We start from the raw sequence: 57,671 nt of genomic DNA on the forward strand, positions 1-57,671 counted from the left end.
CGGCAAGCGTGCTGACAAGCCCGATGTCGGTGTTGCTAAGCGGCCAAGTGACAGGCGCTGTCAATCACAGGATAATGCGCGCACTTCATATGGAGGTTCGCCGTTGGCGAACCGGCATTGGTCCTGGCTGTCACAGGCCAATGTTTGGCAGTCTGCCCCTGACAACCCAGGAGTGTCTGGTTTGATCGTCTTTCGCTATCTTTCCCGCGAGGTCCTGGTGACCTTGAGCGCCGTCAGTGCCGTGCTGCTGGTGATCATCATGAGCGGGCGTTTCATCAAGTACCTGGCCCAGGCCGCCCAGGGCGTGCTCGACCCCGGCGTGCTGTTCATGATCATGGGCTTTCGCTTGCCAGGCTTCCTGCAGCTGATCCTGCCGCTGGGCTTGTTCCTCGGCATCCTGCTGGCCTACGGCCGGCTGTACCTGGAAAGCGAAATGACCGTGCTCTCGGCCACCGGCATGAGCCAACAGCGCTTGCTCGGCCTGACCCTGGCGCCGGCGGCGCTGGTCGCCGTGCTGGTCGCCTGGCTGAGCCTGAGCCTGGCGCCCTTGGGCGTGGCCCAGGTGCAGCAGATCATCGCCCAGCAAGATACCTTGACCGAATTCGACACCTTGGTGCCGGGGCGCTTCCAGACCCTGCGCGACGGCTCGCGGGTCACCTACACCGAGCAGCTGTCGGACGACCGGGTAAAGCTTGACGGCGTGTTCATCTCCGAGAAGCGCTTCAACCAGGACAAGACCAAGGACCGCGCGCCTTCGGTATTGGTCGCCGAAAAGGGGCATCAGGAAATCCAGGCTGACGGCAACCGCTACCTGGTGCTGGAGAATGGCTACCGCTATGACGGCAACCCAGGCCAGGCCGATTACCGCGCCATCAAGTACGACACCTACGGGGTGTTGCTGCCCAAGCCGGAAGTCGCCCAGGAAGTGACCGATCGCGAAGCGATCCCGACCCTCGACCTGTTCGGCAAGACCGACCTGCGCGAGCGCGCCGAACTGCAGTGGCGCCTGTCGCTGCCGATCCTGGTCTTCATCGTGACCCTGATGGCCGTGCCGCTGTCCAGGGTCAATCCGCGCCAGGGCCGCTTCCTCAAACTGCTGCCGGCGATTCTTCTGTACATGGCTTACCTGACGATGCTGATTTCCGTACGCGGCGCCCTGGAGAAGGGCAAGTTGCCGATTGGCCTGGGCATCTGGTGGGTGCATGGCCTGTTCCTGTTGATCGGTGTCGCCCTGATGTACTGGGAGCCGCTGCGCCTGAAACTGGCTGCCCGTCGTGCGGAGGTGGCCCATGGCTAAGCTCGACCGTTATATCGGCATGAGTGTGCTGCTGGCCATTCTGGCCGTGCTGGGGATCATCCTGGGGCTGGCTTCGCTGTTCGCCTTCATCGACGAAATGAGCGATCTGAGCGATACCTACACGGTGATGGACGCGGGCAACTTCGTGCTCCTGACGGCGCCGCGGCGCCTGTACGAGATGCTCCCGATGGCTGCGCTGATCGGCTGCCTGATCGGCCTTGGCAGCCTTGCCAGCAGCAGTGAACTGACCATCATGCGCGCTGCCGGGGTGTCCATCGGCCGGATCGTCTGGGCGGTGATGAAGCCGATGCTGGTGCTGATGCTGGTCGGGCTGCTGATCGGTGAATATGTCGCCCCGGTGACCGAGAACAAGGCCCAGGCCGACCGTTCCCTGGCCCAGGGTGGCGGCGAGGCGCAGAGTTCCAAGCGCGGCATGTGGCACCGCCAGGGCGAGGAGTTCGTGCACATCAACGCCGTACAGCCCAGCGGCCTGCTGCTGGGGGTGACACGCTACCGCTTCGATGAAGCGCGCAAGATCCAGACCTCGAGCTTCGCGCGTCGCGCGCAGTTCGTCGATGGCCAGTGGATGCTCAGCGATGTCAGCACCACGTTCTTCCGTGGCGATCACACCGAAGTGGTCAAGGCACCGAGCGAACGCTGGGATGTGTCGCTCACCCCACAATTGCTCAACACGGTGATCATGGCGCCCGAGTCGCTGTCGATCACCGGCCTGTGGGACTATATCCACTACCTGTCCGATCAGGGCCTGAATAACGCCCGCTATTGGTTGGCCTTCTGGACCAAAGTCCTGCAGCCGATGGTCACCGCGGCACTGGTGCTGATGGCGATTTCCTTCATCTTCGGCCCACTGCGTTCGGTCACCCTTGGCCAACGGGTGTTCACTGGGGTGCTGGTGGGCTTCGTCTTCCGTATCGGCCAGGACCTGCTCGGTCCTTCCAGCCAGGTATTCGGCTTCCCGCCGCTGCTGGCGGTGGTGATTCCAGCGGCTATCTGTGCGGTGGCCGGTCTGTGGTTGCTGCGCCGGGCGGGCTGACGGCCTGACGCTCGAACCAAGCCGACCCAGGGGTCGGCTTTGTTTTGCTCATTTTTTCTGTTTTGGCACCCGCACCAGGCACGTCTCCGAGTAGATGTCATGCCAGGCGCGGTTGCGCTTGTCGAACAACGCCCAGATGAACCCCAGGCCCAGACACAGCCACGACGCGATTGCCACGACGAAGCGCAGCAGGGCCTGCCACAGGCTGATGGCGCTGCCATCCAGGTTTTGCACGCGGATCCCCCATACCTGCATACCCAACGTTTGACCGCCATGGGTCCAGAACTTGGCGAAGAAGCCGAACAGGGCGAACAACAGGCACGTCGACAGCAGTGGATCGCCGTCGAGCGCCCCGGCCTCGGTCAGCTCACGCATGCGCGTCTCACCAATGATCGCCATCTGAATCATCTTGTACAGACCGGCGGTCACGATCAGCAGGGCGGTGCACAGCAGAAAATCATAGAACATCGCGGCCAGGCGTCGGCCGAAGCCAACGGGTGGGAAATCACCCTGAGGGGTGAGCAAAGGCTTTGACATCACGTAACCGCTCCATATGACGAAGCGGTCATTCTACGGACAAAAAAAAACCCCTGCACGGAACAGGGGCTTTTTGGAAGTCGTGAGGCTTACTCGGCGACTTGTACCTTGTCAGCCTGCATGCCTTTCTGGCCTTGCACGGCTTCGAAAGTGACCTTCTGGCCTTCTTTCAGGCTTTTGAAGCCGTTGCCTTCGATGGCACGGAAATGTACGAACAGGTCCGCACCGCTTTCTGGAGTGATGAAGCCGTAACCTTTCTCGTCATTGAACCACTTGACGGTACCGTTCTGACGGTTAGCCATTGTCTTATTTCCTATGAAACTAAATTGTGGTGACAGTGACTTTCACGTTATTAGTGCGTGAAAGTTTACTGGGCTGGGTTGCAGGAAAGTAAGAGACGTCGAACGGGTTGTAGCGAATCTCGGCTACTGGCCCAGGTCACGAACTGTTGCGACCCATGCAAACACAGTGCAGTGACTCTACGCCAACTCTCGAGCGAAAAACAAGCCCTTGCTCGACGAGAAAATCAGCCCTTTTGCAGGCACTCGCCAAAACCCTCGGAAACGGCATGTTCCCTGGCCTGGGGCCGTGTTGGAAAGTTATTGAACAGGTTCGAAAACGAATATGCCGAACCTGTCCCGGCAGCTCACAGTTTACTTTTAGCCACGGTAGTAACGTTGCGCAACGAAAGGCATTTTACTGACCTTCAAAGCGACCTTCTTGGCCCGCACCACGGCGAACAGTGGTGTCTCCAGCGTGGCGTATTGGCTGTCGACGTAACCCATTGCCACCGGTGCGCCAAACGTGGGTGCAAAACCGCCGCTGCTGACCGTTCCTACTTGCTTATCGTCAGCATCGACGATGGGCGCGCCTTCGCGCACGGGCGTGCGTTCTTGAGGCAACAATCCGACGCGTTTACGCTGCGCACCGTGCTGCTGTTGGGCGAAGACCACATCTGCCCCTGGGAACCCGCCAGCACGTGCCCCGTCGCTGCGGCGCACCTTGGACACCGCCCAGAGCAAATTGGCCTCGACCGGCGTGGTGGCATCGTCCATATCGTGACCATAGAGGCACAGGCCGGCCTCCAGGCGCAGAGAATCACGCGCCCCCAGGCCGATGGGCTGCACCTCTGGCTCGGCCAGCAGGCGGCGCGCCAGGGCTTCGGCAGCGTCTACCGGCACCGAGATCTCGTAACCGTCCTCGCCGGTATAGCCTGAACGGCTGACCAGGCAATCTGCCCCCAACAGATTCACCGGACGCACCTGCATGAAGGTCATGCCCGCCACTTCTGGCGCCAGGCGCTCGAGCACGCTGACCGCCGCCGGGCCTTGCAAGGCCAGCAGGGCGCGCTCCTCGAACAAAGGCTGCACGCGGCAACGCTCGCCGATGTGCTGGCGCAAGTGGGCGAGGTCCTGCTCTTTGCACGCGGCGTTGACCACCAGGAACAGGGTGTCATCACCCAGATTGGCGACCATCAGGTCGTCGAGGATCCCGCCGTTTTCGTTGGTGAACAGGGCGTAGCGCTGCATGCCTGATGGCAGGTCGATGATGTCCACCGGCACCAGCGATTCCAGCGCAGCCGCAGCGTCCGCACCCTGCAGCATGATTTGCCCCATGTGCGAGACATCGAACAGGCCGGCCTGCTCACGGGTGTGCAAATGTTCCTTGAGCACGCCCAGTGGGTACTGCACCGGCATCTCGAAGCCGGCGAACGGTACCATGCGCGCACACAGCTCCAGGTGCAGCGCGTGCAGTGGGGTCTTCTGCAATGTTTCGGACATCGATGACTCCTTGGTTGTGTGCAGGGTCAACATTCGATGATGTTGACGGCCAGACCGCCGCGGGCGGTCTCCTTGTATTTGCTTTTCATGTCGGCGCCAGTCTGGCGCATGGTACGAATGACCTTGTCGAGCGAAACGAAATGGTGGCCGTCGCCGCGCAGGGCCATGCGCGCGGCGTTGATGGCCTTGACCGAACCCATGGCGTTACGCTCGATGCACGGCACCTGCACCAACCCGCCAATCGGGTCGCAGGTCAGGCCCAGGTTGTGTTCCATGCCGATCTCGGCGGCGTTTTCCACCTGCAGTGGCGTGCCGCCCAGCACCTCGCACAGCGCTGCGGCCGCCATCGAGCAGGCCACGCCGACCTCGCCCTGGCAGCCTACCTCGGCGCCCGAGATCGAGGCGTTTTCCTTGTACAGAATGCCGATGGCAGCGGCCGTGAGCAGAAAGCGCATCACGCCGTCTTCATTGGCGCCCGGAACGAAGCGCGTGTAGTAGTGCAGCACGGCGGGAATTATCCCCGCCGCGCCATTGGTCGGTGCCGTCACCACCCGCCCGCCGGCAGCGTTTTCTTCGTTGACCGCCAAGGCATAGAGGTTGACCCAGTCGAGTACCGACAGCGCATCGCGCAGGTTCGCTTCCGGGTGCTGGCTAAGCTGGCGAAACAGCGCTGGCGCACGGCGCTTGACCTTGAGCCCGCCCGGCAGAATGCCTTCGTGGCGATAGCCGGCCTCGACGCAGTCCTGCATCACTTGCCAGATACGCAGCAAGGCAGCGCGGGTGTGTGCTGGCGGTCGCCACGCCGCTTCGTTGTCGAGCATCACCTGGCTGATCGGGATACGCCGGGCGAAGCACTGCCCCAGCAGCTGCTTGGCGGTCTTGAAAGGCATGGCCAGTACCGTGCTGTCCTCGACGATACGGTCCTGGCCGGCAGCGTCTTCATCGACCACGAAACCGCCGCCCACCGAGTAGTACTCGCGGCTGCGGATCTGCAGACCGGCTGCATCGAAGGCACGGAAGATCATGCCATTGGGGTGGTAGGCCAATGGCTTGCGAATCATCGCCAGATGCTGCTTCTCGACGAAGCCGATGGCGTGCTCACCGAGCAAGTGAAGCTGCCCGCTGTCGCGAATCGCCTGCAGCCTCGCGGCAACGCTTTCGGTGTCGACGGTGTCAGGTTGCTCGCCTTCCAGGCCAAGCAACACCGCCTTGTCGCTGCCGTGGCCCTTGCCGGTCGCACCGAGCGAGCCATACAACTCGGCCCTGACGCTGGTGGTGCCGGCCAGCAAACCGTCGCGCCGCAGACCTTCAGCGAAGCGCGCCGCGGCGCGCATGGGGCCGACCGTATGGGAACTGGACGGGCCAATGCCAATCTTGAACAGGTCTAGGACGCTCAGGGACATGATGGTCTCTCTGGCCGGATAAGGGGCCGGATAGGGGCCGCCAAGCAGCCCCGCTCGCTACGGGCTGTCTCAGGCGTCCTGGTAGCTCTCGATCGACGGGCAGGCGCAGACCAGATTACGGTCCCCGAACACGTTGTCGACCCGCCCGACTGGCGGCCAGTATTTGCTCTGCACCAGTTCAGGCAGTGGGTAGACCGCCTGCTCGCGGCTATAGCCATGGTGCCACTCGCCGACCAGTTCCGCAGCCGTGTGCGGCGCGTTCTTGAGCGGATTGTCGTCCTTGTCGAGGCTGCCGTTCTCCACCGCGCGGATTTCTTCGCGAATCTGGATCATCGCGTCGCAGAACCGGTCGAGCTCTTGCCTGGACTCGCTCTCGGTCGGTTCGATCATCAGCGTGCCGGCCACCGGGAACGACATGGTCGGGGCATGGAAGCCGAAGTCGATCAGGCGCTTGGCGACGTCGTCGACGCTGATGCCGCTGCTGTCCTTGAGCGGGCGCAGGTCGAGGATGCACTCGTGGGCGACCAGGCCGTTGCTGCCGGTGTACAGCACCGGGTAATGCTCTTCCAGACGGCGGGCGATGTAGTTGGCGTTGAGGATCGCCATCTGCGATGCCCGCTTGAGACCGGCACCACCCATCATGCGAATGTACATCCAGGTGATCGGCAGGATGCTCGCGCTGCCGAACGGCGCTGCGCAGACCGCGCCCTGGGTGTTGGCCAGGTTGGCATGACCTGGCAGGAAGGGTGCCAGGTGCGCTTTCACACCGATCGGGCCGACGCCTGGGCCGCCGCCGCCATGGGGAATGCAGAAGGTCTTGTGCAGGTTCAGGTGCGACACGTCGCCGCCGAACTTGCCGGGGGCGCACAAACCGACCATGGCGTTCATGTTGGCGCCGTCGATGTACACCTGCCCGCCGTTGTCATGGATGATCGCGCAGATCTCGCCGATGGCTTCTTCAAACACACCGTGGGTCGAAGGATAGGTAATCATGATCGCCGCCAGGCGCTCACGGTGTTCGACAGCCTTGGCGCGCAGGTCATCGACATCGACGTTGCCCCGCGCATCGCAGGCGGTCACTACCACGCGCATGCCGGCCATGTGTGCAGTGGCTGGATTGGTGCCGTGGGCCGAAGACGGGATCAGGCAGATGTCACGGTGCTCATCGCCGCGACTGCGGTGGTAGGCACGGATGGCCAGCAAGCCGGCGTACTCGCCTTGGGAGCCGGCGTTGGGTTGCAACGACACGGCGTCATAGCCGGTGGCGGCGCAGAGCATGACTTCCAGCTCGGTGGTCATCTGCAGATAGCCCTGGCTCTGTTCGGCCGGCGCGAATGGGTGCAGATTACCGAACTCGGCCCACGTCACCGGGATCATTTCGCTGGCAGCGTTGAGCTTCATGGTGCACGAGCCCAGTGGAATCATGCTGCGGTCCAGCGCCAGGTCCTTGTCGGCCAGGCGGCGCAGGTAGCGCATCAGTTCGGTTTCGCTGTGGTAGCGGTTGAACACCGGGTGTTCGAGGATCGCCGACTGACGGCGCAGGGCGCTCGGCAGGCGCGCCGGGGTGTTGCTGGCCAGGGCGGCGAAGTCAGGCTGTGGCAGGTCTGCGCCGAACAATTGCCAGAGGGCTTCGACATCGGCCTGGCTGCTGGTTTCATCCAACGACAGGCCCAGGTGGCCGGCATCGATCTGGCGCAGGTTGATGCGCTGAGCACGCGCCTTGTCGTGCAGGCTGGCGGTGGCGTCGCCGGTAGCGAGGGTCAGGGTGTCGAAGGCGCTCTCGCCCAGCACCTGCACGCCAAGCTGCGCCAGGCCTGCGGCCAGGATGGCGGTCAGTGCGTGGGTACGTTCGGCGATGCGCTTGAGCCCTTCCGGGCCGTGGTACACGGCGAACATACTGGCGATGTTGGCCAGCAGGACCTGGGCGGTGCAGATGTTGCTGGTGGCCTTTTCGCGGCGGATATGTTGCTCGCGGGTCTGCATGGCCAGGCGCAGTGCGGTTTTGCCAAAGCGGTCGATGGATACCCCGACCAGGCGCCCCGGCATGTCGCGCTTGAAGGCATCGCGGGTCGAGAAGTAGGCCGCGTGTGGACCACCGAAGCCCAGGGGCACGCCGAAACGCTGGGCGCTGCCGATGGCGACGTCAGCACCGAATTCGCCAGGTGGCGTCAGCAAAGTCAGCGCCAGCAGGTCGGCGGCCACCGCCACCAGTGCATTGGCGGCGTGGAAGCGTTCGACTACGTCTCGGTAGTCGAACACTTCACCGTTGCTGGCCGGGTACTGCAGCAGGGCACCGAAGAAAGCGCTGACATCAGCCAGATGCCGCTCGTCGCCGACCACCACCTCGATGCCCAGGGGCTCGGCCCGGGTGCGCAGCACATCGAGGGTCTGCGGGTGGCAGTGCACGGAGGCGAAAAAGGCCTGGCTGGCCTTGTTTTTCGACAGGCGCTTGCAGAAGGTCATGGCTTCGGCAGCGGCGGTAGCCTCGTCGAGCAGCGAGGCGTTGGCAATGGGCAGACCGGTGAGGTCGCTGATCAGCGTCTGGAAATTCAGCAATGCCTCTAGGCGGCCTTGGGAGATCTCCGGCTGATAGGGCGTGTAGGCGGTGTACCAGGCCGGATTTTCCAGCAAGTTGCGCAGGATCGGCGCCGGGGTGTGGGTGTTGTAGTAGCCCTGGCCGATGTAGCTTTTGAACAGTTCGTTCTTGCCGGCGATGGCTTTCAGCGCAGCGAGGGCATCGGCTTCGCTTTGCCCGTCATGCTCGCCCAGAACGCTGGTGCCCTTGATGCTGGCCGGGATGACGGCATCGCTCATGGCTTGCAGCGAGTCGAATCCGAGGCTGGCGAGCATGCTCTGTTCGTCGGCCTGGCGCGGGCCGATATGACGGGCGATGAATTCGTTGGCAGTGCCGAGGTTGATGGTCATGCGGGGATCCTCAGGCGTCGTCGTTGGCTTTGAGCAGACGGTCGTAAGCATCCTGGTCGAGCAGGGCGCTGACGTCGTTCATAGTGGCGGGAATGAAGCGCAAGAACCAGCCCTCGCCCAGAGGATCTTCATTGACCAGCTCAGGCCGCTCGTCGAGCGCCTCATTGACCGCCACCACATCGCCTGCGAGCGGCATGTAGACGCCACTGGCGGCCTTGACCGATTCGACGGTGGCGGCCTCGGCGCCTTTTTCGTAGTGCTGCAGCTCGGGCAGTTGCACATAGACCACATCGCCCAGGGCGTTCTGCGCGTAGGCAGTGATGCCTACCGTGACGCTGCCGTCGGTTTCAACGCGCAGCCATTCGTGATCTTCGGTAAAACGCAACTCGCTCATGGTCATTCCTCAGGAAGCAGGGCAATGGCGCGGTGCTCCGCGCTCTTGGACTGCAAGGGCCTAAGCAATAAAGCGGCCAATAGTAAAATTTCTATATTTATCAATAGGATAAAAAATTCTGGCGAGCATTGAGCGCGTGCGCTGTATTGAAAACGCTACGCCAGGCGCAAGGAAGGAAAGGGTTTGAGCATCAAACCCTTACAAATTGGACGTGTAGGGCTTAAGTAACGATTGCGTTACGCTGGAATGAAATCGTTACGGTGAGTTGTGGGCCGCTTATCATCCTGAGACGAAAGGCAGGGCTAGATACAGCTTGATCACAATCACGTTGATGATGTCGATGAAAAAGGCGCCAACCATCGGTACGACCAGGAAAGCCAGCTGTGACGGCCCGAAGCGATGGGTAACGGCCTGCATGTTGGCGATAGCGGTGGGGGTCGCACCCAAGCCGAAACCGCAATGCCCGGCAGCCAGAACAGCGGCATCGTAATTGCTGCCCATCACCCGGAAAGTCACGAAGATCGCGAACAACGCCATCAGCAACGTCTGCATCGCCAGTATCAGCAGAAACGGCAAGGCCAGCGCGGCCAGATCCCAGAGTTTCAGGGACATCAGCGCGATGGCCAGGAACAGCGACAGGCTCACGTTGCCCAGCACCGAGACTTCACGCTCGAACACTTGGTAGACCCCCAGGGCAGACAGCCCATTGCGCAGCATCACACCGACGAACAACACGCACACGAAGGTGGGCAGCTCGAACGCGGTGTCCTGCAGCTGGCCATTGAGCAAGGTGCCGCCCAGCAGGCTCACGGCAATCAATGCCAGCGTTTCGATGAAGGAAAACGGTGTGATCAAGCGTTCCACAGTGGGTTCTTCGAAACCTTTAGGGCAGTGCTGCACCACCTGTTCGGCGCCTGGCACTTGCACGCGCTTGAGCAGCAGGCGGGCAACCGGGCCGCCGATCAGGCCGCCCAGCACCAGGCCGAAAGTGGCCGAGGCCAAGGCGAGCTCCGAAGCAGACGCCAGACCATACTTCTCGCTGAAGGTCGTGCCCCAGGCGGCGCCTGTGCCGTGGCCCCCGGAAAGGGTAATCGAGCCAGTCAGCAAGCCCATCAGCGGGTCCAGGCCCAGTGCCGTGGCCAGGCCAATGCCCATGGCATTCTGCACCAGCAACAGGCCGGTGACGGCGAGGAGGAAGACGCCCACCACACGGCCGCCTTTCTTCAAGCTGGCAAGGTCGGCGTTCAGGCCAATCGTGGCAAAAAATGCCAGCATCAACGGAGCCTGTAGGGAGGTGTCGAATTGGACCTTGAAGTCGAAGCTGCGCAGAACCAGCAACTCCAGCGCGACCAGCAGTCCTCCCGCCACAGGCTCGGGGATATTGTAGGTTCGGAGCAAAGCGATCCGTGTCACCAGACCATGGCCCAGCAACAGGACCAGGGAGGCGGCGACCAAGGTGCCGTAGAAGTCGAGTTCGAGCATGACAGGCGTTCTTTCCATCAACAGGGATGGACGCCATTTTCGCAGCAGTGGTTGTTGAAGTATTGCTAACGCCCGTAGGGTTAATCCGAAACTTGGCAGGGAAAAGGCTTAGTTTTTGTTTGGAATCCCATATTTGCGCAACCTTTGGGCGATGGCGGTGTGCGATGTGCACAATCGCGCCGCCAGCTGGCGTGTGGACGGGTGAGCCGGGAACAGGCGCTGCAGCAGTTCACGCTCAAAGTCACCGACGGCTTGTTCAAGGCTTGCCACTTCGCCCTCCTGCCCACGCGCAACGGCGGTACCGGCGATGTCCAGGTCGCCGATATCCACCCGGTCGCTTTCGCAGATGGCGGCGGCGCGGAAAATCACGTTCTGCAACTGCCGTACATTGCCCGGCCAGGGGTTGGCCAGCAGCGCCGAATGGGTGGCTGGGGTGAGGCGGCAAGGTGGCCGCTGGATCTGCGTGCAGGCTTGCTGCATGAAATAGTGCGCCAGCATCAGGATGTCCTGGCCACGCTCGCGCAGTGGTGGCACCTGCAGGTTGAGCACATTGAGGCGGTAGAACAGGTCTTCACGGAAAGTGCCTTCGGCCACCATGCGCTCCAGATCGCGGTGGGTGGCGCTGATGATACGCACATCCACCTTGACCTCGCGGTCCCCGCCCACGCGGCGGAAGCTGCCGTCGCTGAGAAAACGCAGCAGTTTGGCTTGCAGGTATGGCGACATCTCGCCGATCTCGTCGAGAAACACCGTGCCCTGGTTGGCCAGTTCCATCAGCCCCGGCTTGCCGCCGCGCTGGGCACCGGTGAAGGCACCGGGGGCGTAGCCGAACAGCTCGCTCTCGGCCAGGCTCTCGGGCAGCGCGGCGCAGTTGAGCGCCAGAAACGGTGCAGCGTGGCGGCTGCTGACCGCGTGGCAGGCGCGGGCGACCAGCTCTTTGCCGGTGCCGGTTTCGCCGTGCACCAGCAGCGGCGCGTCCAGGGTCGCCACGCGCAGGGCGCGGGCCTTGAGCGTGCGGATGGCCGGCGATTCACCGAGCAAGGCATCGAAGCCTTCGGCATGGTCGTGGTGCAGGGCCGACAGGCGCTCGCCCATACGGTTGGGCGCATAGAGCGTCAGCAGGCCGCCAGCATTGGTGATCGGCGAGGCGTCGAGCAGCAGGCTCTGGCCGTTGAGCTGCATTTCGCGCATCGGCAGGCGAAAGTTGTTGTCCAGCAGCGCTTGCAACAGGCCCGGATCGTTGAACAGATCGGCCACCGAGCGCCCTGCCGACTCGCGTCCGCACAAGGCGATCAGGGCCGGGTTGGCCAGCAGCACCTTGCCGGCGCTGTCGACGGCCAGGACCGGGTCGCTCATGGCGGCCAGCAGGGCATCGAGCTGCAGGTGACGGCGCTGACCCGGAAGGATGTCGACCACGTCCACCGACTGCACGCCCTGGACTTCGAACAGGGCGTCGTGCAGTTCTTCAAGCACCGCAGGGCTGAGGGTCGGGGCGTCGATGTAGACGTTCGGCGGGACCATCTCCACGGCGTCCAGGTTGAGGTGGCGGGCACCGAGCAGGGCGAGGACTTCCTGGGTGATGCCAACGCGGTCGATGAAGCTGACGTGGATGCGCATGGGGGACGATGACGATGATGGCCTGGAAAGTCGCTAGTATGCCTCAACATCGCCGGGGCCGCCTTGCGGCCCTTTGGCGACACAAGGCCGCTCCTACAGGGCGCGCGAAACGTTGGTAGGGTCGGCGTTGTGCCGCGAAAGGGCTGTGCAGTAATAGCCCCAGAGTTGCAAATCACTGCAGATGTTCAGGTTTGATCGGGTCGCCGGACTTCACCTCCAGTTTCTGCCGGATGTCTTCGAACATCGCATCGTAGATCTTGTGTGGCGAGGCCAGGGTTTCGAATTTTTTCGGTGGGGTGAGGTAGTGTTGAGCCTTGCGGCTGAGCACCATCAGAAAGCTTGGCAGCACCTGATCCTTGGCCAGGAAATACTGTTCATCCACCGGCTGGCCTTCGATGCTGCCATGCATGTGGAACGCGATGCCCCGTCCTTCCTTGTCATCGGTGACCGCTTTGTACTCGATGGTCAGGTCATAGCTGTGATCGCTGTTGTTCAGCGCGGTGCGTTCGATGTGCACGTGGCCTGGTTCAAACTTTGCCATGGCAGACTCCTCGGATAAATTGAATTGGCGGGCCCTGGCGAGCCCGCCCAGTGCATTCAACGGTAGCTGATGCCCGGCTTTTCGGTGCTCACCCGAGTTCCCGCAGTGCCTTTGACGATGTGTTCGATATTCTCCAGCGAGCTGATCACTGCCACCTTGCCGGTGTGACGTGCGAAATCACACGCCGCCTGTACCTTCGGCCCCATTGACCCTGCTGCGAAGCCCAGACGCTCGAGTTCGTCAGGATGAGCCTGGGCGATGGCCTTCTGCGTCGGCTTGCCCCAGTCGATGTAGGCGGCATCGACGTCGGTGGCGATGACCAGCAGGTCGGCTTCCAGCTGCTCGGCCAACAGTGCCGAGCAGAGGTCCTTGTCGATCACCGCCTCGATGCCTTTGAGCTTCCGGGTTTCATCGTACAGGGTGGGAATACCGCCACCACCGGCACAGATCACGATACTGCCTTTCTCCAGCAGCCACTTGATCGGGCGGATTTCGAAGATGCGCTTGGGTTTTGGGCTGGCAACCACGCGGCGGTACTTGTCGCCGTCGGCCTTGACTACCCAGCCTTTATCCTTGGCCAAGCGTTCGGCTTCTTCCTTGCCGTAGACCGGGCCGATGAACTTGCTGGGGTCCTTGAACGCTGGATCATTGGCGTCGACCTCCACCTGGGTGAGCAGGGTAGCGAACGGCACTTCGAAGTCCAGCAGGTTGCCCAGTTCCTGTTCGATCATGTAGCCGATCATGCCCTCGGTCTCAGCGCCCAGCACGTCCAGCGGATAGGCCTCGTCAGGCTTGTAGGACAGCCCTTGCAGGGCCAGCAGACCCACCTGGGGGCCGTTGCCATGGGCAATGACCAATTGGTTGCCCGGGTGGATCTTGGCGATCTGCTCGGTGGCGGTACGGATATTGGCTCGCTGATTGTCAGCGGTCATGGGTTCGCCGCGACGCAGCAGGGCGTTGCCGCCCAATGCAACAACGATACGCATGGGAAATGTCCTTTGCAGGAGCTGCAAGCGGCAGGCTGCGCGCGCTGTGTCTTGCCGCTCGCAGCTTGCCACGCGCAGCAGTAGTTCAGAGGTCGGCCAGGGTCGATACGAGGATGGCCTTGATGGTGTGCATGCGGTTTTCCGCCTGCTCGAAGGCGATGCAGGCTGGCGACTCGAACACGTCGTCAGTCACCTCGATACCGTTGGCCAGGTCCGGATATTGCTCGGCGATCTGCTTGCCGACCTTGGTCTCGGAGTTGTGGAAGGCTGGCAGGCAGTGCATGAACTTGGTACGTGGGTTGCCGCTGGCTTTCATCAGCTCCTTGTTCACCTGGTAAGGCTTGAGCAACTTGATGCGCTCGCCCCAGGCTTCGATCGGCTCGCCCATCGACACCCAGACGTCGGTATGGATGAAGTCGACGCCCTTGACCGCCGCCTTGGCGTCTTCAGTCAGGGTGATGCGCGCGCCGCTTTCTTCGGCGTACTGCTTGCAGCGCTGCACCAGGTCATCGTGCGGCCACAGGTCCTTGGGCGCGGCGATGCGCACATCCATGCCCAGCTTGGCGCCGATCAGCAGCAACGAATTACCCATGTTGTTGCGCGCGTCGCCCAGGTAGGCGTAGCTGATGTCATGCAGCGGCTTGTCGCTGTGTTCGCGCATGGTCAGCACGTCGGCGATCATCTGGGTCGGGTGGTACTCATCGGTCAGGCCATTGAACACCGGAACGCCGGCGAATTTGGCCAGTTCCTCGACGATCTCCTGCTTGAAGCCACGGTACTCGATGGCATCGTACATGCGCCCGAGCACGCGGGCGGTGTCCTTCATGCTTTCCTTGTGGCCGATCTGCGAGGAGTTCGGGTCGATGTAGGTCACGTTGGCGCCTTGATCGTAGGCGGCGACTTCGAAGGCGCAGCGGGTGCGGGTCGAGGTTTTTTCGAAGATCAAGGCGATGTTGTTGCCTTTGAGGTGCTGCTGTTCGGTACCGGTGTACTTGGCCCGCTTGAGGTCGCGGGACAGGTCCAGCAGGTACTTGAGCTCGCGGGTGGTGTGGTGTTCGAGGCTGAGCAGGTTGCGATTGTGAATATTGAACGCCATGACAGTTCTCCTTGGATTCGGTGATGTCCCGGCCGCTACCGGGTAGGTGCGGCCGGGCGTGATGGACGTTAGTAATCGATGGGGTCGCGCACGATCGGGCAGGTCATGCAGTGGCCGCCGCCGCGGCCGCGGCCCAGTTCGCCGGCACTGATGGTGATGACTTCGATACCGGCTTTGCGCAGCAGGGTGTTGGTATAGGTGTTACGGTCGTAGCCGATGACCACGCCGGGCTCCAGGGCTACCACGTTGTTGCCGTCATCCCACTGTTCGCGTTCGGCGGCGAAGCTGTTGCCACCGGTCTCGACGACCCGCAGCTGGACCCCGAGCCGTTCGCCCACCACGTCGATGAACGACTTGTGCTCGCGGCGCACGTCCATGCCGTAAGGCTTGCTTTCATCCGGCCGGATGATGAACGGCACGATGTCCTTGACCACTTCCGGGAAGACCGTCACCAGGTCGCGGTCGCAGAAGCTGAATACGGTGTCCAGGTGCATGGCTGCGCGCGACTTCGGCAGACCGGCGACTACCACTTCGCGCACTGCGCCTTTGGCGAACAGGTTGCGGGCCAATTGGCCGATGGCCTGGCGCGAGGTACGTTCGCCCATGCCGATGAGCACGATGCCATTGCCGATCGGCATCACGTCACCACCTTCGAGGGTGGATTGGCCATGCTCCTTGTCCGGGTCGCCGTACCAGATTTCGAAATCGGCGTTGGTGAACTGCGGGTGGAACTTGTAGATGGCAGTGGTGAGCAAGGTTTCCTGGCGGCGTGCCGGCCAGTACATCGGGTTCAGCGTTACACCGCCGTAAATCCAGCAGGTGGTGTCACGGGTGAACTGGGTGTTGGGCAGCGGCGGCAGGATGAAGCTGGAGTGGCCCAGGTACTCGTTGTACATCTTGACCACATCGGCGCTTTCGCTTTGTGGCAGGTCCTGACCTGCGACCCCGCCGATCAGGAACTCGGCCAGATGACGCGGCTCCAGGCCCTCTAGCCAGCTACGCACTTCGTTACGCAAACCCACGCCGACGGTATCGTCGGTGATCTTGCGCTCGAGGATCCAGCTCAGCGCCTCGGGCTGCTGAACGATGTCGGTCAGCAGGTTGTGCATTTCCAGCACCTCGACCCCGCGTTCGCGCATCTTGGTGACGAAGTCGAAATGGTCGCGCTTGGCCTGGTCGACCCAGATCACATCATCGAACAGCAGCTCGTCGCAGTTGCTCGGGGTCAGGCGCTTGTGTGCAAGGCCCGGGGCGCAGACCATCACCTTGCGCAGCTTGCCGGCTTCGGAGTGGACACCGTACTTCTGTTTTTCAGCGGACTTTTCAGCGGACATGATTTTCATTCCTCCAAGTAAGCGAAAACGGGGTTCAGAGGGTAAGGAAGCCGTCGTACAGGCCGTAGGCTGCCACCAGGGCACCGATGACCACGGCGGCGAAGATCAGCTTTTCCACCTGGGTGAAGATCGGCTGGCCCACTTCGCGCTTGGCCTTGGCGAACAGGATCGCGCCGGGGGCATACAGCAGGGCCGAGAGCAGCAGGTATTTCACGCCGCCGGCGTACAGCAGCCAGATGGCGTAGGCCAGGGCGATGGCGCCGATGAACAGGTCTTTCTTGCGTTCGGCCAGGGCTTGCTCATAGGTTTCGCTGCGCAGGGCCAGCAGGAACGCGTAGGCCGCCGACCACAGATACGGCACCAGGATCATCGAGGTCGCCAGGTAGATCAGCGATAAGTAGGTACTGCTGGAGAACAAGGTGATGACCAGGAAGATCTGCACCATGGCGTTGGTCAGCCACAGCGCGTTAGCCGGCACCTGGTTGGCGTTTTCACGGCGCAGGAACTCCGGCATGGTGTGATCCTTGGCGGCGGCGAACATGATCTCCGCGCACAGCAGCACCCACGACAGCAGCGCCCCGAGCAGCGAGATGATCAAGCCGACGCTGATCAACACCGCGCCCCAATGCCCGACCACGTGTTCCAGCACCGCGGCCATCGATGGGTTCTGCAGGCCAGCCAGCTCTGGCTGGGTCATGATGCCCAGCGACAACACGTTGACCAGTACCAGGAACAACAGCACGGTGATGAAGCCGATGACCGTAGCCTTGCCCACGTCCGAGCGTTTTTCCGCCCGTGACGAGAAGATGCTTGCCCCCTCGATGCCGATGAACACCCAGACGGTGACCAGCATCATGTTGCGCACCTGGTTCATCACGCTGCCCAGCTCTGGCGTGCCCAGGCCCCAGATGTCGGCAGTGAAGATGTCGAGCCTGAAGGCGAACAGGCAGATCAGCGCGAACAGCACCAGCGGCACGACCTTGGCCACCGTGGTGACCAGGTTGATGAAGGCGGCTTCCTTGATCCCGCGCAGCACCAGAAAGTGCACGGCCCATAGCAGGATGGAGGCGCCAATGATCGCCGCCGGCGTGTTGCCCTCGCCAAAGAGTGGGAAGAAGTAGCCCAGGGTGCTGAACAGCAGGACGAAATAACCGACGTTGCCCAGCCAGGCGCTGATCCAGTAGCCCCAGGCGGACGAGAAACCCATGTAGTCACCGAAACCGGCCTTGGCATAGGCATACACACCGCCATCCAGGTCAGGTTTGCGGTTGGCCAGGGTCTGGAACACGAAGGCCAGGGTCAACATGCCAACTGCGGTGATGGCCCAACCGATCAGCACCGCACCGACTCCAGCGCTGGCGGCCATGTTTTGCGGTAACGAAAAAATACCGCCGCCAATCATCGAACCGACCACCAGCGCAACTAACGCGCCAAGCTTTAGTTTTCCGGAAGCATCAGACATTTAACAACTCCTGCCAGGAGAAAGTTGACAACAGGCTAACGCCGTTGCCGATGCCGTGATCTGATCTGGGTCAGTCCACGGGAGCGTGGAGTAGGAATATTCCCTCACGCGACTCCTGGAGAGTGCCGACTGCTGGGCTGCAGGCCGGATCACTGGCACCTCCCTGTCCCTCTAGAGCAAACGCTCTGTTTAGCCTGCGGACTTATGAAGCTAGCTGCTTTTGACGGCTTCGCAAACCGCCGCTAAAAATTAATGAGTTTTATTAGATCGGTTTTGTCAGCGCGTACAACTGACATTTTTATCAGGTGCGGCCGTTAGACAAACTAGTTATGAGTGCTATAGCTTTAATGTCCTAACTTCTTTGCACAGTTCGGGCTATTAAAGCGCTTCGGCTGTTGCAATCGGGTGACAGACCATGACAAAGGCGAGTTCATGAACGAACCGGGACACAAGCTGCGATTGGGCGCATTGATCGCGCTGGTGGTCGGCTCGATGATTGGCGGCGGTATTTTCTCACTGCCGCAGAACATGGCAGCGCGCGCCGACGTTGGCGCCGTGCTGATCGGTTGGGCGATCACGGCGGTCGGCATGCTGGCCCTGGCCTTCGTGTTCCAGACCTTGGCCAATCGCAAGCCTGACCTCGATTCGGGCGTGTACGCTTACGCCAAGGCAGGCTTCGGCGACTACATGGGCTTTTCTTCTGCCTGGGGTTACTGGATCAGTGCCTGGCTGGGCAACGTCGGCTATTTCGTGCTGCTGTTCAGCACCTTGGGGTTCTACTTTCCGGTATTCGGCGAAGGCAACACCCCGGTGGCCATCGGCTGTGCCTCCTTGCTGCTGTGGGCGGTGCATTTCCTGGTTCTGCGCGGTATCAAGGAGGCTGCGTTCATCAACCAGGTGACCACGGTCGCCAAGGTGGTGCCGCTGCTGATATTCATCGTGATTGCCGCATTCGCCTTTCGCGCCGACATCTTCACCCGCGATATCTGGGGCCTGAGCAATCCGCAGTTCGGCAATGTGCTGGATCAGGTACGCAACATGATGCTGGTGACCGTCTTCGTGTTCATTGGCATCGAAGGCGCCAGCGTGTACTCGGGGCGCGCGCAGCGCCGTGCGGATGTGGGCAAGGCCACCGTGATCGGCTTTCTGGGCGTGCTGGCACTTCTGGTGCTGGTCAACGTGCTGTCGCTCGGGGTCATGACCCAGCCTGAACTCGCGCAGTTGCAGAATCCGTCGCTGGCCTCGGTGCTGGAGCACATCGTCGGGCCCTGGGGGGCGTTGTTGATCAGCATTGGCCTGGCAGTGTCGTTGCTCGGAGCGCTACTGTCATGGGCGCTGTTGTGCGCCGAAATCCTCTACGCCACCGCCCGTGACAAGACCATGCCGCGGTTTCTGGCCAAGGAAAACGCCAACCACGTACCGGCCAACGCGCTGTGGCTGACCAACAGCATGATCCAGGGCTTTCTGTTGATCACCCTGGTGTCTGCCGGCACCTATACCAGCCTGATCTACCTGGCATCGTCGATGATTCTGGTGCCCTACCTGTGGTCGGCGGCTTATGCGCTGCTGCTGGCCTGGCGCGGCGAAGGCTATCAGGCCCAGCCACGGCTGCGGCGCAAGGACCTGCTGGTGGCGGTGCTGGCGCTGGTGTATGCGCTATGGCTACTGTACGCCGGGGGGCTCAAGTACCTGCTGCTGTCGGCGCTGCTCTACGCGCCCGGGGTGATCCTGTTTGCCCGGGCCAAGCACGAGCAAGGGCAAGCCGTGTTCAGCGGATGGGAAAAGCTGATCTTCGCCGCGGTGCTGGCCGGTGCGGCACTGGCCGCCTACCTGTTGTTTTCAGGGCTGCTGAGCTTGTGACGGGGCAGGGGAGGCGCGTTCCGGACGCGACCAGATCCACAGATTGCCCAGGGTCATGCCAGTAATGGCGAGAAACACCGGCCAGTGGTGTTCGAGAAAGGCCAGCATCAAGCAGGCACACAGCAGCATGCTCAGGGTCGCACTGACCTTGGCGCGGCGCTGAATCACCTTGCCATTGCGCCAGTTGTAGAGAATCGGCCCGAACAGCCGGTGGTTTTCCAGCCAGGCGGACAAGCGCGGCGAACTGCGGGTTGCGGCCCAGGCGGCGAGGAGGATGAATTCGGTGGTCGGCAGGCCCGGAATGACGATGGCGACCAGGCCGATGCCCAGGCTCAGGTAGGCCAGGATGCCGTACAGCAGGCGGGAAATCTTCGAGCGTGCAGGTTGGGTCATGGTCTCACTGCAAAAGCGTTCGGCCACCGAAGAGGTGGCCGCTTGGGGGCGTTTCAGGCCAGCGCCGGTGTTGCAGCATAGGCGTGCTTGAGCAATTCGGTGAAGCGCTCGAAGGCGGCCACTGCACCGCGTTCGGCGCCAGCGTCCTGCTCGGGCGACAGCGCCAGGCCGTCAAGGATTCGAGTGAACTGCTTCCAGCCTTCGGCACGCCCTGCCGGCGGCTCGCCCAGGTGCCGCGCGCCGAAGCTGTCGGACAGCCCCAACGCCACTGCGCGCTTGATCAGAAACGCAGCGCCAAGTTTGGAGCCTTCAGAGACGAAGATCCAGCCCAACGCTTCAGCCAGTGACGGATTATGCAGGGCGCCTGGCACCGGGGCAGGCACCTCGCTGTTGAGGTCGGCCAGGTCCAGGCGCGCCTGCTCGGCCCGGCAACGCTCGGCCAGGTCCGGGACGATGGCGATCAGTTGCGGGTCGTTATAAAGCGCCTTGAGTTCGGCCTGGAACAGGTATTGGGCGGCGACGAAGCGGGCGAAGCTGTCGCGGCTTTCGAACGGGGCGTGGGCTTTGACCAGGGCGTCCAGCTCCGCGTGCGGAGCGTGGGTGACCTGGTTCAGACGTTGCGAGCGCAGGGCAGGGCGGTCGGTCATGAGAATGTCCTTGGTGAATGAGGGCGTCTAGTGACGAGACGAAACAACGGGGCTCGGACCGTAAAAACGGGTGCACGGGCTTGTATCAGCGGCCCTTGTGCGGCGCTGATGCTGCGCAAGGGCCGGTGCCGCGGTCAGATATCCCACACCACATTGATGGCGAAATTGCGACCCGGCAGGGTCAGGCGGTCGAGGTTGGCCGGCTGGGTCACGGCGGCCTCGCCCTGGCCGTCATAGCCACGCACCGAATCCCATTGCCAGTATTTCTTGTCGGTGAGGTTGTACAGGCCGGCGTTCACAGTGACGTCTTCGGTCACCTTGTAGAAGCCGCTCAGGTCGAGCACGCCATAGCCCGGTGTGCGGAACTGCGTGCTCTGACCATCCGGAGCGAAGAACGTGGTGTCGTCGACCCGGGTCTTGCGCTTGACCAGGGTCCAGCTCAGCAGACCGCCATACTGCGCCTGCTCGTAGCCGAGGCCAAACACCCCGGTCAGTGGGTTGACGCTATTGAGGGGCTGGCCGTTGTCGTCGTTGCGGCCATTGGCATAGGCGATGGCGCCTTGGCTGTACCAGCCCTGCGGCGCACCGAAGTGATCGAGGTTCAGGCGACCCTTGACCTCGGCGCCCTTGATGGTGGCGTGCTTGATGTTGTTGGCCTGGAAGGTGGTTTGCAGGTTGGCCGACTGCACCGCATCTTCGTCGATGAAGTCGCGGTACTTGTTGTAGAACACCGCGACGTCGAAGTGCCCCGCGTCGAAATTGCCACGCAGTCCGGTTTCGTAGCTTTTGCTTTTCTCAGGCTCAAGGCCTGGATTGCCGCGCACGCTGTAGCCGAGCGTCGGGTTGTCGAAGCGGCCGTACATGGACTTGGCGGTCGGCGTGCGGAAGCCTTCGGCGTACTGAGCGTACCAGGTGTGGTGCTCGTCCAAGCTGTAGGTCACGCCGAACTTGGGTGAAACGCGGTGCCAGGTCTTGTCGGCATCGTCGATGCTACCGGGCGCCGCCCCCGAGCCTTGGATGCCACGCAGAAATGCGTCGGTGAATTTCGGTTGCATGCGCGTGTAGTCGTAGCGAGCGCCGGGCAGGAAGGTCCAGTCGTTCCAGCGGATCTCATCCTGGGCGAACAGGCTGTAGGTATTGATCGTCGGGTCCGGGAAGTCGCTGACCTGCGCCTGCACATCGGTGCCGCTTACCTGGCCAATCGCGCGGCAAGCGCCACTGACCGCCACGCACACGCCATTACCGCTGCGCGAGCCGGTGACCTTCTCGTGCTTGAGGGTGGTGCCATAGGTCAGCAGATGGTCGCTCTCGCCGATGCTGAAGGCTTTGTCCAGTTGAGCGTCGAACACCCACTGGCGATCTTTGTATGTGGTATCGCGAGTGCGCAACACCTGGCGCCCCGGAGGCGAATAAAGCTCTTCGGTGCGTTGGTCGGTCTTGGCGATCTGGTAGTTGAGACTCCACTTGATATGATCGGCAAACTGCGTATCCACAGCGAAATCATGAAGGATGCCGAAGCGTTCGCGGGTCACGGTATCGTTGCCGCTTCGCGCTTTGTAGTAATCCATCGCCCTGAAACCGGGAATGAACGGCCCACCCACGGCGCTGAGGACATTCTGGTCGCGGTCATCCTTGTAGCGCTCGTAAGTCAGGGCCAGACGCGCCTCATCGGCGTAATCCCAACCCAGTTTGGCCAGCACATTGGTGGTCCGCGCATCTTCCGGATTGGCCTCGGTGCGCGACAGCCCCGTGCCGCCGTGGCCGCCGTAAGACTCCATTTCGTGCCCGTCGCGCTGGCTCAGGTGCAACAGCCCGTCGAACTCGCCTTGGCGCCCTGCCACGCTGGCCGATTTCAGCCAGCTGTCGTCGGCCGAGCTGTAGCCAGTCTTCAGACGAGCGCCGACGTCTTTGCCCGGCTTGATGATGTCTTCTGGGTCGAGGGTGAAGTAGCTGACCGCGCCGCCGATGGCGTTGCTGCCGTACAGCACCGAAGCGGGGCCACGGAGGATCTCCACGCGTTTGACGATCTCGGGGTCGACATAGTTGCGCTGGGTCTGGGCATAGGGCCCGTAGAAGAAGCTGTCCGGAATCGATACGCCGTCAATCTGCGTCAGCACCCGCTCGCCGTCGATCCCGCGAATGTTATAGCCATTGAGACCGCTGCGCTGACCGGTGCCGGCGACGGAAACGCCCGGTTCATAGCGCACCAGTGCGTGGATGTCGTTGACGTTCTGCCGGTCCAGTTGCTCGCGGGTCTGCACGCTCACGGTGCTGGGCACCAGGGTGACGTCCTGGGCGCTGCGGGTGGCGCTGACGGTGAGTTGTTGCAGGGCCACGACGTTGCCCGGCGCTTGGCGCTCGAGCACCACATTGGCATCGCCGATCTTGCGCACCCCAAGCCCGGTTCCTTGCAGCAGGCGCTTGAGCGCGGCATCGGGCGGGAGCGATCCGCGTACCCCGGGCGAGGCGATGCCGCTGGCCAGCTCGGCGCTGAAACCGACCTGCCAGCCGGTGATCTGACTAAACGCGTTGATCGCCTCGACCAGCGGTTGCTGGCCGATGTCGAAGCGGTAGGCGCCCATGCGCGGGCTGCTGGCCTCGGCCGGCTGAGCAGCCAGCACCGGCAAGCTGCAGGCGCCGCTGGCAAGTAACGCCAGGGTCAGCAGTGACAGTTGCCCGGTACGGCGGGGAAAGGTGGTTGGGCAAGACGAACCTGTGGACATCGAAAGCGCTCCCTGTCGCGCGAACTGTTATAGGTGTTGACCGATCTTGGTATGAACAAGAATCAGTTGCATTGGCTATAACGAGACGCATGAGGCTGCGCAATCGCGTAAAAAAACGTTCAGCTCAATTGATGATGACCACGGCAGGAAACTCATGCAGCTGCGCCGAGGTGATGTGCGCCAGTGCCCGCAAGGTTTCCAGCGGCTGATCGAGGCGGTAGTTGCCGGTGACCGCCATGTCTTCGAGGTGGCTGTTGTGGTTGATGATCCAGCCAGGGTAGTAGCGCCGAAGTTCGGCCAGCACCTGGCTCATTGGGCAGTTCTCGAACACCAGGCGACCATCGATCCAGGCCAGGTCCTTGTGCATGTCTGGGCGTTGACGTTGGCCAAAACCCTGCGGGCCGACGCTGATGCTCTCGCCGGCGCGCAGACGGATACGCTGGTCGCGGTTGCCTTGCAGGTCGACGTCGCCGCGTTGCACGCGGACCTCGGTCTCGCCGTCGAGGTAGCGCACGGCAAAATCGGTATCGCGGACCTGCGCCCGCAGCGGGCCAGCTCGGACTTCCAACGCAGGCTGCGCACCGCCCGGCACCTGGAAGTACGCTTCACCTTGCAGCAGGCGCGCCACCTGCCTTCCGCTGCGCTGGTCACTGGCAAACGCCGAGTCGGTATTGAGCAGCACCTGGGCGCCGCCGTCGAGCGAAAGGCGCTGCCGTTCGCCGACCACGGTCAGGTGATCGGCCTGCAGGCGCACTGGCAGGTTGCCGAAGCTCACCAGCCCGATCAGCAGCACGGCGGCGGCGGCCAGCGGCTTGCGGTAGGCGCACAGGCGGCCGCGCAGGGAGCGGCGCTGCCGTTGCTGCAGCTGCACGGCCGCCTGACGCAGCGGTGCGCCGTTCCACAAGGCCTCGGCCTGAACGTAGGCTTCGGCGTTCTCGGGCGCTGCGCTGAGCCACTGCTCGAAGGCAAGGGTGTCGGCGCTGCTGGCGCCTTGCAGGCGCAGCAGCCAGTCCAGTGCCTCGTCCAGCGCGCGGGCGCGGGCGCGGGCGTCGGGCTCGCTGGCGGTTGGGCGAGGCACGGGGCAGTCGGTCACAGTGGGTCCTTGCAGGTTTTTGCGAATCATCAAGGCTTGCGCCGGGCATGGCAAGGGCTGCGCCGCATCTCCAGGGCCAGCGGTCGGCTCAGCGCAGGCGCTCGGCCACACCCATGCAGATCGCCATGATCAGCTTCAGCTCCTTTTGCACCGTGCTTGGCGAGACCTTGAGCTGTTCGGCGATCTCCTGGTAGCTGGCGCCATGCACACGGCTGAGCATGAAAATGCGCCGTTGGCGCTCAGTCAATTGATTGAGGCTGACGCTCAGATGCTTGAGCAATTGCTCGGCGTGTGCGGCGTCTTCGCTGCTGCCCAACGGCGCGGCGACATTGTGCAGGACCTCCTCGGGCACATCGTCGACCAGCATGCGCGCCTGTGCGCGGCGACTGCGCAGGTGGTCCAGGGCGAGGTTGCGTGCGGTCTGGAAGACGAAAGGTTCGAGATGTTCCACTGGGCGCTCGCGCAAGGCCCGCGATACCCTGAGGTAGGTTTCCTGCAGCAGGTCCTCAGCGGTGCTGGGGTTGCTCACCATGCGCTGCAAGGTACGCAGCAGCGACAGGCGCTGAGTGACGAAGACAGCGTTGAACCGGGACTGACTCACGGGGAAACCTGACCGATGAAAAGCTAATGATAATGCTTATCATCTGCTCATCAGGTCAAGCGCGGATGTGTTAGCAAAAGGTAAAGATCGTAACGCGGCTGCAGGGCCGACCAAGCGCCACCCAGGCGGCGCTCGAGTCTCCCAGCCCTGGAAAATCTTTGGGTCGCCCAGCCTACTTGGCGTGTGCCAGTGCCAGGCAGTTATCCAGCATGCGGTTGGAGAACCCCCACTCGTTGTCATACCAGGCCAGGACCTTGACCATGCGACCCTCTGCTCGGGTGTGATTGGCATCGAAGATCGACGACAGCGGGTTGTGGTTGAAGTCGCATGACACCAGTGGCAGGGCATTGTAGCCCAGCACCTTGGAATGCCTGCTCGCCTCCAGGAACACTTGATTGACCTGCTCGGCAGTCGCTTCGCGCTTGAGGTTCACCGTCAGATCGACCAACGACACATTGATGACCGGCACCCGCACCGCCATGCCGGTGAGTTTGCCGGCCAATTCCGGTAGCACCAGGCCAACCGCCTCGGCGGCGCCGGTCTTGCTGGGGATCATCGATTGGGTCGCCGAGCGGGCACGGTAGGGGTCGCTGTGGTAGACATCGGTCAGCACCTGGTCGTTGGTGTAGGCGTGAATGGTGGTCATCAGCCCCTGTTCGATGCCGAACTCGCGGTGCAACACCTGGGCGATCGGTGCCAGGCAGTTGGTGGTGCACGACGCGTTGGAAATCACCTGGTGCGAGGCGCGCAGAATATCGTGGTTGACGCCGTAGACCACGGTTGCATCGACGCCTTTGCCCGGCGCCGAGACGATCACCTTGCCGGCGCCGGCGGCCAGATGCGCAGCAGCCTTGGCGCGCTCGGTGAACAGCCCGGTGCACTCGAACACCACGTCGATCGCTTCGGCTTTCCACGGCAACTCGGCAGGATTGCGGATGGCGCTCACGGCGATTCGGTCACAGTTGACCGTCAGGCTTTCATGGTCGGCTTCGACCTGTGCATCGAACGCGCCGTGCACGCTGTCATATTTGAGCAGGTGAGCGTTCATCGCACTGTCGCCCAGGTCGTTGATGGCGACGACCTGAAGGTCTTGGCGGTAGCCTTGGGTATACAGTGCGCGCAGGACGTTGCGACCAATGCGGCCGAATCCGTTGATGGCGATACGTAGAGTCATGGCAGTACCTCTGGCGGTCGAAGTGAAACCTGTGGCACAAAGTAGCTTCACTGAAACGGTTTTGTTGTTGGAATTACAAGATTATTCACTCTCCGATAGAAAACAAGCCTTTTTGATGGCAGTATTTTGTTTAAATATACAACGAGCGGTTAGGCGCATCGCCTTTCCTGACGCTGCGACCCGCCCCTGCCTTGAGCCTAGGCGGCATTCGCTGGAAGGGGAAACGCCTGGCAAACCGCCCTTACCCATAGCCTGGAGTCCAGTACATGCACCCGCGCATCCTTGAGGTCACCCAACGGCTGATCGAACGCAGCCGTGCCACCCGCGCACGCTACCTGCAGCTGATTCGTGGCGCGGCCAGTGACGGACCCATGCGGGCCAGCCTGCAATGCGCCAACTTCGCCCACGGCGTGGCGGGTTGTGGCAGCGACGACAAGCAGACCCTGCGCCTGATGAATGCGGCCAACGTCGCCATCGTCTCGGCCTACAACGACATGCTTTCGGCCCACCAGCCCTACCTGCACTTCCCCGAACAGATCAAACAGGCGCTGCGCGACGTCGGTTCGGTCGGCCAGTTCGCTGGCGGGGTGCCGGCCATGTGCGATGGTGTCACCCAGGGCGAACCGGGCATGGAGCTGGCCATCGCCAGCCGCGAAGTGATCGCCATGTCTACCGCCGTTGCGCTGTCGCACAACATGTTCGACGCCGCCCTGATGCTGGGCATCTGCGACAAGATCGTGCCTGGCCTGATGATGGGGGCGTTGCGTTTCGGTCACCTGCCGACCGTGTTCGTACCCGGCGGGCCGATGGTCTCGGGCATCTCCAACAAGCAGAAGGCCGACGTGCGCCAGCGCTATGCCGAGGGCAAGGCCAGCCGCGAGGAGTTGCTGGAGTCGGAAATGAACTCCTACCACAGCCCCGGCACCTGCACCTTCTACGGCACCGCCAACACCAACCAGTTGGTCATGGAAGTAATGGGCCTGCACCTGCCAGGCGCCTCGTTCGTCAACCCCTATACGCCGCTGCGCGATGCCCTGACCGCCGAGGCGGCGCAGCAGGTCACGCGCATGACCAAGGCCAGCGGCAACTTCATGCCGCTGGGTGAAATCGTCGATGAAAAGGCCCTGGTCAACGCCATCGTCGCCCTGCATGCCACTGGGGGCTCGACCAACCACACCCTGCACATCCCGGCGATCGCCCAGGCGGCGGGTATTCAGCTCACCTGGCAGGACATGGCCGAACTCTCCGAAGTGGTGCCGACCCTGTCCCACGTCTACCCCAACGGCAAGGCCGACATCAACCACTTCCAGGCTGCCGGCGGCATGGCGTTCCTGATCCGCGAGCTGCTCGATGCCGGGTTGCTGCATGAGGACGTCAACACCGTGGCCGGTCATGGCCTGCGCCGCTACACCCAGGAGCCGTTCCTCGATAACGGCAAACTGGTATGGCGCGAAGGCCCGCAGCAGAGTCTCGATGAGACCATCCTGCGCCCAGTGGCGCGGCCGTTCTCGGCCGAGGGCGGGTTGCGCGTCATGCAAGGCAACCTGGGCCGCGGCGTGATGAAGGTATCGGCGGTGGCGCCGGAGCACCGAGTGGTCGAGGCTCCGGCACGGATCTTCCACGATCAGCAGTCGTTGGCCGAGGCGTTCAAAGCCGGCGACCTGGAGTGCGATTTCGTGGCCGTGGTGCGCTTCCAGGGCCCGCGCTGCAACGGCATGCCCGAGCTGCACAAGCTGACGCCTTACCTGGGCGTGCTGCAGGACCGCGGCTACCAGGTGGCGCTGGTGACCGACGGGCGCATGTCGGGCGCTTCGGGCAAGATCCCGGCGGCCATTCATGTCTGCCCGGAAGCGTTCGATGGTGGGCCGCTGGCAAGATTGCGCGATGGTGATAGGGTACGGGTCGATGGCGTCGAAGGCACGTTGCAGGTGATGGTGTCGGCCGAAGAGCTGGCCAGTCGTGACCTGCCAGCCGCGCCCCAGGGCAACGACCTGGGCTGCGGCCGTGAGCTGTTCGGCTTCATGCGCATGGCGTTCAGCCCGGCCGAGCAGGGCGCGAGCGCCTTCACCTCGGCTCTGGAGAACCTCAAATGAAGGACCTGCTGGTTGGCGACATCGGTGGCACCAATGCCCGTTTTGCTGTGTGGCGTGACAATCAGCTGCACGAAGTCCAGGTCTTTGCGACGGCGGACTACACCAGTCCCGAGCAAGCCATCGAAACCTACCTCGAAGGCCACGGCATCGTCCGTGGTCAACTCAGGGCGGTCTGCCTGGCGGTGGCAGGCCCGGTCGACGGCGATGAATTTCGCTTCACCAACAACCACTGGCGGTTGAGCCGCAGCGCCTTTTGCAGCAGGCTGCAGGTCGAGCACCTGGTATTGATCAACGATTTCACCGCCATGGCGCTGGGCATGACCCGGCTGCGCCAGGGCGAGTACCGCGAGGTGTGTCCAGGCCAGGCCGATCCGTTGCGTCCGGCCTTGGTGATTGGCCCGGGCACCGGGCTGGGCGTAGGCTCGCTGCTGCGCGTGGGCGAACGGCGCTGGCAGGCGCTGCCCGGCGAAGGCGGGCATGTCGACCTGCCGGTGGGCAATGCCCGTGAAGCGGCGATTCATCAGCAGATCCATGGCCAGATCGGGCATGTCAGTGCCGAGACCGTACTCAGTGGTGGCGGGCTGGTGCGTCTGTACCAGGCCATGTGCGTCATCGATGGCGACACACCGCGACACCAGACCCCGGCGCAGATCACCGATGCGGCCCTGGGCGGCGAGCCGCGGGCGCTGGCGGTGGTCGAGCAGTTCTGTCGCTTCCTCGGGCGCGTGGCCGGTAACAATGTCCTGACCCTGGGCGCGCGTGGCGGGGTTTATATTGTCGGCGGCGTCATTCCGCGCTTCGCCGAATTGTTTCTGCGCAGCGGCTTTGCCACCAGCTTCGCCGACAAGGGTTGCATGAGTGGCTACTTCGCCGGCGTGCCGGTGTGGCTGGTCACCGCAGAATTCTCTGGACTGCTGGGCGCGGGGGTGGCATTACAGCAGACGCTGCACGATTGATCGGGGGCCGCAGCGCAGCCCCTTTGACCAAGCAGGCGACGAAGACCTGCGAAAACAAGAGGGCGGGACACCTTGAGCACTGCCGGAAAATCCATCCTGATGGTCGACGACGATCGGGAAATTCGTGAACTGCTGCAAACCTACCTGAGCCGCGCCGGCTTCCAGGTGCACGCCGAAGCCGATGGCAAGGGCTTTCGCCGCGCCCTGGAAAACACGCCCTGCGACCTGGTGATCCTCGACGTCATGCTGCCCGACGAAGACGGCTTCAGCCTGTGCCGCTGGGTGCGCCAGCATCCACGCCAGTCACGGGTACCGATCATCATGCTCACCGCCAGCTCCGATGAAGCCGATCGCGTCATCGGCCTGGAACTGGGCGCCGATGACTACCTGGGCAAACCCTTCAGCCCGCGTGAACTGCAGGCGCGCATCAAGGCCCTGCTGCGCCGCAGCGAGTTCGGCCAGGCGGCGCCAGCCAGTGCCGTGCTGGCCTTCGATGACTGGCGACTGGATACCATCAGCCACCGGCTGTTCCACCGTGACGGCGAAGAGGTAATTTTGTCCGGTGCCGACTTCGCCCTGCTCAAGCTGTTTCTCGATCACCCGCAGCAGATCCTCGACCGCGACACCATCGGCAATGCCACCCGTGGCCGCGAGCCGATGCCGCTGGACCGCATCGTCGACATGGCGGTCAGTCGCCTGCGCCAACGGCTGCGCGACACCGACAAACCGCCGCGGCTGATCCGTACCGTGCGTGGCAGTGGTTACCTGCTGGCAGCCCATGTCTGCTGCGCGGGCTGAGCGGCGCTGGCGCTTGCTGCCACGCTCGCTGCTCGGGCGCATGCTGCTGCTGACCTTGCTCGTGGTGCTGCTGGCCCAGGGGCTGTCGAGCTTCATCTGGGTCGCGCAACTGCGCGCCAGCCAGGTGCAAGGGCTGCGCGCCAGTGCTGCAAGCCTGGCCCATTCGATGAGCGCCAGCGTCAGCTATTTTCGCTCGCTGCCGGTGGCGTATCGGCCCATGGTGCTCGACCAGCTGCGCAGCATGGGCGGGACGCGGTTCTTCGTGTCGCTCAACGACAAGCCGCTGGATATGCCGCTGCTCCCGGTCACCCCGCGCAAGCAGGCGGTGATCGAGGTGTTCCAGCAGGTGCTACGCGAGCGCCTCGGTCCTCAGGTGGAGATTTCCGTCGAGTTCGTCGGCCCCGACGACCTGCGTATTTTCAACAGCGGCCTGAAGCTCGATGAGCTGCCACGCTCCTGGGCGCATTATTCGCTGACCCTCGAACCGCTCAACCCGCCTGTGCTGGTGACCCAGATCCGCCTGGGCGAGGGCGAGTGGCTGTACATCGCTTCGTTGATGCCAGAGCCCTACACCAGCCTGGAAGCCGAGCGCTTGCCGCGCCAGCAGATCGGCTTCATCGTCCTCACCACGGCACTGTTGCTGCTGTTCATCGGCTTGTTGGTGCACTGGCAGAGCTGGCCGCTCAAACGCCTGGCGCGGGCTGCGCGCGATCTGTCGCTGGGTGCCGATGTTGCGCCAGTGCCTGAAGGCGGGGGCAGTGAGGTGGTCGAGGTAGGCCGCGCGTTCAACAGCATGCGCGAGCGCATCAGCCGCTATCTGACCGAGCGTGCGCAACTGTTCAGCGCCATTTCCCACGACCTGCGTACGCCGATTACGCGCTTGCGCCTGCGCGTCGAGCTGCTCGACGACGAACGTCTGCAGGCCAAGTTCAGCCAGGACCTGGACGAGCTGGAGTTGTTGGTCAAGGGCGCGCTGCAATGCGTCAAGGACACCGACATCCACGAAAACATCGAACCGGTCGACCTCAACCAGGTGCTGGAGATCCTCGCCGAACCCTATCTGGGCGACGGCCGCATCACCGTCGAAGGGCGTGCGTTGGCGCCGTATCCGGGTAAGCCCCTGGCGTTACGCCGCTGCATTGGCAACCTGATCGACAATGCCATCAAGTACGGCCAGCGGGCGCGTCTGCGCATCATCGACAGTGCCGAGGGCTTCGTCCTGCAGGTCGACGACCAGGGGCCGGGGGTGCCGCAACAGCAGATGGAGCAGGTGTTCGAGCCGCATTTTCGCCTGGCCGGGCAGCAGCAGGGCTACGGCCTGGGCCTGGGTATCGCACGCAACATCGCCCATAGTCATGGCGGCGAGGTGAGTTTGCTCAACCTGCGCGAGGGCGGCTTGCGGGTCACGCTGCACCTGCCACGGGGCAGCGACTGAGTATGTCACCGGTCGGTGACATACCCGCTCGGGTTCGTGACATCCCGGCCAGGACGGCTGGTTAGACTCTGCACACCACTAGCAAGGAACGCGCTGGGCATGAAGCACGATCATCATCCGTTTGCCAGCGAGCTGGACGCGCCGGTTCATGCAACCTGGCTCGCCAATGAAGGCCTGCGTCTGCTGGCATTCGCCAAGGCCGCCAAGCTCCCCGAGGGCTTCGGCGATCTCGATGCGGTCGGCTGCCTGGCGCCGGGGGCCGTGGCCCAGACGCTGACCACCGCGCGCATGACCCATTGCTTCGCCCTCGCGCACCTCCAGGGCATCCCTGGCTGCCTGGCCCTCGCCGAGCATGGCGTCGCGGCCTTGCGCGGCGCGTTGCACGATTCGACCCATGGCGGCTGGTACGCCTGCGCCAAGCAGACTGCCGAGGGCGTCAAGACGGCCTACCTGCACGCCTTCGTCGCGCTGGCAGCGAGCTCGGCGACATTGGCCGGGGTCGCCGCGGCGCCGGCGCTGCTGGCAGACGCTGTGCAGGTGCTCGAGCAGCGGTTCTGGTGCGAGCAGGAGGGGGCGCTGCTGGAAAGCTTCTCGCGCACCTGGGGGCAGCCTGAGGGCTATCGCGGCGCCAACAGCAACATGCATGCAACCGAAGCCTTCCTCGCGCTGGCCGACGCCACCGGCGACACATCGTGGCTGCAGCGGGCCTTGCGCATTGCCGAACGTATCATCGGCAGCCATGCCGCTGCCCATGGTTATCGGGTCGTCGAGCATTTCGACGCGGCCTGGCAACCGTTGCCGCACTACAATGCCGAGCGACCCGCCGACCTGTTCCGTCCCTACGGCACCACACCTGGGCATGCCCTGGAATGGGCACGCTTGTTACTACACCTGGAGGCCAGCCTGCAGTTGGCCGGGCTCGCGGCACCCGAGTGGTTGCTGGCTGGCGCCCGCAGCCTGTTTGCCAGCGCCTGTGAGCTGGCGTGGGCGGTCGACGGTGAGCCAGGTTTCGTCTACACCCTGGACTGGGATAACCGCCCGGTCGTCCGCCAGCGCCTGCACTGGGTGCATGCCGAGGCCTGCGCGGCAGCGGCTGCGCTGCTGCGCAGAACCGGCGATGCCCAGTACCAGCAGTGGTACCAGCGTGTGTGGCGCTTCATCGACCGCTGCTTCATCGACCGCGCTGCCGGTAGCTGGCACCACGAACTCGATGAGCACAACCGTCCGGCCGGCACGTTGTGGCCCGGCAAGCCGGACCTTTATCACGCCTACCAAGCGGTCCTTCTGCCGCAACTGCCGCTGGCCCCAGGCCTTGCCCGCTCACTCTCGGCTTATGTAACCAAACGATGACATTCATGCATCGCTTCGTTACCTGGCGAAGCGTGCCTGCTGATTACACTCCATGCCATGCAAGCGATCGACTTGCCCGGCATAACAACAAGAAAGGTATTTCGATGAATCCGACACTGCGTCTCGCCGCTGCCATTTCCCTCGCTTCGCTCATGCCACTGAGCGCGTCTGCCGCCGATGCCAAAGGCACGGTCGAGGTCGTGCACTGGTGGACCTCCGGCGGTGAAAAAGCCGCTGTCGATGTGCTCAAGGCCCAGGTCGAGAAAGATGGCTTCACCTGGAAGGACGGCGCGGTTGCCGGCGGTGGCGGCGCCACGGCCATGACCGTGCTCAAGAGCCGCGCGGTCGCCGGCAACCCGCCTGGCGTCGCTCAGATCAAGGGGCCGGACATCCAGGACTGGGCTGCCACCGGCTTGCTCGATGCCGATGTGCTCAAGGATGTCGCCAAGCAGGAAAAATGGGATGCGCTGCTCGACAAGAAGGTTGCCGATACCGTGAAGTACGACGGTGACTACGTGGCCGTTCCCGTCAACATTCACCGCATCAACTGGCTGTGGATCAACCCCGAGGTGTTCAAGAAGGCCGGCATCGACAAGGCGCCGAGCAACCTCGACGAGTTCTACGCCGCCGCCGAGAAACTCAAGGCCGCAGGTTTCATCCCCTTGGCCCACGGCGGCCAGCCCTGGCAGGACAGCACCGTGTTCGAAAGCGTAGTGCTGTCGGTGATGGGCCCGGAGGGGTACAAGAAAGCCCTGGTCGATCTCGATGAAAAAGCCCTGACCGGGCCCGAGATGGTCAAGTCGTTGACCGAACTCAAAAAAGTTGCCACCTACATGGACCCGGACGGCAAGGGCCAGGACTGGAACCTGGAAGCGGCCAAGGTCATCAACGGCAAGGCCGGCATGCAGATCATGGGTGACTGGGCCAAGAGCGAATGGACGCTGGCCAAGAAAACCGCCGGCAAGGACTACCAGTGCGTGGCCTTCCCCGGCACCGAAAAGGCGTTTCTCTACAACATCGACTCGCTGGTGGTGTTCAAGCAGAACGACGCCGGTACGGCGGCTGGCCAGCAGGACATTGCACGCAAGGTCCTCGGTGAAGACTTCCAGAAAGTCTTCAGCATCAACAAGGGCTCGATCCCGGTGCGCAACGACATGCTCGCCGACATGGGCAAGTACGGTTTCGACGCCTGCGCCCAAACTTCGGCCAAGGACTTCCTGGCCGATGCGCGCAGTGGCGGTCTGCAGCCGAGCATGGCGCACAACATGGCCACCACGCTTGCGGTGCAGGGCGCCTTCTTCGATGTGGTGACCAACTACATCAACGACCCCAAGGCCGACCCGGCCGATGCGGCGAAGAAACTGGCCTCGGCGATCAAGGCTGCCCAGTAGGCGGCAGTTCAGACGCTTGCGCGGCCTTCGTCGCGCCAGGACCGCCGAGCGGTCCCGGAACCCGGCAGCGCAGGCCCTTCGGAACAGTTCTGCCATTCGGCGTTGGGGCTGCTAGGCAGCCCTTTTCGCGACCCAAGGCCGCTGCCACGAACCCTGTGACAGCGCTTTAAAGGTGACCCATGACTACAGCGACCGCCCAATTGCGGGCCACTCCCCTGGACGCGCTACAGCGCTGGCTACCGAAACTGGTGCTGGCGCCGAGCATGTTCATCGTTCTGGTGGGGTTCTACGGCTACATTCTCTGGACCTTTGTCCTGTCCTTCACCACCTCCACCTTCCTGCCCACCTACAAATGGGCGGGGCTGGCGCAGTACACGCGGTTGTTCGACAACGATCGCTGGTGGGTGGCGAGCAAGAACCTGCTGGTGTTCGGCGGATTGTTCATTGCCGTGAGCCTGGCGATCGGCGTGCTGCTGGCCGTGCTGCTGGACCAGCGCATTCGTCGCGAAGGCTTCATCCGCACCATTTACCTGTACCCCATGGCGCTGTCGATGATCGTCACCGGTACGGCGTGGAAATGGCTGCTCAACCCTGGCATGGGCCTGGACAAGCTGCTGCGCGACTGGGGCTGGGAGGGCTTTCGCTTCGACTGGCTGATCGACCCGGACCGGGTGGTGTACTGCCTGGTGATCGCTGCCGTGTGGCAGGCCTCGGGGTTCATCATGGCGATGTTCCTGGCCGGCCTGCGTGGGGTCGATCAGTCGATCATCCGCGCAGCGCAGATCGATGGCGCCAGCCTGCCACGCATTTACTGGACTGTGGTGCTGCCCAGCCTGCGCCCGGTGTTTTTCAGCTCGCTGATGATCCTTTCGCACATCGCGATCAAGAGCTTCGACCTGGTGGCGGCGATGACCGCCGGTGGTCCGGGGTACTCATCGGACCTGCCAGCGATGTTCATGTACTCGTTCACCTTCAGTCGCGGCCAGATGGGCATGGGCTCGGCCAGCGCGATCCTCATGCTCGGAGCGATCCTGGCGATCCTCGTGCCGTACCTGTATTCGGAACTGCGGAGCAAGCGCCATGCATGATCCAGCCGTCAAACCGGCGCTGAGCCTGAGCCGCGTCGTCATCTACGCCGTCTTGCTGGTCGCGGTGCTGCTGTACCTGGTGCCGCTGGTGGTGATGCTGCTCACCAGCTTCAAGACCCCCGAAGACATCAGCGCCGGCAACCTGCTCAGCTGGCCTGCGGTGATCACCGGCATTGGCTGGATCAAGGCCTGGGACACGGTCAGTGGTTACTTCTGGAACTCGATCATGATCACCGTGCCGGCGGTGCTGATCTCTACCGCGATCGGCGCGCTGAACGGTTATGTGCTGTCGATGTGGCGCTTCCGTGGCTCGCAGCTGTTCTTCGGCTTGCTGCTGTTCGGTTGCTTCCTGCCATTCCAGACAGTGCTGCTGCCTGCTTCGTTCACCCTCGGCAAACTGGGCCTGGCCAGCACCACCACCGGTCTGGTGCTGGTCCACGTGGTGTACGGACTGGCGTTCACCACGCTGTTCTTCCGCAATTTCTACGTCGGCATACCCGACGCGCTGGTCAAGGCGGCGCGTCTGGATGGCGCAGGGTTCTTCACCATTTTCCGGCGCATCATCCTGCCGATGTCGACGCCGATCATCATGGTCTGCCTGATCTGGCAGTTCACCCAGATCTGGAACGACTTCCTGTTCGGGGTGGTCTTTTCCAGCGGCGATTCCCAGCCGATCACCGTGGCGCTCAACAACCTGGTCAACACCAGCACGGGGGCCAAGGAATACAACGTCGACATGGCAGCGGCGATGATCGCCGGCCTGCCCACCCTGCTGGTGTACGTCGTGGCAGGCAAGTATTTCGTCCGCGGGCTCACGGCCGGCGCAGTCAAGGGGTAAGTCATGGCAACGCTTGAACTTCGCAATGTAAACAAGACCTTCGGCAGTGGCCTGCCCGACACCCTCAAGGACATCCAGCTGGCGATCAAGGACGGTGAATTCCTGATCCTGGTGGGCCCGTCCGGGTGCGGCAAGTCGACGTTGATGAACTGCATCGCCGGCCTTGAAACCATCAGTGGCGGCGCCATCCTGATCGACGACCAGGATGTCAGTGGCATGAGCCCGAAGGATCGCGACATCGCCATGGTGTTCCAGTCCTACGCGCTGTACCCGACCATGACCGTGCGCGGCAACATCGAGTTCGGCTTGAAGATCCGCAAGATGGACCCGGCAGCCATCGACGCGGAAGTCGCGCGCGTGGCCAAGCTGCTGCAGATCGAGCACTTGCTCGAGCGCAAGCCGTCGCAGCTCTCGGGCGGTCAGCAGCAGCGCGTGGCGATGGGCCGGGCGCTGGCGCGGCGGCCGAAGATCTACCTGTTCGACGAACCGCTGTCGAACCTCGACGCCAAGCTGCGCGTTGAGATGCGCACTGAAATGAAACTGATGCACCAACGCCTGAAAACCACCACGGTCTACGTCACCCACGACCAGATCGAAGCCATGACCCTGGGCGACAAGGTGGCGGTGATGAAGGACGGCATCATCCAGCAGTTCGGCACCCCGCAGCAGATCTACAACGACCCGGCCAACCAGTTCGTCGCCAGCTTCATCGGCTCACCGCCCATGAATTTCATACCCGTGCGCCTGACGCAGCAGGACGGGCGGATGATGGCGCCGCTCGACAGCGGCCAGGCACGCTGCGAATTGCCGTTGGGGCCAGCCGATGCGGCGCTGCAGGGCCGCCAGGTGATCCTCGGCATTCGCCCCGAGCAGATCAGCCTTGGGGGCGGGGAGGGCAATGGCCTGCCGGCGATCCGCGCAGAGGTGCAGGTGACCGAGCCGACCGGGCCAGACTTGCTGGTATTCGTCACCCTCAACCAGACCAAGGTCTGCTGCCGTTTGGCACCCGATACCCACTGCCGGGTCGGCGACAGCCTCACGCTGCAGCTTGACCCGGCCCGGGTGCTGCTGTTCGACGCCGACAGCGGCGAGCGCTTGCACCTGGCCAGCAACACCACCGCAGTGAAGGACAACGTGGCTCATTTCGTGGGCCGCTGACTCGTCTACACCATCAATAAGAAAAAGAGGACGCAAAGGGATGGAACAGCGCAATCGCATCAAAACACTGGGCTCGCTGGCTCTGCTTGCCGTGGTTGGCAGCAGCGGCGCCCAGGCTGCCGAAGCATTTTCCAGCGAATCGAAATGGATGAGTGGGGATTGGGGCGGAGCTCGCACCGAGTTGCTGGACAAGGGCTACGACTTCACCCTCGACTACGTCGGTGAGGTGGCCGGTAACCTCAATGGCGGCTACAACGACGACAAGACAGCCCGCTACAGCGACCAGTTCGCCCTTGGCGCACACCTGGACTTGCAGAAGATCTTCGGTTGGCACGACGCCGAGTTCAAGTTGGGGATCACCGAGCGCAGTGGTCGCAACCTGTCCAACGACCGCATCAGCGACCCGCGCGCCGGGCAGTTCAGCTCGGTACAGGAAGTCTGGGGGCGCGGCCAGACGTGGCGCCTGACCCAGCTGTGGGTCAAGCAGAAGTACTTCGATGGCGCCCTGGACGTGAAATTCGGCCGCTTCGGCGAGGGCGAGGACTTCAACAGTTTCCCCTGCGACTTCCAGAACCTGGCGTTCTGTGGCTCGCAGGTGGGCAACTGGGTGGGCGGCATCTGGTACAACTGGCCGGTCAGCCAGTGGGCGCTGCGGGTCAAGTACAACATCACTCCGGAATTCTTCGTCCAGGTGGGCGCGTTCGAGCAAAACCCCTCGAACCTGGAAACCGGCAATGGCTTCAAGCTCAGCGGCAGCGGCACCAAGGGTGCCATCTTGCCAGTGGAGGCGGTCTGGTCGCCGAAGGTCAATGGCTTGCCGGGCGAATATCGACTCGGTTACTACTACAGCACCGCTGACGCCGAGGATGTCTACAAGGATGTCAACGGCAACCCGCAGGGCATCAGCGGCGCTGGCTTCAAGTCGCATTCGAGCAAGCATGGCTGGTGGGTCGTGGCGCAGCAGCAGATCACCGCGCAGGGCGGCGACGTCAACCGCGGCCTGAGCCTGTTCGCCAACTTCACCGTGCATGACAAGGCGACCAACGTGGTCGACAACTACCAGCAGGTGGGCCTGGTCTACAAAGGCGCCTTCGATGCACGGCCCAAGGACGACATCGGCTTCGGCATCGCCCGCATCCACGTCAACGACGACGTCAAGAAACGCGCCCAGCAGCTCAATGCGCAGAACGGCATCGACGATTACGACAATCCAGGCTTCCTGCCGTTGCAGCGTACCGAGTACAACGCCGAGCTCTACTACGGCTTCCACGTCACCAATTGGCTGACCGTGCGGCCTAACCTGCAGTACATCAAGAGCCCAGGCGGGGTGGATGAGGTCGACAATGCACTGGTGGCAGGGTTGAAGATTCAGTCGTCATTCTAAGCTTAGTTGTTGTAAATTTACGCCAATCCACACTCGGCTCCCGGCACCCACTGGCTTGCAGTGGTTGTCGGGAACGGGCCGAGACAGCGCTATCTCAAACAACAAGAGCTTGGAACCATGCCTGAACATCCGCTCCATCGCTTCTTCACCTCGCAGCGGCCCAGGCCGACCTTCGAGTGGGAGCGTTACCAGCAGCGCGATGTGCTGATCATCGATCACCCCCGTTGCCAGGCGGTATTCAGTCGCCAGGGTGCGCAACTACTGCACTTTCAACCGGCCGGGGAGCGGCCGTGGTTATGGTGCGCCGAACAATGGCCGCAAGTGGGCGCGATTCGCGGTGGTGTGCCGGTCTGCTGGCCCTGGTACGGGCGTCACCCCAGCGAGGATTTGTGGCCGGCGCACGGTTGGGCGCGGCTGCTCGACTGGAAGCTGGTGGACAGCCGCGAAGACGCTGACGGCGTTACCCTGAAATGGCGCCTCGACCTGTGCGACTGGCAGGTCGATCTGCATGCGCGCCTGGGTAATCGCATGGAATTGAGCCTGAGCACCGAGCATCAGGACAGCGAACCGTGCCAGCTGAGCCATGCGCTGCTGGCCTACTGGCGCATCAGTGACGTGTCTGAGATAGCGCTGTCTGGCCTTGAAGACATCGAAGGTTATGACCGCCTGAACCGCCAGCGCTGCCGGGAGCAGGGGGCGCTGAGGCTCAGGGGCGGCTGCCAGAAGGTCTATCCAGGTACTGCGCGAGTGCAGCTCAATGACCCGGCCTGGGAGCGCGAGTTGTGCATCGATACCGGCGACAGCGACGACACCGTGGTGTGGCATCCGGGCAACCGGCCGCTGATGGGCGTCAGTGGCCGCGAGTGCCAGGGCTTCGTCTGTGTCGAAGCGGCCAGCGGCAGCGACGAGGGCCTGAGCCTGGCACCCGGTCAACGGGCTCACCTGCGCCTGCAGGCGCACCGGCTCAATTGAGTTCGTCGTCCTCGATCGGGTAGCGGCTGGCGTTGAGGCTTTCCTTGATCTTGCGCAGATGGGGCTGGAAATCCACGCCACGGCGCAGGGTCATGCCGGTAGCCAGCACATCGAGCACGGTCAGTTGAATGATGCGCGAGGTCATCGGCATGTAAATGTCGGTATCTTCCGGCAGGGGAATGTGCAGGCTCAGGCTGCAGGCCTGCGCCAACGGTGATCCGGCCGCCGTGATGCCCAGGACCGAAGCGCCGTTTTCCCTGGCCAGGCGGGCCACTTCGACCAGCTCGCGGGTGCGCCCGGTGTAGGAGATGATCACGAACAGATCGCCGGTGTGGGCTACCGAAGCCAGCATGCGCTGCATCAGCACATCGGCATGGGCCGACACTGCCAGGTTGAAGCGAAAGAACTTGTGCTGGGCATCCAGGGCCACCGGCGCCGAGGCACCCAGGCCGAAGAAGTGGATCTGCCGGGCCTGGATCATCATGTCCACCGCGCGGCTGACCTGTTGCGGGTCCAGTTGCTGGCAGGCGCTGTCGAGCGAGGCGATGGCGCTGCCGAAGATTTTCTGGGTATAGGCCGCTGGATCGTCATCGGCGGCCACGGCGCGGCTGACATAGGCCGCGCCGCTGGCCAGGCTCTGCGCCAGTTGCAGTTTGAGTTCCGGGTAGCCGCTGACGCCGAACGAGCGGCAGAAGCGGTTGACGGTCGGCTCGCTGACCTTGGCCGCCTGGGCCAGCGCGGCGATGCTGAAGCGAGTGGCTTGTTGCGGGTTGAGCAGGATGACTTCGGCGACTTTGCGTTCGGCCTTGTTCAGCTCGTCGAGGCGGCCCTGGATCTGCTCCAGGAGGTTACGCACGCGGTCCATGGTATGTCCTTGGGTCGGGAAGACAGCCGGCTGAGGGAGCAGCAGGCTTTATTGCAGGTCGTCTATCGTACTGTCGGGGCGTTATGCGCACCACTCGTCTGTAACGTTTAGGCAGTATGTTGTAGTTTTTACTACATTATTCCTTGAAAACCCGGTGTGAAACCGGTATTTCTAGTCCAACTTTAGGAAAGAAACCCAACATCATGGCTGCGATCAGTGTTGAACCTTGCACCTTCGCCCTGTTTGGCGCCCTCGGCGACCTGGCATTGCGCAAGCTGTTTCCTGCGCTTTATCAGCTCGACCGTGCCAACTTGCTGCACGCCGACACCCGGCTGCTGGCCCTGGCGCGCGAGCCGGGCAGCGCGCAGGAGCACCTGAACGACATCGAGGCGCACTTGCGCCGGCATGTGCCGGAAACCGATATCGAGCCCGCCGCCTTGGGTCGTTTCCTTGCTCGCTTGAGCTACCAGCACCTGGATTTCCTGCAAGCCGATGGTTACCAGGCGCTGGCCGAACAGGTGGTGGGCGAGCAGCCGCTGATTGCCTATTTCGCTACAGCAGCCGCCGTTTACGGGGCCATCTGTGAAAACCTCGACAAGGCAGGCCTGGCACCGCGCACCCGTGTCGTGCTGGAAAAACCCATCGGCCATGACCTTGAATCGTCGCGGCGGGTCAATGATGCGGTCGCGCGTTTCTTCCCGGAAAGCCGGGTCTATCGCATCGACCATTACCTGGGCAAGGAAACCGTCCAGAACCTCATCGCCCTGCGGTTCGCCAACAGCCTCTTCGAAACCCAGTGGAACCAGAATTCCATCTCCCACGTGGAAATCACCGTGGCCGAGAAGGTCGGCATCGAAGGCCGCTGGGGCTATTTCGACAAGGCTGGCCAGCTGCGTGACATGATTCAGAACCACCTGCTGCAGCTGCTGTGCCTGATTGCCATGGACCCCCCGAGCGAGTTGTCGGCCGACAGCATTCGTGACGAGAAGGTCAAGGTGCTCAAGGCCCTGGCGCCCATTACCGGGGAAGGCCTGACCACCCGCGTGGTGCGCGGCCAATACATCGCCGGCTACAGCGACGGCAAGCCCGTGCCGGGTTACCTCGAGGAAGACAACTGCAACGCCCAGAGCGACACCGAAACCTTCGTCGCCTTGCGTGCCGACATCCGCAACTGGCGCTGGTCCGGCGTGCCGTTCTACCTGCGTACTGGCAAGCGCATGCCGCAGAAGCTGTCGCAGATCGTCATTCATTTCAAGGAAACCCCGCACTACATCTTCGCCCCGGAGCAGCGCTTGCAAGTCGGCAACAAGCTGATCATCCGCTTGCAACCGGACGAGGGCATCTCCTTGCGGGTGATGACCAAGGAGCAAGGCCTGGACAAGGGCATGCAATTGCGCAGCGGCCCGTTGCAACTGAATTTTTCCGACACCTGGCGCAGTGCGCGGATTCCGGATGCCTACGAGCGCCTGCTGCTGGAGGTGATGCGCGGTAACCAGAACCTGTTCGTGCGCAAGGATGAAATCGAGTACGCCTGGAAGTGGTGTGACCAGTTGATCGCCGGTTGGCAAAGCGCGGGCGATGCGCCCAAACCTTACGCTGCCGGTTCCTGGGGGCCGATGAGCTCGATTGCATTGATTACCCGAGATGGGAGGGCATGGTATGGCGATATCTGAACTGCAACTGCCAGCATCCGTGAAGGCTCACGCGCTGGCCGACGCCAACGCCTTGGCCAGTACGCTGGCCGCTGACGTCGCGCAACGGCTAGGTGAAGCCATTGCGCGTAACGGTCAGGCTTGCGTGGTGCTGTCAGGCGGGCGCAGCCCGGTGCCGTTTCTGCAGCGACTGGCCAGTGAGCCGCTGGACTGGAGCAAGGTCACGGTGAGCCTGGCGGACGAACGCTGGGTACCGGTCGAACACCCCGACAGCAACGCCGGCCTGCTGGCCCGGCATCTATTCAAGGGGCCGGCGGCCAAGGCACGCTTCATAGGCCTCTATCGACAGGCGGAGAATGTCGATAACGCGGCGGCTGAAGCCGACCAGGCATTGGCCGACCTGCCCTCGATCGATGTGCTGGTGCTGGGTATGGGCGACGATGGCCACACTGCGTCGCTGTTCCCCAACAGCCCCAACCTGGCCGAGGCGCTGGACCCCGCTGGCAAGCGCCGCTGCTTGCCACTGCTGGCGCCGAGCGTGCCGCACCAGCGCCTGTCGATGACCCGCGCACTGCTGGCCAGCGCCGCGTTCACCGCGCTGTCCGTGCAAGGTCCGGGCAAACTCGCTACCCTGCGCGCCGCGCTGGCGGGCAACGACCTGTCCGAAATGCCGATTCGCGCCTTTCTTCACGACCCCCTGGACATCTACTGGTGCCCATGAGCCAAGGATCCACTGTCATGACCACCCTTGAACGCCCTCAGCCAAAGCTCTCGATGGCCGACAAAGCCGCGCGGATCGATGCCATTTGCGAAACGGCGCGCATCCTGCCGGTAATCACCATCGCCCGCGAGGAGGACATTCTGCCATTGGCTGACGCCTTGGCTGCTGGCGGTATCCGCACCTTGGAAGTGACCTTGCGTTCGCAGCATGGCCTGAAGGCCATCGAGGTGCTGCGTGAACAGCGCCCGGAGCTGTGCGTAGGCGCCGGCACGGTGCTCGATCGCAAGATGTTCGCCGCGGTCGAAGCGGCGGGCGCGCAGTTTGTGGTGACTCCGGGTATCACCGAGGACATTCTCGAGGCCGGGGTCGATAGCGAGATCCCGCTGTTGCCAGGCATCAGCACGCCGTCCGAAATCATGCTGGGCTATGCCCTGGGCTACCGCCGGTTCAAGCTGTTCCCTGCTGAGATCAGCGGCGGCGTGGCGGCGATCAAGGCATTCGGCGGGCCATTCGGCGACATTCGTTTCTGCCCGACCGGTGGGGTCAACCCGGCTAACGTGCGCAATTACATGGCCTTGCCCAATGTGATGTGCGTCGGCGGTACCTGGATGCTCGATAGCAGTTGGATCAAGAACGGCGATTGGGCGCGGATCCAGGCGTGCAGCGCCGAAGCGATGGCACTGCTGGACGCCAACTGATTTCGTTGTGTGCTTTACGGCTTATGGGGCGCTTGGTCGGCGCCCCTTTTTTTTTGTCTGCAGTAGTTCCAGGTGCTCAAGGAGTGCCGGCGTGCCGCGCCGTTATTCGCAGAGCCCAGGCTCGCCCATGCAGACCAACGAAAAAGCCCGCATCGAGGGATGCGGGCTTTTCTTGCGAACGGCCCAGGCTTAGGCCGCCTTGGCTTCCTGCTGGCTCAGCGAGCGGTTCAGCGCACTGAACAGCGCCTTGAAGCTGGCGGTGGTGATGTTCTCATCGATACCAACACCATGGACCGGGCGACCACCGGCCACGCGCAGTTCGATGTAGGCCGCCGCCTTGGCGTTGGTGCCTGCGCCGATGGCGTGTTCGTTGTAGTCCATGATTTCCACGGCGACCGGCAGACCGGCGACCAGGGCTTCCAGGGCGCCATTGCCCTTGCCGCGCCAATGCAGCGTGGTTTCGCCCTCGCCGGCGACTTCGACTTCCACCGCGCTGTGGCCGTTTTCTTCCTGCAGGCGGTGGCTGACCAGCGCATACGGCGCGTTGGCCTGCAGGTATTCCTTGTGCAGCAGGCTGTAGATCTGCTGCGCAGTCATTTCCAAGCCCAGGCGGTCGGTTTCGCTCTGCACCACCTGGCTGAACTCGATCTGCATGCGGCGCGGCAGGCTGATGCCGTATTCCTGCTCGAGCAGATAGGTAATGCCGCCTTTGCCCGACTGGCTGTTGACGCGGATCACCGCCTCGTAGCTGCGGCCGATGTCGGCCGGATCGATCGGCAGGTACGGCACTTCCCACACTTGACCGTCTTGCTGCTTGGCGAAGCCTTTGCGGATGGCATCCTGGTGTGAGCCGGAGAAGGCGGTGTGGACCAGGTCGCCTACGTAAGGGTGGCGTGGGTGCACCGGCAACTGGTTGCATTCCTCGACGACCTTGCGCACGCCGTCGATGTCGGAGAAGTCCAGCAGCGGGTCGATGCCCTGGGTGTAGAGGTTCAGTGCGAGGGTCACCAAGTCGACGTTACCGGTGCGCTCGCCGTTGCCGAACAGGCAGCCTTCGGCGCGATCGGCCCCGGCCATCAGACCCAGTTCGGTGGCAGCGATGCCGGTGCCGCGGTCGTTGTGGCAGTGCAGGCTGATGATCACGCTGTCACGACGGCTGACGTTGCGGCAGAACCACTCGATCTGGTCGGCATACACGTTGGGCGTGGAGACCTCCACGGTAGCCGGCAGGTTGAGGATGATCTTGTGCTCAGGCGTCGGGTTCCACACCTCGATGACGGCGTCGCAGACTTCCTTGGCGAATTCCATTTCAGTGGCGCTGAAGGTTTCAGGCGAATACTGGAAGGTCCATTGGGTGTCCGGCTGCTGGGCTGCGTATTTGACGAACAGTTTGGCGGCGTTCACTGCAATGTCCTTCACGCCCTGCTTGTCCTGGTTGAAGACGATGCGGCGGAACGACGGGCAGGTGGCGTTGTACAGGTGGACAATGGCTTTCTTGGCCCCGCGCAGCGACTCGAAGGTGCGCGCGATCAAGTCTTCACGGGCCTGGGTGAGCACCTGGATGGTGGTGTCGTCAGGAATGTGACCCTCTTCGATCAGCGTCCGCACGAAGTCGAAGTCGGTCTGCGAGGCCGATGGGAACGACGCCTCGATCTCTTTCACGCCCACCTGCACCAAGGTCTTCCAGAAGCGCAGCTTCTTCTCGGCATCCATCGGCTCGATCAGCGACTGGTTGCCATCACGCAGGTCCGAACTGCACCAGATCGGCGCCTGGGTGATGGTCTTCGATGGCCAGGTACGGTCAGGCAGGTCGATGGTTGGGAAGGCGCGGTATTTCTGCGAAGGGTCTTTGAGCATGGTCATGGAAGCGTTCCTGTTGTCTGCGGCCGAAAATCGGGCCTGCCGTGTGCTGACGAGATAAAGAGGCGAGGCGATGCGATTTAGCCTGGTAGTCGGGCGCTGACCAGGCAGAGGCTGCGGTGTTGTCGGAGCAGAATGAGGGTTTCGAGGGTTTTCATGCCCTCAAACTTAACCAGTGGGGTAGGGGAAGGCAAGCGTTGCAGAAAAATTGAGATAAATGCTTAAAAAAAGCGTATTTGCAAGATTTTGTGGCTGTTAGTTACTTGATAGGTAGAAATTTTTGCGCTGTCTTTTTCGATGGCGCAACTCGGGAGAAGTCGCACTAGCAGCTCGGATTTCCGCCTGGTTCACGGCTGGAAAGCGCCGATGAAGATCGCCGGGTCGACCCGCGCGTCATTGAGGCTAACGTTCCAATGCATGTGCGGACCCGTCGCCCGTCCGGTTGAACCGACCCGGCCAACCACTTCGCCGCGACGCAACTGCTGGCCGACCTGCACGTCGATCTTCGACATGTGGCAGAACATGCTGATGAATCCCTGGCCGTGGTCGACGAACACCGTGCGGCCGTTGAAGAAGTAGTCGCCTACCAGGATCACCTTGCCATTGGCAGGCGTCTTGATCGGCGTACCAGCTGGTACCGCGAAGTCCAGCCCGGCGTGGGGGTTGCGTTCTTCGCCGTTGAAGAAGCGGCGTACGCCGAACTTGCTCGACAGCGGCCCGTTGACCGGCTTGTCCAGGATCAGGTTGCTCGGCAGCACCTGGCTGAAGCTGCGGTAGGCCTTGATCTGCTCCGCCAGCTCGCGGTCGATGCGCTTGAGGTCGGCCGGGTTCGGGTTGACCTGCCGGGTGTTCTTGAGGGTGATGCGCTGTTCGGGGTACTGCTTGCTGCTGACGTTGAAGGCCAGGTTGCGCCCGCCCTGAGTCAGCACCGCAGTGCCCGGCTTCTGGGTCAGTGGAATGCCGACGATGGCCAGCCAGTTGTCCTGCTCCTTGACCACCAGCACCGGCTTACCGTCGAAGCGCGCACTGGGCGCTGCCGCCGCCGGCCCGAGGTCGACCACCGCCACGCCACCGGGCACGGGCTTGTTCAGTGTGCGGGTGATGTAGCTGGCCTGGGCACCTGCGGCCAGCAACAGGAGGGAAAGGGCGAGCAGGGGCATGAACAGGCGGGGCATGTGTCAGTCCAGTAGCGAGAGGGTGACCGGAGTCAGGTGATTGTCTTCGACGCGCACCTGCAGTTCGCCTTCGTTCAGGCGGGCTGTGAGGCGCTGGCCGTTGCGCGTCTGCTCGGCGCTGCGGATGGCCTGGCCATGCTCGTCGAGCAAGATGCTGTAGCCGCGCGCCAAGGTGGCCAGCGGGCTGACCACCTGCAGCGTTTGCAGCTGCGCCTGAAAGCGCTGGCGGCGATCCTTGAGCGCGTCGCGCATGGCCCGTGGCAGGCGTTCGGCCAGGCTGTCCAGGCGTTGCCCGAGGAGCTTCAAGGTGCGCCCAGGATGCTGCGCGGCCAGGCGCGTATCGAGCCGGCCGAGGCGCTCGCGGCGCTGGTTGAGGCTGAGCAGGAAGGCCCGGCGCAGGCGCATGTCCAGATCGTCCAGGCGCTGCGCCTGCTGACGCAGCCGTTCGCCTGGATGGCGTAGGCGGCGGGTCAGCGAATCGAGGCGCAGGCGGTCATGGGTGATGCGGTTGCGCATGCGCAGCAGCAGGCGTCGCTGCAGGCCGTCCAGGCGCTGTTGCAGGCCGCTGCTGTCAGGGGCCAGCAGCTCGGCGGCAGCCGAGGGCGTGGGCGCGCGGACGTCGGCGACGAAGTCGCTGATCGAGACATCGGTTTCGTGGCCGACGGCGCTGACGATCGGCGTGACGCAGGCCGCCACCGCGCGCGCCACGGCTTCTTCGTTGAAACACCAGAGGTCTTCCAGCGAGCCGCCGCCACGGGCCAGGATCAGCGCATCGAAACCTTGGCGATCGGCCTGTTGCAGGGCGTGGACGATTTGCCGGATCGCTTCGCGGCCTTGCACGGCAGTGGGAATCAGATTGAGCTCGACCTGCGGTGCGCGGCGACGGAACACGCTGATGATGTCGCGGATAACCGCGCCGGTGGGCGAGGTGATGATGCCGATGCGCTGCGGGTGGGCCGGCAGCGGCCGCTTGCGCTCGGCGCTGAACAGCCCTTCGGCGCCGAGCTTCTCCTTCAAGGCCTCGAAGGCCAGGCGCAGTGCGCCATCACCGGCAGGCTCGACGGTGTCGAGGATCAATTGATAATCGCCGCGCCCTTCGAACAGCGAAACCTTGCCGCGCACCCGCACCGCCAGGCCATCACGCAGGGCCTGGCGCACACGCAGTGCATTCTGCCGGAACAGTGCACAACGCACCTGGGCGCCGCTGTCCTTGAGGGTGAAGTACAGGTGCCCGGAGGCCGGACGGGCGAGGTTGGAGATTTCGCCTTGCACCCAGACACTGCGGAACACGTCTTCGAGCAGCACGCGAGCGCGGCCGTTGAGTTGGCTGACGGTGAGGACGTCGCGGTCCAGGCCGAGTCGTTCGAACGGGTCTTTGATCATCGGCGCATGATACGCGGCTGGCGTGCGATCTGATAGACGTTGCAAAGCGCGCCCGGCCCCTTTCCACCCTTGGCCATTGTCACTACGATGCAGCCTTCAAAGGAATGAGAGGCCAGTGACATGCTCGCCCAGTTACCCTTCGCCGGCCTCGACTGGCTGGCGATCCTGCTGGCCGTCGGCGCGGCCTACATCGTCTTCGGCATTGCCGGCTTTGGCACCGCGCTGGTCGCAGGCCCCGTGTTGATTCACTTCATGCCGCTGTCGCGGATCATCCCGCTGCTGGTGCTGTTGGACTTCGTCGCCGCCTTCGGCAACCTGCTACCGTCACGGCGTGACGTGGTACGCGGTGAGCTGCTGCGCTTGCTACCGTTCATGGCCCTGGGCTGCACCCTCGGCGTGCTGTTCCTGCTGCACTTGAAATCCGACTTGCTGTTGTTGCTGATGGGGCTGTTCGTCACCGGCTACGCCCTTTATAGCCTGGCAGTGAAGGTGCGCCCGTCGAACCTCTCTGGCTTCTGGGCCGTGCCGATGGGCACGGTGGGCGGGCTATTCGGGGCGTTGTTCGGCAGTGGCGGGTTTCTCTACGCGATCTACCTGAGCGCGCGACTGCAGGCCAAGGAACAGGTACGCGCCACCCAGAGCGCGCTGATCAGTTGCAGCACGATGGTGCGCCTGTCGCTGTTTTTGCTTGCCGGGGTGTATGCCGACGTCAGCCTGTTGCTGCTCGCCGCGTGCCTGCTGCCGTGCATGTTCGTCGGCCTGTGGATTGGGCGACGGGTGACCTTGAGGCTATCGCGCGAAGCCTTCGTGCGCCTGGTGACCTGGCTGGTGCTGGTCAGCGGCCTGGCGCTGATCGGTCGCTACCTGAGCGGCTGAGCTGTAGAATCGGGTGATTACCGCAGTCTGCAGGCCCGCCTCGTCCATGAACAGCAAAAGCATCATCGTCCCCAAACTGTCCACCGTCCCTGCCCACGAAGCCCGCGCGCGGGCCATCGTGCGCTGGTTGGTGCGCGAGAAGATCGTCGAGGAGCCGCTGAGCACCTGCGCCAGCACCGGCAATCGCATGGGCCACGCCCTGGCTGAAGGCGCGCGCAAGGTCGCACTGCACCCGGAGAAGCTGCCGTTCGGTCAGCCGGTCAATGGACTGGAAGTGGTGCTCAAGCGCTGCATCTATACGCCGACCGAACACTTTCTCGAAGAAGCCGGCTGCCCGCAGTGCCGCCGCGAAGTCGGCGAGCCGCTGTTCGAAAGCCTCGAGGAGTGGATGCCCGGTGTGAGCGACAATTTCACCTGCCCGCTGTGCGGCCACGAAGACGACATCAACGGGTTCATCTTCTTGCAGCCTTGCGCGTTCTCCAACCTGGGCTTCATTTTCAACAACTGGGGCGAAGCCGGCTTCACCCCGGCCTTCCTCGCCAGCTTCGCCGACTGGCTCGACCAGCCCGTGGCGGTTGTCCATGCTGGGGCCTGACGGCAGCTTGCCGCTCGTAGCGTGCCGCTCGTAGCGTGCCGCTCGTAGCGTGGGCGTCGATTTGCGTTGAGTGGAACGGGGTGGATGAGTATAATGGCGCGCTTCCATTTTTCCCGCCCGGGAGCCCCCGCGATGCTGCGTATCAGCCAAGAAGCCCTGACCTTCGACGATATCCTCCTTGTACCTGGCTACTCCGAGGTACTGCCCAATGAAGTCAGTCTCAAGACCCGTTTGACTCGTGGCATCGAGCTGAACATCCCGCTGGTTTCCGCTGCCATGGACACCGTCACCGAAGCGCGCCTGGCCATCGCCATGGCCCAGGAAGGCGGCATCGGCATCATCCACAAGAACATGACCATCGAGCAGCAGGCCGGCGAAGTGCGCAAGGTCAAGAAGTTCGAGGCTGGCGTGGTCAAGGACCCGATCACCATCGACGCCGACGCCACCGTGCGCGACCTGTTCGAGCTGACCCGCCTGAACAACATCTCCGGCGTTCCGGTACTGGAGAACGGTGACCTGGTCGGTATCGTCACCTCCCGCGACGTACGCTTCGAAAACCGCCTGGAAGCCCAGGTGCGCGACGTGATGACGCCCAAAGAGCGCCTGGTCACCGTCCGCGAAGGCGCCGACAAGAACGAAGTCCGCGAGCTGCTGCACAAGCACCGCCTGGAAAAAGTCCTGATCGTCGACGACAAGTTCACCCTCAAGGGCATGATGACCGTCAAGGACATCGAGAAAGCCAAGGCCTATCCCCTGGCCAGCAAGGACGACCAAGGTCGCCTGCGCGTCGGTGCTGCGGTCGGTACCGGCAAGGATACCGGCGAGCGCGTCGCTGCCCTGGTTGCCGCTGGCGTCGATGTGGTGGTGGTAGACACCGCCCACGGTCACTCCAAAGGCGTGATCGATCGCGTGCGCTGGGTCAAGGAAACCTACCCGCAGGTGCAGGTGATCGGCGGCAACATCGCCACCGGCGCTGCGGCCAAGGCCCTGGCCGAAGCCGGCGCTGACGCGGTCAAGGTCGGTATCGGCCCAGGCTCGATCTGCACCACCCGTATCGTCGCCGGTGTCGGCGTGCCGCAAATCAGCGCCATTGCCAACGTCGCCGCAGCCCTCGCAGGCACTGGCGTGCCGCTGATCGCCGACGGTGGTATCCGCTTCTCGGGTGACCTGTCCAAGGCCATCGTCGCCGGCGCGTCCTGCGTGATGATGGGCTCGATGTTCGCCGGTACCGAAGAAGCACCGGGCGAAGTCGAGCTGTTCCAGGGTCGGTCGTACAAGGCCTACCGCGGCATGGGCTCGCTGGGCGCGATGGCGCAGGCGCAAGGCTCCTCCGACCGTTACTTCCAGGACTCCTCGGCTGGCGCCGAGAAGCTGGTCCCGGAAGGTATCGAAGGCCGCGTGCCGTACAAAGGCGCACTGGCCGCGATCATCCACCAGCTGATGGGCGGCCTGCGTTCGTCCATGGGCTACACCGGCAGCGCCACCATCGAAGAGATGCGCACCAAGCCGGAATTCGTGCGCATCACCGGTGCCGGCATGGCCGAGTCCCATGTGCATGACGTGCAGATTACCAAAGAAGCGCCTAACTACCGCGTCGGCTGACGCCATCAGCGGCAAGCTTCGAGCTACAAGCTATAAGCGGTGGTCGCGTTGTCGCGACTGACGCGTTTTCCCCGATCAACTTGCAGCGTGCAGCGTGAAGCTTGCCGCTGCACCAGAGATTGAGTCATGGCCCTCGACATTCACGCCCACCGTATCCTGATCCTCGATTTCGGTTCCCAGTACACCCAGTTGATCGCCCGCCGCGTGCGCGAGATCGGCGTGTACTGCGAACTGCACCCGTTCGACATGGACGATGAGGCAATCCGCGAATTCAATCCGCGCGGCATCATCCTTGCCGGTGGCCCCGAGTCGGTCCACGAAGCCAACAGCCCGCGTGCCCCGCAGGCCGTGTTCGACCTCAACGTGCCGGTGCTCGGCATTTGCTACGGCATGCAGACCATGGCCGAACAGATGGGCGGCAAGGTGGCAGGTTCGGAGCTGCGCGAGTTCGGTTACGCGCGCGTCGACGTGGTCGGCAAGAGCCGTCTGCTCGATGGCATCGAAGACCACATCGATGCCGATGGCGTACTGGGCCTGGACGTGTGGATGAGCCACGGCGACAAGGTTACCCAGATGCCGGCCGACTTCCATGTGCTGGCCAGCACCCCGAGCTGCCCGATCGCCGGCATGTTCGATGATGCCCGCGGCTACTACGGCGTGCAGTTCCACCCGGAAGTGACCCACACCAAGCAAGGCGGTCGCATCCTGTCGCGTTTCGTGCAGGACATCTGCGGCTGCGAAGCCCTGTGGACCCCGTCCAACATCGTCGAAGACGCCATCGCCCAGGTGCGCGAGCAAGTCGGCTCGGCCAACGTCCTGCTGGGCCTGTCCGGCGGCGTCGACAGCTCGGTGGTTGCCGCGTTGCTGCACCGCGCCATCGGCGACCAGCTGACCTGCGTGTTCGTCGACAACGGCCTGCTGCGCCTGCACGAGGGTGATCAAGTGATGGCCATGTTCAAAGAGAACATGGGCGTCAAGGTGATCCGCGCCGATGCTGAAAAGCAGTTCCTCGACAACCTCGAGGGCGAAGCGGACCCGGAGAAGAAGCGCAAGATCATCGGTCGCACCTTCATCGACGTGTTCGACGCCGAAGCCAGCAAGCTTGAAAACATTCAGTTCCTCGCCCAGGGCACCATCTACCCGGACGTGATCGAATCGGCCGGTGCCAAGAGCGGCAAGGCCCACGTGATCAAGTCGCACCACAACGTCGGTGGCCTGCCTGAAGAAATGAACCTCAAGCTGGTCGAGCCGCTGCGTGAACTGTTCAAGGACGAAGTGCGCAAGATCGGCCTGGAGCTGGGCCTGCCGTACGACATGGTCTACCGCCACCCGTTCCCAGGCCCAGGACTGGGTGTGCGCATCCTCGGCGAAGTGAAGAAGGAATACGCCGACATCCTGCGCCGCGCCGACCACATCTTCATCGAAGAGCTGCGCAAGGCCGACTGGTATCACAAGACCAGCCAGGCCTTCGTGGTGTTCCAGCCGGTCAAGTCGGTGGGCGTCGTAGGCGACGGCCGTCGCTACGCCTGGGTCGTGGCCCTGCGCGCGGTGGAAACCGTGGACTTCATGACCGCACGCTGGGCGCACCTGCCCTACGAGCTGCTGGAAACCGTCAGCGGCCGTATCATCAACGAGATCGAAGGCATTTCGCGCGTCACCTACGACGTATCGAGCAAGCCGCCAGCGACCATCGAGTGGGAATGATCCCGCGTCCGGTCTAGGCCGTCAGCGCAACGCGCTTATCAAAGCCCGCCTAACAGCGGGCTTTTGCTTTTCCGGCATAGCGCACTCACTGCATGCCAGGCGGATGACCGAAATACGCTTTGTAGGCATGGCAGAAATTGGCCGGGTTGGCGTACCCCACCTGATACGCCACCTGCGAAACCTGCCAGCGGCGCTCGAGCAGCAGCAGGCGCGCCAGCTCCATGCGCTGCTCGCGCACGTACTGCAGGATCGAGCGGCCGAATGCCTGGCTGAATGCCCGGCGCAGGGTGCTTTCGCTCACGCCCAGTTGGCGGGCCAGCGCGGCGGCGGTAGGCGGGTTGGCCAGGTTGCTGTCGAGCACATGGCGGGCTTCGAAGGCCAGGTCACGCAGCCCGCGCATGGCCTTGCCAGGGGTCGGCTGCTCAGCACCGAAGTGGCTGGCCAGCTCCAGGACGATGGCCAGGCTCACGCTCTCGCAGTGCAGGCGCTTGAGTCCACCGGTGTAGGGGGACAGGTACAACTGTTGCAACAGGCGGCCAACCGTGGGGCACTGTGGCAGTTGGCTGAAGTGCATGCCGTCTGTAGCCAGCTTGAGCAGCGCCAGCAGTCGAGGCTCATCGGCTACCAGCTCACTCAGATAGCCGGCGGCAATCCGTACCCCGGCCATGCGCGCGTGGCTGTGTGCGGGCAGATGGTCCTGGGCTTCGCAGCGCTCACCCAGGCCCAGCAGGTGCAGCTGGCCGCTTTGGTAGGTATTGAGCGTGCCATCGACCCGGTGCTGCCAGGTGCCATCGAGTACCTGCACCACGCACAGACTGGGCGGCAGCACCTTGTCGATGCGCAGTGGCTCGGGAAACTGCAGGTTGCAATCGAAGTACTGCAGGCCCTGGTGCACGGTCTGCGCCCAATAGTGGCCCGTGGCGCTACCCATGACCCGCGCCGAGCGCGCATCCAGCACTCCGGCGCTGGCCAGTGAGCCGGGGCGATCATAGGAAAAAGCGGTATCCAGGTACGGACTGGTCGATGGCATGTGCGCTGGGCGTCCAAGTTGTCGGCGGCATGATGGCAAATGGTAACGCGTGCACATTTTTGGCGACAGGTTTTGTGCGCAGTGGGCTATCTGTTGTGCGACCCGGTCAAAGGGGTTGGCAGTGGCTGCCGTGCTGGCTTCAATGTTCGATTGTTTCGCATCAGGACCGAGAAAAGCCATGTTCAACTATCGCAAATGGGTCGCCTTGGCAGTGGCCATGTTCAGCCTTTGTGCAGGTCAGGTACATGCTGAAGAGCGCCCGCAAGTCGCCGAGCAGGTGGTCGCGTATATCGGCGAGCAGGGCGTCAAGGTGTGGACGCTGCGCATTGGCGAGCGCGCTGCCAACGAGGCGCTGGTCCAGGTCGAAGGTGTCGACCACGACTGGAACATGCGCATCCAGAAGATGCAGGTCGAGAAGACCGCCAAGGATACTCGCTACTACACCACCGTCGATGGCCAGAAGTTCGTGACGCTGATCGTCCAGGGCATGTGGGGTGGTGAGTTGTACCTGCCAGGTGAGCCGCAGCCACTGAGTGTGGGCTATTCCGAAGGTGTGTCGCGTCAGGGCAACGCGCAGGCGTTTCTCACCGACTACCTTGCAGCGCAAAAGTGATCGAGGAGCGATGCCATGAGTGAATCCACCGAGCCGCTGCATGAGCTGTCAGGGTCGCTGGGCGCCGACTACGATCAGTCTCGTACGGCCCAGCGTGAGCGAGTGATCACCGAGCTCAAGCAGGTGATCGAGCGCGTGCCTGAGCAAAGCGAGTTCACCAATTCGCGGCGCTACCGCCTGTGGGGGCCTGTATTGCTGGTGGCTTCGCTGGTGTTGCTGGTGACCACCTTCGATCCCCAACGCTTGGGCGTGGTTGCCTTCTGCGGCGTGCTGGTCCTGATCACTGCAGCCTTGACCTGGCAGCACCGCAACGCCGGTACGCAGGTGTTCATGCGCCTGAACCGTCGGCAGCTGTGGGTCGACACGCTGGATGCACCGGTCGATCTGGCTGAAGTCGAGGACGTCGCGGTCAAGGACGAGGGGCTGGTGATGATGCAGACGCTGGAGATGAGCAGCGAGGCTGCTTTGCCCAAGCACCGGGTGAAGAAGCTGCAGTTCTTCGGTAATCAGGCGATGGTCCTGAAAAAGCCGCGCCCGCAGATTCGTATCCTGTCGGCCGGATTGGCCAGCAATGGTCGCAAGCTGGATAACGACGAAGTGCTGGCGATCTTGGCCGCCTATCGCGACGCCGCCCATGCGCAGCGGCAACTGGAGCTGATGCAGGCAGCCGGATGAACCAGCAGTTGGCTGAAACAGGCCGATGAGCCGGCCTGCAAGCGCCGCCGCGACGCTGCTCAAACGACTCGGCTGGGGCCTGGCCCTGCTGCTGTTGCCGTTGGCGCTGATGGGCTGGAGCCTGGTGCAGCAGTGGCGGGCCGAGCAAGGGCAGGCGCAGACCCAGATCATTCGTCAATGGCTGGTGGCGCCCGAAGATGAACTGCTGCAGGCATTGCCCTGGGCTACGCGCGAGCAGTTACGCGGGCGCGTCGACCCACACGCGGTGTTACAGCGAGAGCTGACCCAGCTCGATGACGACCGGCCTTGGCTCGCAGTGCGCAGCTGGCTGGCTGCGGGGAGCTGCTGGCTTGCCCTGGGTGCGTTGCTCAGCGGCCTGGCTACCGCGCTGAACGTGCGCATCGATGCCTGGCGGGCACTGCGCTCGGCGCGCTACCTGCAAGCGCGCATGGCCGCCAGCTGGCACGCTTTGGGCTGGGGGCTGAGCGTTTATCTGGGCCTGCTGGCAAGTGCGCTTGGCCTGTCGTTGCTCTACGAAATCAGTGCCGGCGTCAGTCACGCGGCAAGCGGCGGGTTGACCGTGCTCTTCGTTGTGCTGCCGCTGGCGACAGTGCTGTTCGCCTGCCTCGGCACGCTGTGGCGTGTGCGCCGGCAGTGGCCAGTCATGCTCGCGCCGCAGGCGAGCTTTCTTGGGCGCACGCTGGATCGACAAGCCGCACCGGCGTTGTGGCAGTGGATCGAGGGTTTGGCCGCGCACTTGCAGGCGCCCGTGCCTGAGCACGTGGTGGTCGGGCTTGATCAGGGCTTGTTCGTGACCAGTGTGCCGATCGTGCTACAGCCCAGTGGGGTGCTGCTGCAGGGGCGTACCTTGTACCTGCCGCTGCCTTGGCTTGGCGCTTTGAGCCAGGACGAGGCTGCCGCGCTGGTAGGGCATGAGCTTGGGCATTTCCGTAGTCGCGACACCGAGCGCGGCAGTGAGATCAATGCGCAGTACAGCCTGATGTGCGCACACTTTGCCGTGATGCTCGGCGCCGAGCAGGGCCCGCACTGGGGGGTACGTCCAGCGCTATGGATGGCCGCGCTGTTCCTGCAGCATTTTCGCGCCGCGGTGCACCGCTGGGGCCGTGATCAGGAACTGCTGGCTGATCAGGCAGGCGCGCAAGTGGCGGGTGCCAGGCAGTTTGCCCAGGCGCTGCTGCGTGCCATCGCCCTTGCGGGCGTGGTCGAGCGCCTGCTTGACCAGTGCGGTGGTGGCGGCCTGCTGGAGGGGCTGGCGCTCGAGTTGCAACAGGCACCGCTGCAACTGGACGAAACCGTGCTCGAGCTGACCAGCACCCATCCCTTCGATACCCATCCTGCGGTCGCCACACGCCTGGACAACCTCAATGTGCTGCTGGACGCGTCGCTGGTGCAGGCCGCCATGCGCGTGCCAAGCGCTGATGACCGGCGATGGTTCAACCGATTGTGCCAGGCCCTGCCCGCTGATGATTAGCGAGCAATGCGCCGCATACCTTTGGCTTGCAGGCGCGTGTGCAGGTCGCTGACATCAGGCATGCGCCGGCCGTTGATCCACGGCCAGTCGCTGCGCTCGAGGTAGAGAAAGCGGCCGTCGTGCTTGATCGGGGTGCGCCGCAGGGCGCCGTCACGGCCGCGGTGCACCAGCACCTGCTGCCCGTCCACGGCGTCGATCAGGTAGTCGCCAGCGCTGATCAGGCGTAGTTCGATACTGGCCGCGGCCTGCTCGGGCGTGCGCACGGCGGCACGCAGGCGCAGGTTGCTTTTCACGCTCAGCTGACCCTGGTTGGGCAGGGTGATCTGCAGCCCAGGGTCGATATCGAGCATGTCCGGTTGCCCGATGGCTACATCCTCGCAGCGCAAGGTGATAGCGCCTTGCAGGTCGCCGATGCCTGGCACACCTTGGTAGAAGTCGCTGTGGGAATTGCCCACCAAGGCGACCCATTTGCTGGGGCCTCTGAGTGCCTGATCGGCTTCTATCACCTTGTGGGCATAGAAGTTCATCATCTGCTGACGTAAGTTCGCAGGTGTCGCTTCCGCCCACGCCTGCCGGTAGCTGGCCATGCAATCGATCGATTGAATGAAAATGCCGTTCTTCTGCGCTTGCTTGAGCAAGCGGCGGAAGGTGTAGCGTCCGCTCGGGTCGGTGGCGTGACCGATGTCCTGGGCATTCACATAGCGGTCCAGGGCCTGGGGCATACGCCCGGTGCGATTGAACGTGTCCAGGTCGGCCTGCTGGAAATCGGTCATGTAGTGTTCCAGGTAGAGGGTGCGCACCTTCTGTTTGCGCAGGGTGCCCATGTTCTCGATCAGCAAGCGCTTGCTGCCGATACCGCTGTGCGCT

At 63.2% G+C, this 57,671-nt stretch carries 49 protein-coding genes (1 of these 49 running past the window's edge); 24 read left to right on the forward strand and 25 right to left on the reverse strand.

Going from position 1 to position 57,671, the window contains the following annotated elements; all coding sequences use genetic code 11:
• Positions 1-181: 181 nt before the first annotated feature.
• Both lptF and lptG read left to right on the forward strand, forming a co-directional pair.
• Positions 182-1,297, forward strand: a complete 1,116-nt coding sequence (lptF, locus tag ACLEJW_RS01575) for an LPS export ABC transporter permease LptF (RefSeq protein ID WP_145185299.1) — start codon at positions 182-184, stop codon at positions 1,295-1,297.
• On the forward strand, positions 1,290-2,351 hold the full coding sequence (lptG, locus tag ACLEJW_RS01580; protein ID WP_145185300.1) for an LPS export ABC transporter permease LptG: 1,062 nt from the start codon (positions 1,290-1,292) through the stop codon (positions 2,349-2,351). Before lptF ends, lptG begins: the two co-directional genes overlap by 8 nt.
• 48 nt (positions 2,352-2,399) lie before the next feature.
• On the opposite strand, the gene ACLEJW_RS01585 is transcribed toward lptG, so the two are convergent.
• The 13 genes from ACLEJW_RS01585 to arcD (ACLEJW_RS01645) all read right to left on the reverse strand — a co-directional run bounded on the left by ACLEJW_RS01585 (position 2,400) and on the right by arcD (ACLEJW_RS01645) (position 17,909).
• Positions 2,400-2,888, reverse strand: coding sequence for an RDD family protein (locus tag ACLEJW_RS01585; protein ID WP_440776889.1), 489 nt, complete (start codon positions 2,886-2,888; stop codon positions 2,400-2,402).
• Between the two features lie 89 nt (positions 2,889-2,977).
• Positions 2,978-3,190: a cold-shock protein gene (locus ACLEJW_RS01590; protein ID WP_145185302.1), complete on the reverse strand. Its 213-nt coding sequence runs from the start codon at positions 3,188-3,190 to the stop codon at positions 2,978-2,980.
• Between the two features lie 357 nt (positions 3,191-3,547).
• Positions 3,548-4,669: a glycine cleavage system aminomethyltransferase GcvT gene (gene gcvT / locus ACLEJW_RS01595; RefSeq protein WP_440776890.1), complete on the reverse strand. Its 1,122-nt coding sequence runs from the start codon at positions 4,667-4,669 to the stop codon at positions 3,548-3,550.
• Between the two features lie 26 nt (positions 4,670-4,695).
• Complete coding sequence (locus ACLEJW_RS01600) at positions 4,696-6,072, reverse strand: L-serine ammonia-lyase (RefSeq protein WP_313295617.1); 1,377 nt, start codon at positions 6,070-6,072, stop codon at positions 4,696-4,698.
• 69 nt (positions 6,073-6,141) lie between these two features.
• The gene (gene gcvP, locus ACLEJW_RS01605) at positions 6,142-8,997 is read right to left on the reverse strand and encodes an aminomethyl-transferring glycine dehydrogenase (protein WP_440776891.1); all 2,856 of its coding nucleotides are present in this window, start codon (positions 8,995-8,997) and stop codon (positions 6,142-6,144) included.
• A gap of 10 nt (positions 8,998-9,007) precedes the next feature.
• A complete protein-coding gene (gene gcvH, locus ACLEJW_RS01610) occupies positions 9,008-9,391 on the reverse strand; it encodes a glycine cleavage system protein GcvH (RefSeq protein WP_313295621.1) in 384 nt (127 codons plus the stop codon).
• 279 nt (positions 9,392-9,670) lie between these two features.
• Positions 9,671-10,873 carry a sodium/glutamate symporter gene (gene gltS, locus ACLEJW_RS01615; RefSeq protein WP_440776892.1) on the reverse strand — a complete coding sequence of 401 codons (1,203 nt, stop codon included), beginning with the start codon at positions 10,871-10,873 and terminating at the stop codon, positions 9,671-9,673.
• Positions 10,874-10,981: 108 nt separating this feature from the next.
• The gene (locus ACLEJW_RS01620) at positions 10,982-12,490 is read right to left on the reverse strand and encodes a sigma-54-dependent transcriptional regulator (RefSeq protein WP_313295625.1); all 1,509 of its coding nucleotides are present in this window, start codon (positions 12,488-12,490) and stop codon (positions 10,982-10,984) included.
• A gap of 172 nt (positions 12,491-12,662) precedes the next feature.
• On the reverse strand, positions 12,663-13,031 hold the full coding sequence (locus ACLEJW_RS01625) for a DUF5064 family protein (protein WP_145185318.1): 369 nt from the start codon (positions 13,029-13,031) through the stop codon (positions 12,663-12,665).
• Between the two features lie 56 nt (positions 13,032-13,087).
• Entirely contained in the window at positions 13,088-14,017 is a 930-nt protein-coding gene (gene arcC, locus ACLEJW_RS01630) for a carbamate kinase (protein WP_313295627.1), read from the reverse strand.
• Positions 14,018-14,102: 85 nt separating this feature from the next.
• A complete protein-coding gene (locus ACLEJW_RS01635) occupies positions 14,103-15,113 on the reverse strand; it encodes an ornithine carbamoyltransferase (protein ID WP_145185324.1) in 1,011 nt (336 codons plus the stop codon).
• Between the two features lie 68 nt (positions 15,114-15,181).
• A complete protein-coding gene (gene arcA / locus ACLEJW_RS01640) occupies positions 15,182-16,447 on the reverse strand; it encodes an arginine deiminase (protein WP_313295630.1) in 1,266 nt (421 codons plus the stop codon).
• Positions 16,448-16,481: 34 nt separating this feature from the next.
• Complete coding sequence (arcD, locus tag ACLEJW_RS01645) at positions 16,482-17,909, reverse strand: arginine-ornithine antiporter (protein ID WP_313456058.1); 1,428 nt, start codon at positions 17,907-17,909, stop codon at positions 16,482-16,484.
• A 432-nt stretch (positions 17,910-18,341) separates the two neighbouring features.
• Here arcD (ACLEJW_RS01645) and arcD (ACLEJW_RS01650) point away from each other — a divergent pair, with 432 nt between their 5' ends.
• Positions 18,342-19,769, forward strand: coding sequence for an arginine-ornithine antiporter (arcD, locus tag ACLEJW_RS01650; RefSeq protein WP_440776893.1), 1,428 nt, complete (start codon positions 18,342-18,344; stop codon positions 19,767-19,769).
• Here arcD (ACLEJW_RS01650) and ACLEJW_RS01655 read toward each other — a convergent pair.
• The 6 genes from ACLEJW_RS01655 to gap form a co-directional block, all read right to left on the reverse strand.
• Positions 19,749-20,162: a YbaN family protein gene (locus ACLEJW_RS01655; RefSeq protein ID WP_313295636.1), complete on the reverse strand. Its 414-nt coding sequence runs from the start codon at positions 20,160-20,162 to the stop codon at positions 19,749-19,751. The two genes, arcD (ACLEJW_RS01650) and ACLEJW_RS01655, sit on opposite strands and share 21 nt — an antisense overlap.
• Before the next feature lie 53 nt (positions 20,163-20,215).
• Positions 20,216-20,809 (reverse strand): biliverdin-producing heme oxygenase, encoded by a 594-nt coding sequence (locus ACLEJW_RS01660; protein WP_313295638.1) that lies wholly within the window; start codon positions 20,807-20,809, stop codon positions 20,216-20,218.
• Positions 20,810-20,943: 134 nt separating this feature from the next.
• On the reverse strand, positions 20,944-23,532 hold the full coding sequence (locus ACLEJW_RS01665) for a TonB-dependent receptor (protein ID WP_440776894.1): 2,589 nt from the start codon (positions 23,530-23,532) through the stop codon (positions 20,944-20,946).
• 124 nt (positions 23,533-23,656) lie between these two features.
• The gene (locus ACLEJW_RS01670; RefSeq protein WP_440776895.1) at positions 23,657-24,625 is read right to left on the reverse strand and encodes a FecR family protein; all 969 of its coding nucleotides are present in this window, start codon (positions 24,623-24,625) and stop codon (positions 23,657-23,659) included.
• A gap of 88 nt (positions 24,626-24,713) precedes the next feature.
• Complete coding sequence (locus tag ACLEJW_RS01675) at positions 24,714-25,226, reverse strand: RNA polymerase sigma factor (RefSeq protein ID WP_313295644.1); 513 nt, start codon at positions 25,224-25,226, stop codon at positions 24,714-24,716.
• 172 nt (positions 25,227-25,398) lie between these two features.
• Positions 25,399-26,400, reverse strand: coding sequence for a type I glyceraldehyde-3-phosphate dehydrogenase (gene gap / locus ACLEJW_RS01680; protein WP_440776896.1), 1,002 nt, complete (start codon positions 26,398-26,400; stop codon positions 25,399-25,401).
• 266 nt (positions 26,401-26,666) lie between these two features.
• Here gap and edd point away from each other — a divergent pair, with 266 nt between their 5' ends.
• The 11 genes from edd (at position 26,667) to ACLEJW_RS01735 (ending at position 39,863) form a co-directional block, all read left to right on the forward strand.
• Positions 26,667-28,493 carry a phosphogluconate dehydratase gene (gene edd / locus ACLEJW_RS01685; protein ID WP_440776897.1) on the forward strand — a complete coding sequence of 609 codons (1,827 nt, stop codon included), beginning with the start codon at positions 26,667-26,669 and terminating at the stop codon, positions 28,491-28,493.
• Complete coding sequence (locus ACLEJW_RS01690; protein ID WP_145185357.1) at positions 28,490-29,449, forward strand: glucokinase; 960 nt, start codon at positions 28,490-28,492, stop codon at positions 29,447-29,449. Before edd ends, ACLEJW_RS01690 begins: the two co-directional genes overlap by 4 nt.
• Positions 29,450-29,521: 72 nt before the next feature.
• Complete coding sequence (gene gltR / locus ACLEJW_RS01695; protein ID WP_313295653.1) at positions 29,522-30,247, forward strand: two-component system response regulator GltR; 726 nt, start codon at positions 29,522-29,524, stop codon at positions 30,245-30,247.
• The gene (locus tag ACLEJW_RS01700; protein ID WP_145185362.1) at positions 30,228-31,682 is read left to right on the forward strand and encodes an ATP-binding protein; all 1,455 of its coding nucleotides are present in this window, start codon (positions 30,228-30,230) and stop codon (positions 31,680-31,682) included. Before gltR ends, ACLEJW_RS01700 begins: the two co-directional genes overlap by 20 nt.
• Positions 31,683-31,781: 99 nt before the next feature.
• Complete coding sequence (locus tag ACLEJW_RS01705; protein WP_440776898.1) at positions 31,782-33,032, forward strand: D-mannose isomerase; 1,251 nt, start codon at positions 31,782-31,784, stop codon at positions 33,030-33,032.
• Positions 33,033-33,136: 104 nt separating this feature from the next.
• Complete coding sequence (locus tag ACLEJW_RS01710) at positions 33,137-34,423, forward strand: ABC transporter substrate-binding protein (RefSeq protein ID WP_145185368.1); 1,287 nt, start codon at positions 33,137-33,139, stop codon at positions 34,421-34,423.
• 179 nt (positions 34,424-34,602) lie between these two features.
• Complete coding sequence (locus ACLEJW_RS01715) at positions 34,603-35,511, forward strand: carbohydrate ABC transporter permease (protein WP_145185371.1); 909 nt, start codon at positions 34,603-34,605, stop codon at positions 35,509-35,511.
• Positions 35,504-36,349: a carbohydrate ABC transporter permease gene (locus tag ACLEJW_RS01720; RefSeq protein WP_145185374.1), complete on the forward strand. Its 846-nt coding sequence runs from the start codon at positions 35,504-35,506 to the stop codon at positions 36,347-36,349. Before ACLEJW_RS01715 ends, ACLEJW_RS01720 begins: the two co-directional genes overlap by 8 nt.
• A 3-nt stretch (positions 36,350-36,352) precedes the next feature.
• A complete protein-coding gene (locus tag ACLEJW_RS01725; protein WP_440776899.1) occupies positions 36,353-37,507 on the forward strand; it encodes an ABC transporter ATP-binding protein in 1,155 nt (384 codons plus the stop codon).
• A 40-nt stretch (positions 37,508-37,547) separates the two neighbouring features.
• Positions 37,548-38,891: a carbohydrate porin gene (locus tag ACLEJW_RS01730; RefSeq protein ID WP_145185380.1), complete on the forward strand. Its 1,344-nt coding sequence runs from the start codon at positions 37,548-37,550 to the stop codon at positions 38,889-38,891.
• A 117-nt stretch (positions 38,892-39,008) separates the two neighbouring features.
• On the forward strand, positions 39,009-39,863 hold the full coding sequence (locus ACLEJW_RS01735) for a D-hexose-6-phosphate mutarotase (RefSeq protein WP_313295664.1): 855 nt from the start codon (positions 39,009-39,011) through the stop codon (positions 39,861-39,863).
• Here the strand turns inward: ACLEJW_RS01735 and hexR are convergent.
• Positions 39,856-40,719, reverse strand: a complete 864-nt coding sequence (hexR, locus tag ACLEJW_RS01740; protein ID WP_440776972.1) for a DNA-binding transcriptional regulator HexR — start codon at positions 40,717-40,719, stop codon at positions 39,856-39,858. The genes ACLEJW_RS01735 and hexR overlap by 8 nt on opposite strands.
• Positions 40,720-40,931: 212 nt before the next feature.
• Here hexR and zwf point away from each other — a divergent pair, with 212 nt between their 5' ends.
• The 3 genes from zwf to ACLEJW_RS01755 are packed head-to-tail and all read left to right on the forward strand — an operon-like array spanning position 40,932 to position 43,799.
• Positions 40,932-42,401: a glucose-6-phosphate dehydrogenase gene (zwf, locus tag ACLEJW_RS01745; RefSeq protein ID WP_145185389.1), complete on the forward strand. Its 1,470-nt coding sequence runs from the start codon at positions 40,932-40,934 to the stop codon at positions 42,399-42,401.
• A complete protein-coding gene (gene pgl, locus ACLEJW_RS01750; RefSeq protein WP_145185393.1) occupies positions 42,388-43,101 on the forward strand; it encodes a 6-phosphogluconolactonase in 714 nt (237 codons plus the stop codon). Before zwf ends, pgl begins: the two co-directional genes overlap by 14 nt.
• 17 nt (positions 43,102-43,118) lie before the next feature.
• Positions 43,119-43,799 (forward strand): bifunctional 4-hydroxy-2-oxoglutarate aldolase/2-dehydro-3-deoxy-phosphogluconate aldolase, encoded by a 681-nt coding sequence (locus tag ACLEJW_RS01755; protein ID WP_145185396.1) that lies wholly within the window; start codon positions 43,119-43,121, stop codon positions 43,797-43,799.
• A gap of 189 nt (positions 43,800-43,988) precedes the next feature.
• On the opposite strand, the gene leuA is transcribed toward ACLEJW_RS01755, so the two are convergent.
• The 3 genes from leuA to xseA form a co-directional block, all read right to left on the reverse strand.
• Positions 43,989-45,662, reverse strand: coding sequence for a 2-isopropylmalate synthase (gene leuA / locus ACLEJW_RS01760; protein ID WP_145185399.1), 1,674 nt, complete (start codon positions 45,660-45,662; stop codon positions 43,989-43,991).
• A 344-nt stretch (positions 45,663-46,006) separates the two neighbouring features.
• Positions 46,007-46,834, reverse strand: a complete 828-nt coding sequence (locus ACLEJW_RS01765) for a peptidoglycan DD-metalloendopeptidase family protein (RefSeq protein WP_440776900.1) — start codon at positions 46,832-46,834, stop codon at positions 46,007-46,009.
• 3 nt (positions 46,835-46,837) lie between these two features.
• Entirely contained in the window at positions 46,838-48,217 is a 1,380-nt protein-coding gene (xseA, locus tag ACLEJW_RS01770; protein WP_313456035.1) for an exodeoxyribonuclease VII large subunit, read from the reverse strand.
• Positions 48,218-48,337: 120 nt separating this feature from the next.
• Here xseA and ACLEJW_RS01775 point away from each other — a divergent pair, with 120 nt between their 5' ends.
• The 4 genes from ACLEJW_RS01775 to guaA all read left to right on the forward strand — a co-directional run bounded on the left by ACLEJW_RS01775 (position 48,338) and on the right by guaA (position 52,994).
• Positions 48,338-49,093 carry a sulfite exporter TauE/SafE family protein gene (locus tag ACLEJW_RS01775; protein WP_313295674.1) on the forward strand — a complete coding sequence of 252 codons (756 nt, stop codon included), beginning with the start codon at positions 48,338-48,340 and terminating at the stop codon, positions 49,091-49,093.
• 46 nt (positions 49,094-49,139) lie between these two features.
• Positions 49,140-49,688, forward strand: coding sequence for a sugar ABC transporter ATPase (locus tag ACLEJW_RS01780; protein ID WP_145185410.1), 549 nt, complete (start codon positions 49,140-49,142; stop codon positions 49,686-49,688).
• Between the two features lie 132 nt (positions 49,689-49,820).
• Positions 49,821-51,290, forward strand: a complete 1,470-nt coding sequence (guaB, locus tag ACLEJW_RS01785) for an IMP dehydrogenase (RefSeq protein ID WP_145185413.1) — start codon at positions 49,821-49,823, stop codon at positions 51,288-51,290.
• A gap of 126 nt (positions 51,291-51,416) precedes the next feature.
• A complete protein-coding gene (gene guaA, locus ACLEJW_RS01790; RefSeq protein ID WP_145185416.1) occupies positions 51,417-52,994 on the forward strand; it encodes a glutamine-hydrolyzing GMP synthase in 1,578 nt (525 codons plus the stop codon).
• Between the two features lie 85 nt (positions 52,995-53,079).
• Here the strand turns inward: guaA and ACLEJW_RS01795 are convergent, their stop codons facing one another.
• Entirely contained in the window at positions 53,080-54,024 is a 945-nt protein-coding gene (locus tag ACLEJW_RS01795) for an AraC family transcriptional regulator (RefSeq protein ID WP_313456032.1), read from the reverse strand.
• Positions 54,025-54,202: 178 nt separating this feature from the next.
• On the opposite strand from ACLEJW_RS01795, the gene ACLEJW_RS01800 reads away from it, so the two are divergent.
• From ACLEJW_RS01800 to ACLEJW_RS01810, 3 genes are read left to right on the forward strand one after another with little or no spacing between them, the layout of a single operon-like run.
• Positions 54,203-54,637: a hypothetical protein gene (locus tag ACLEJW_RS01800; RefSeq protein WP_145185422.1), complete on the forward strand. Its 435-nt coding sequence runs from the start codon at positions 54,203-54,205 to the stop codon at positions 54,635-54,637.
• Between the two features lie 15 nt (positions 54,638-54,652).
• On the forward strand, positions 54,653-55,312 hold the full coding sequence (locus ACLEJW_RS01805; RefSeq protein ID WP_313298427.1) for a hypothetical protein: 660 nt from the start codon (positions 54,653-54,655) through the stop codon (positions 55,310-55,312).
• A 25-nt stretch (positions 55,313-55,337) separates the two neighbouring features.
• Positions 55,338-56,804, forward strand: coding sequence for a M48 family metallopeptidase (locus ACLEJW_RS01810; RefSeq protein ID WP_440776901.1), 1,467 nt, complete (start codon positions 55,338-55,340; stop codon positions 56,802-56,804).
• On the opposite strand, the gene ACLEJW_RS01815 is transcribed toward ACLEJW_RS01810, so the two are convergent.
• A protein-coding gene (locus tag ACLEJW_RS01815; RefSeq protein WP_440776902.1) for a dermonecrotic toxin domain-containing protein crosses the window boundary here: on the reverse strand, positions 56,801-57,671 show its 3' portion. It continues 2,078 nt past the right edge of the window; 871 of the gene's 2,949 nt are visible here — the last part of the coding sequence; its start codon lies off the right edge, out of view; its stop codon occupies positions 56,801-56,803. The two genes, ACLEJW_RS01810 and ACLEJW_RS01815, sit on opposite strands and share 4 nt — an antisense overlap.

Origin of the sequence: Pseudomonas sp. SMSB3 (assembly GCF_052041965.1) — a bacterium.
Taxonomy (GTDB): domain Bacteria; phylum Pseudomonadota; class Gammaproteobacteria; order Pseudomonadales; family Pseudomonadaceae; genus Aquipseudomonas.

Bases quoted from the DNA above. Each gene is read 5' to 3' on its own strand.
- ACLEJW_RS01765 (WP_440776900.1), bottom strand. From the start codon at position 46,834: ATGCCCCGCCTGTTCATGCCCCTGCTCGCCCTTTCCCTCCTGTTGCTG.
- ACLEJW_RS01635 (WP_145185324.1), bottom strand. From the start codon at position 15,113: ATGGCGTTCAATATTCACAATCGCAACCTGCTCAGCCTCGAACACCAC.
- gcvH (WP_313295621.1), bottom strand. From the start codon at position 9,391: ATGAGCGAGTTGCGTTTTACCGAAGATCACGAATGGCTGCGCGTTGAA.
- ACLEJW_RS01775 (WP_313295674.1), top strand. From the start codon at position 48,338: ATGCTCGCCCAGTTACCCTTCGCCGGCCTCGACTGGCTGGCGATCCTG.
- ACLEJW_RS01585 (WP_440776889.1), bottom strand. From the start codon at position 2,888: ATGTCAAAGCCTTTGCTCACCCCTCAGGGTGATTTCCCACCCGTTGGC.
- pgl (WP_145185393.1), top strand. From the start codon at position 42,388: ATGGCGATATCTGAACTGCAACTGCCAGCATCCGTGAAGGCTCACGCG.
- ACLEJW_RS01730 (WP_145185380.1), top strand. From the start codon at position 37,548: ATGGAACAGCGCAATCGCATCAAAACACTGGGCTCGCTGGCTCTGCTT.
- ACLEJW_RS01795 (WP_313456032.1), bottom strand. From the start codon at position 54,024: ATGCCATCGACCAGTCCGTACCTGGATACCGCTTTTTCCTATGATCGC.
- ACLEJW_RS01710 (WP_145185368.1), top strand. From the start codon at position 33,137: ATGAATCCGACACTGCGTCTCGCCGCTGCCATTTCCCTCGCTTCGCTC.
- ACLEJW_RS01715 (WP_145185371.1), top strand. From the start codon at position 34,603: ATGACTACAGCGACCGCCCAATTGCGGGCCACTCCCCTGGACGCGCTA.
- ACLEJW_RS01800 (WP_145185422.1), top strand. From the start codon at position 54,203: ATGTTCAACTATCGCAAATGGGTCGCCTTGGCAGTGGCCATGTTCAGC.
- gcvT (WP_440776890.1), bottom strand. From the start codon at position 4,669: ATGTCCGAAACATTGCAGAAGACCCCACTGCACGCGCTGCACCTGGAG.
- arcC (WP_313295627.1), bottom strand. From the start codon at position 14,017: ATGCGTATCGTTGTTGCATTGGGCGGCAACGCCCTGCTGCGTCGCGGC.
- ACLEJW_RS01625 (WP_145185318.1), bottom strand. From the start codon at position 13,031: ATGGCAAAGTTTGAACCAGGCCACGTGCACATCGAACGCACCGCGCTG.
- xseA (WP_313456035.1), bottom strand. From the start codon at position 48,217: ATGATCAAAGACCCGTTCGAACGACTCGGCCTGGACCGCGACGTCCTC.
- leuA (WP_145185399.1), bottom strand. From the start codon at position 45,662: ATGACCATGCTCAAAGACCCTTCGCAGAAATACCGCGCCTTCCCAACC.
- ACLEJW_RS01620 (WP_313295625.1), bottom strand. From the start codon at position 12,490: ATGCGCATCCACGTCAGCTTCATCGACCGCGTTGGCATCACCCAGGAA.
- ACLEJW_RS01655 (WP_313295636.1), bottom strand. From the start codon at position 20,162: ATGACCCAACCTGCACGCTCGAAGATTTCCCGCCTGCTGTACGGCATC.
- gcvP (WP_440776891.1), bottom strand. From the start codon at position 8,997: ATGACCATCAACCTCGGCACTGCCAACGAATTCATCGCCCGTCATATC.
- ACLEJW_RS01590 (WP_145185302.1), bottom strand. From the start codon at position 3,190: ATGGCTAACCGTCAGAACGGTACCGTCAAGTGGTTCAATGACGAGAAA.
- ACLEJW_RS01690 (WP_145185357.1), top strand. From the start codon at position 28,490: ATGAAGGACCTGCTGGTTGGCGACATCGGTGGCACCAATGCCCGTTTT.
- ACLEJW_RS01810 (WP_440776901.1), top strand. From the start codon at position 55,338: ATGAGCCGGCCTGCAAGCGCCGCCGCGACGCTGCTCAAACGACTCGGC.
- ACLEJW_RS01735 (WP_313295664.1), top strand. From the start codon at position 39,009: ATGCCTGAACATCCGCTCCATCGCTTCTTCACCTCGCAGCGGCCCAGG.
- arcD (WP_440776893.1), top strand. From the start codon at position 18,342: ATGAACGAACCGGGACACAAGCTGCGATTGGGCGCATTGATCGCGCTG.
- ACLEJW_RS01755 (WP_145185396.1), top strand. From the start codon at position 43,119: ATGACCACCCTTGAACGCCCTCAGCCAAAGCTCTCGATGGCCGACAAA.
- arcA (WP_313295630.1), bottom strand. From the start codon at position 16,447: ATGTCCGCTGAAAAGTCCGCTGAAAAACAGAAGTACGGTGTCCACTCC.
- gltS (WP_440776892.1), bottom strand. From the start codon at position 10,873: ATGCTCGAACTCGACTTCTACGGCACCTTGGTCGCCGCCTCCCTGGTC.
- ACLEJW_RS01720 (WP_145185374.1), top strand. From the start codon at position 35,504: ATGCATGATCCAGCCGTCAAACCGGCGCTGAGCCTGAGCCGCGTCGTC.
- lptG (WP_145185300.1), top strand. From the start codon at position 1,290: ATGGCTAAGCTCGACCGTTATATCGGCATGAGTGTGCTGCTGGCCATT.
- guaB (WP_145185413.1), top strand. From the start codon at position 49,821: ATGCTGCGTATCAGCCAAGAAGCCCTGACCTTCGACGATATCCTCCTT.
- ACLEJW_RS01665 (WP_440776894.1), bottom strand. From the start codon at position 23,532: ATGTCCACAGGTTCGTCTTGCCCAACCACCTTTCCCCGCCGTACCGGG.
- arcD (WP_313456058.1), bottom strand. From the start codon at position 17,909: ATGTCTGATGCTTCCGGAAAACTAAAGCTTGGCGCGTTAGTTGCGCTG.
- ACLEJW_RS01780 (WP_145185410.1), top strand. From the start codon at position 49,140: ATGAACAGCAAAAGCATCATCGTCCCCAAACTGTCCACCGTCCCTGCC.
- guaA (WP_145185416.1), top strand. From the start codon at position 51,417: ATGGCCCTCGACATTCACGCCCACCGTATCCTGATCCTCGATTTCGGT.
- edd (WP_440776897.1), top strand. From the start codon at position 26,667: ATGCACCCGCGCATCCTTGAGGTCACCCAACGGCTGATCGAACGCAGC.
- ACLEJW_RS01705 (WP_440776898.1), top strand. From the start codon at position 31,782: ATGAAGCACGATCATCATCCGTTTGCCAGCGAGCTGGACGCGCCGGTT.
- ACLEJW_RS01725 (WP_440776899.1), top strand. From the start codon at position 36,353: ATGGCAACGCTTGAACTTCGCAATGTAAACAAGACCTTCGGCAGTGGC.
- zwf (WP_145185389.1), top strand. From the start codon at position 40,932: ATGGCTGCGATCAGTGTTGAACCTTGCACCTTCGCCCTGTTTGGCGCC.
- ACLEJW_RS01600 (WP_313295617.1), bottom strand. From the start codon at position 6,072: ATGTCCCTGAGCGTCCTAGACCTGTTCAAGATTGGCATTGGCCCGTCC.
- ACLEJW_RS01660 (WP_313295638.1), bottom strand. From the start codon at position 20,809: ATGACCGACCGCCCTGCCCTGCGCTCGCAACGTCTGAACCAGGTCACC.
- ACLEJW_RS01700 (WP_145185362.1), top strand. From the start codon at position 30,228: ATGTCTGCTGCGCGGGCTGAGCGGCGCTGGCGCTTGCTGCCACGCTCG.
- gap (WP_440776896.1), bottom strand. From the start codon at position 26,400: ATGACTCTACGTATCGCCATCAACGGATTCGGCCGCATTGGTCGCAAC.
- ACLEJW_RS01805 (WP_313298427.1), top strand. From the start codon at position 54,653: ATGAGTGAATCCACCGAGCCGCTGCATGAGCTGTCAGGGTCGCTGGGC.